A 56,627-nucleotide genomic window follows, 5' to 3' on the forward strand; every position below is an offset into this window, starting at 1 on the left:
GTCGTCGGCGCGGTCGACCTGGATGCCGAGGGGTACATCCAGGTCCAGGGCCGCACCACGCTGACCAACCTGCCGGGGGTGTTCGCCTGCGGCGACGCCGTGGACCACACCTACCGCCAGGCCATCACCGCCGCCGGCTCCGGCTGCGCCGCGGCCCTGGACGCCCAACGGTTCCTCTCCGAGTAACCACACCCACCCGCTTCAGCCCCACCTGCTTCAGCCCCACTCCGCACCACCACCTCCGACCGATACACGAAGGACACCTGCGATGAGCACCCCCGTACACGCCACAGACGCCACCTACCGCGCTGAGGTCCTCGAGTCCGACATCCCCGTCATCGTCGACTTCTGGGCGCCCTGGTGCGGCCCGTGCCGCCAGGTCGCCCCGATCCTGGACGAGCTCGCGGTCCAGTACGACGGGAAGATCAAGATCGTCAAGCTCAACACCGACGAGAACCCCCAGGTGACGTCCGACTACGGCATCGTGTCGATCCCGACGATGCACTTCGTCAAGGGCGGCGAGATCATCTCCACGATCATCGGCGCCCGGCCGAAGCCGGTCCTGGTCGCCGAGATCGAGAAGGCGCTCGCGCTCGTCTGATCGCTGGAGCCATCCGTCAGAGGAAGGCCGTCCGCCCCGGACCACCGGGGCTGGCGGCCTTCTTCTCGTTCTGGACGAGGTGCGCAGGTAGCGGCGGGCGGCGTGGGAGACTCGGGACATGAATCCCGAGACCTCAGGGGCGGGTGCGTTGCCCCCCGTCGGAGCCGCCGCCCCCGAGGTCCCGACGCACGGACCCGGGGCCGACGCCGTGCACGGCACTCGACTCGATCCGTGGCTGCACGCCTACGCCGATCGCGCGCACAGCATGAAGGCCTCGGAGATCCGAGCGCTGTTCGCGGTCGCGAACCGCCCCGAGGTCGTCTCGCTCGCCGGCGGCATGCCGTACCTCGAGGGCCTCCCCCTCGACGCGCTCGGGGAGATGTCCCACCGGGTGCTCGCCAACCGCGGCACGACGGCACTCCAGTACGGCTCGGCGCAGGGCGATGAGACGCTTCGGGAACAGATCCTCGAGGTCATGGCCCTCGAGGGGATCGAGGCGCACTCCGACGACGTCGTGGTCACAACCGGTTCGCAACAAGCCCTGGACCTGGTGACGCGGATCTTCATCAACCCCGGCGACGTCGTCGTGGCCGAGGCGCCCAGCTATGTCGGGGCTCTCGGGGTCTTCCGCGCCCACCAGGCCGACGTCGTGCACGTGCCGCTCGATGCGGCGGGGCTGATCCCGGCCGCGCTGGAGGAGACCCTCGCCTCCCTCGCCCGGGCGGGCCGCTCGGTCAAGCTGCTGTACACCGTGCCCAACTTCCACAACCCGGCGGGAGTCACTCTGTCCGCCGAGCGGCGGCCGCAGATCCTCGAGATCGCGCGCCGGTACGGGGTCCTGGTGCTCGAGGACAACCCGTACGGCCTGCTCGGGTTCGAGGGCGACCCCATCCCCGCGATGCGCTCGCTCGACACGGACGGCGTGGTCTACCTCGGCTCGTTCTCCAAGACGTTCGCCCCCGGGTACCGCATCGGCTGGGCCGTGGCACCGCACGCGGTCCGCGAGAAGCTCGTCCTGGCGAGCGAGTCCGCGATCCTGTGCCCGTCGAACGCGTCGCAGCTGGCGATCTCGGCGTACCTGGAGACCTGCGACTGGCGTGGTCAGATCAAGGCGTTCTGCGAGCTGTACCGCGAACGTCGCGACGCGATGGTGGGGGCGCTGGCCGAACACCTGCCCGACGCCTCCTGGACCGTGCCCGACGGCGGCTTCTACACCTGGGTCAAGCTCCCGGCGGGTCTGGACTCCAAGGCGATGCTGCCGCGTGCCGTGACGGCCCGGGTCGCGTACGTCCCCGGCACTGCGTTCTACGCGAACGGCGAAGGCAGCGACCACATGCGCCTGTCTTTCTGCTTCCCCTCCCCCGAGCGCATCCGCGAAGGCGTCCGACGTCTCGCGGGCGTCGTGGCCGGCGAGAGCGAACTCGTCTCCCTGTTCGGGGTCTCCGGGGCGCGCACGCACGACGACGTCCAGCAGCCCGGCCCGAACGTCTCCTGACGTCGCCCCGGCATCATCCCCACCAGTGAGGACCCCCCCGTGACCGCCGCTAGCCCCTTGCCGCGCGCCGCGCGCACCGCACTGCGCGACCCGAGCGCGTCCCCGCGCGTCGTGGTCCTCGCGGGAGGCATGTCGCACGAACGCGACGTGTCGCTGCGCTCGGGACGCCGGGTCGCGGAGGCGCTGCGGTCCGCCGGGCTCGAGGTGAGCCTGCACGACGTCGACGCCGACCTGCTGCCCGCCCTCGCCCAGGGCCGGCCCGACCTCGTGTGGCCGCTGCTGCACGGCGCCACCGGTGAGGACGGTTCGGTCCGGGACATCCTTGAGCTCGTCGGTGTCCGCTACGTGGGTACCGGTCCGCGCGAGAGCAGGGTGGCCTGGAGCAAGCCGATCGGCAAGACCGTCGCGGCCCGGGCAGGACTGGCCACGCCCGACTTCGTCACGCTCCCGCAGAGCCTGTTCCGCGAGCTCGGCGCGGGCCGGGTCCTGGAGTCCCTGCTGGCCCGGTTCGGCCTCCCGCTCGTGGTCAAGCCGTCCCGCGGCGGCTCGGCCCTGGGCGTCACCCTGGTACGCGACGCCGCAGACCTGCCGCGCGCGATGGTCGATGCGTTCGCCTACGGGGACACCGCCCTGGTCGAGCAGGCGGTCGAAGGCCGCGAGCTGGCCGTGAGCGTCATCGAGGACGCCGACGGCCTGCACGCCCTGCCCGCCGTCGAGATCGTCACCGACGGTCCCTACGACTACGACGCGCGGTACAACCCGGGACGGACCGAGTACTTCACTCCCGCCCGCCTGTCCCGGACCGAGGCCGACGCCGTCTCGGCCGCTGCACTCGCCGCGCACCGCGCGCTGGGCCTACGGCACCTCTCGCGCACCGACCTCATCCTGGATAACGCCGGGGTCCCGCAGTTCCTCGAGGTCAACGTGGCGCCAGGGATGACGGAGACCTCGCTGTTCCCCCAGGCTGCCGTCGCGGGCGGACGCGACCTGCCTGAGCTCTACCGGTCGATCGTCATGGCCGCGCTCGCCTGACGGCCCCGCCGCTGGACCGTCTCACCGCCGACCGCCCCGCCCCGCGCGGCATGGCGTGGCATCGCACCACACGGACCCCGCTCCGCGCGAGGTCGGGCTGCTCCGGGGGTGAACCGCGCGGGCTGCCTACTCCTTGAGGAGACCGGGGTCTGTCGGGGAAAGGGTCTCGAGGATCCGATTGAGGTCTTGCACCGAGGCGAACTCGACCGTGAGCCGTCCCTTGCTCTTGCCGAGGTTGATCTTGACGCGCGTCTCGAACCGGTCGGACAACCGCGCCGCCAGGCTGTCCAGGGCGTAGTTCCGGTCGCCGGCGCGCGGGCGCCGAACGGCGACCGGTCGCTCCTCGTCCCCACCGAGCGAGACGATCTCCTCGGTCGCGCGCACCGAGAGGCCCTCGGCCACGATCCGCTGCGCGAGGCGCTCGATCGCCGCACCGTCGGACAGCCCGAGCAGCGCGCGCGCATGCCCGGCGGACAGCACCCCGGCCGCGAGACGGCGCTGCACCAGGGGCGGGAGCCGCAAGAGCCGCAGCGTGTTGGAGATCTGCGGGCGTGACCGGGAGATCCGGGCGGCGAGCTCGTCGTGCGTGCAGCCGAAGTCGTCGAGCAGCTGCCGGTAGGCGGCGGCTTCCTCGAGCGGGTTGAGCTGCGCGCGGTGGAGGTTCTCGAGCAGCGCGTCCCTGAGCAGGTCGGCGTCGTCGGTCTCGCGGATGATCGCCGGGACCGTTGCCAGCCCGGCCTGCTGGGTCGCCCGCCAGCGCCGCTCCCCCATGATCAGCTCGTACGTCGTGCCGTCGTCGCCGGCGACCGGACGCACCACGATCGGCTGGAGCACGCCGATCTCCCGGATCGACTCGACCAGCTCGAACATCGCGTCCTCGTCGAACGCGGTGCGCGGCTGGCGCGAGTTCGGTCGGATGGACTCGACCGGCAGCTCGGCGAACCGCGCGCCCGGGACGGGCAGGAGCTCGTGTGAGGCGTCCTGCGGCGCGGAGGCCTGCTCGGGGACGCTGAGCACGGCGATCGAACCCGGTTCGACCGAACCCGGTGCCGTCGCCTCCGTGGCTGCCTCCGTGCCCCGGCCGCCGGTCGCGGGGACGGCATCGTGCGGGAAGAAGACGTCCACCGGACGGTAGGAGTCGGTACCGGTGGGGATCAGGGCGCCCAGTCCCCGACCCAGCCCACGTCGCTTCTCGCTCATCTGTGCTCCTCCGTGCTTGTCATGCCATCGGGGTGGATCGGCGCGCCGGCGTGCCCGTCCACTGTCTGTGTCGAGTCCACTGTCCGAGTCGAGTCGACCGTCTGAGGCGAGCCCGCGACCTGCGTCGCGTGCAGGTCCGCGTCACGCTGTGTGATCTCGCGGGCAGCCTCGAGGTACGCCAGTGCGCCACTGGAACCGGGATCGTGCGTCATCACGGTCTGCCCGAAGCTGGGCGCCTCGGAGACCCGGACCGAACGGGGCACCGTCGTGCGCAGCGTCTTGTCCGGGAAGTGCGTCCGTACCTCGCTGACCACCTGTTGAGCAAGGTTCGTGCGCGCGTCGAACATCGTCAACAAGATGGTCGAGACGTAGAGATCGGGGTTCAGGTGCGACCTGATCAGCTCGATCGTCTTGAGTAGTTGGCTGAGTCCCTCGAGCGCGTAGTACTCGCACTGGATGGGGATCAGCACCTCCCGGGCCACCACGAACGCGTTCACGGTCAGGAGGCCGAGGCTGGGAGGGCAGTCGACGAAGACGTAGTCGATGCGTTCGAGTCCTTGCGCGACCCGATCGGCCAGGTACGTGTCGAGGGCCTGGCGGAGTCGTGTTTCACGTGAAACAAGAGAGACGAGCTCGATCTCGGCACCGGACAGGTCGATCGTGGCGGGCACGCACCACAGGCGGGGGATATCTGGGCACTGCACGACGGCGCCGGCGAGCGGAGCACCGTCGACCAGGACCTCGTAGATCGACGGCGTCCCGGAGCGGTGGTCGACCCCGAGTGCGGTCGACGCGTTTCCTTGCGGGTCGTTGTCGATGACCAGGACGTTGAGTCCAGACTGCGCGAGCGCTGCGGCCAGGTTCACGGCCGTGGTCGTCTTGCCGACCCCACCCTTCTGGTTCGCGACCGTCAAGATTCGGGTCGACGCCGGTCGCGGGAAGCGTCGCCCGCGGAGCTCGATGCGCCGTCGGGCATCCAGGGACAGCTGCGCGAGCAGCGGCGAGTCCGAATCGCTCACGGCGGGCAGGCTGCTCACGAGCGCAGCGCGCCGCTGATCGTCGGCCTCGTCCGTCATGTAGCTCCCTTGGCGCAATAGCCTTCTCGTCATTGCGGCGTCGAGGATCGGCTTGCGCGTCCCGCCCGGACCGCCCCTGACGAGCAACTCGTCGTTCTGTGTCACGCGAACCCCGGTACCTCTCCCACACCCGTCGACGGGACGTGCTGTGTCGTGATCACGCCTTCGACTTCGACGAACCACGCACAGTCTCTCGCACGACCCGGACAACGGTCGTACTCTCCACGCCGTCAATCGTGCGCGCTTCGAGAATTTCGGGAACACCTGCGCCCATCTTCTTCAGCGCACCACGAGCCTTGGCGACCTCGACGGCAGCCTGGCGGCCCTTCAGGGCGACCAGGACTCCCCCCTTGACCAGCAGCGGCATCGTCATCCGCCCGAGCCGATCCATCGGCGCGACCGCCCGGGCAGTGACCGCATCGACGAGAAGTTCGCCGTGCATCTCCTCCGCGCGGCCACGCCGGACGGAAGCGTTGGTGAGTCCGAGCTGCTCGATGACCTCAGTCAGCCACTCACACCGGCGCTCCATCGGGTCGAGGAGGATGACCTCCACGTCCGGCAGCATGGCCGCCAGGACGACGCCGGGCAGGCCCGCGCCCGAGCCGACGTCGATCAGCCGGCCGCTGGTGGGCAGAAATGCCGCGACTGCGGCGGAGTTCAGCAGGTGGCGCTCCCACAGCCGGCTGACCTCGTGCGGACCGATCAGGCCACGCAGGACTCCCTGCGAGGTGAGCAGTTCATGGAACCGCGCGAGGACCGGGTACGCGTCGCCAAGAAACTCGACGACTCGCGCATCGTCCACCAGCGGGTCGGGCAGCGGAGGCTCGACCGGTCCCCCAGCAGGCTGGGCGTCGGCAGATCGAGCAGCAGCCGACCGTGCATCGACGGGCTCGGCGTCGACGGGCTCAGCGGCATCAGGCACCGCGGCAACGGGCTGAGCGCCGGCCGGCTCGGCGCCAGCCGGGTCGTCCTGTGCCAGGGTCCCGGCCGACTCCTTGGCGTTGGGGTCAGAGATGTTCTCCACGTGGTGCTCCTTCATGCTGCACATCGCTAGTCAGGTCGATCGTTCATCAGTTCAGTTCGTGGGTGCCGACCGGTCACGCCGCACCGGTTTCACGTGAAACACCAAGGCACTGTTCCACGTGAAACACCGACGTCCACGCCAGTGAAGCGTCCCGGCGTCTCGCGGAGATCCCTCGTCCACAGTCCGGGGCGGCCAGCGTCGATGGGCGCGGGCGGCCCCGCCTGGCGCGATAGGCCTCCGGGACGACGGATCTGGCTGATTTCGGCTTCCCCTGGATCGATCCTCCGGGAAATCCGTTGCCGGCGGATTCCCGGATTCCCGGCCGATCACAGGAGGATCGATCGAAAATCCGGCCACTTTCGACCCTCTGAGGACGTTCGGCTCGCCGGGCGCCGGCGTTCCTACTCAGGTGCCCGCTTGTCATGCGACCGGTCCTGGTGAGCTCCAGACCGCACCGGCTGTCGTCAAACCACGACCAGGTCTCGATCCATCCCACGTCTTCCCTACCGACGACTCCCCCGACACCGCCGGCACGCCGGCCAACCGAATCGGCGAGCCGACGCACACCTACCGAGCTCCGGGTCGGTGGTCGGGTGTTTCACGTGAAACACCCGACCGTCGAAGCCCCGACCGTCGAAGCCCCGACCATCGAGACTGCGCCGCCGGGATCAGGCCGGGCGGACCACCACGTGGCGAGCGGGCTCGACACCGTCGGAGTCGCTCACCAGACCGGCAGCGGCGACGGCGTCGTGCACGACCTTGCGCTCGAACGGGTTCATCGGCTCGAGGGCCAAAGGCTCGCCGCTGGTACGAACGGTCTCGATCGCAACCTCGGCGACCTTGACCAGCTCGACGCGCCGTCCCGCCCGGTAGCCGGCGACGTCGAGCATCAGCCGGCTCCGGTCGCCGGTCTTGGCCTGGACCGCAAGCCTTGTCAGCTCCTGGAGTGCGTCGAGAACCTCGCCCTCCGGACCGGCCAACCGGCGCAGCGAACGCAGCGCGCCCTCTTCGCCCAGGATCTCCACGGCCGCACGGCCGTGGTCGACGTCGATCTCGATGTCGCCATCGAGGTCGGCGATGTCGAGCAGTTCCTCGAGGTAGTCGGCGGCGATCTCGCCCTCTTCCTCAAGACGCTTCGTCGACGTCACCTCGGCCGGAATCTCCCGGTCAGCGGATGTGGTCATCAGGGCTCCTCGTGAACACCAGTGGTGCCGGCAAACCGGCAGCGGTCACTTCTTCGGCTTCGTGGATGCCGACGGCGGGGCGTCGTCGCCCGGCTTGGTCGCTGCATCGGGTCGCGCGGCACGCTTCTTCGCCGTGCCCGCCGGGGTCGATCCCGTCTTGGGAGTCCCGGTCTTCGGGGCGCCCGTCCGCGGAGCGCCGGTCTTGGGCGCTCCGGCCCGCGGAGCTCCGGTCCGCGGAGCACCAGTACGCGGCGTGCCCGCCTTCGCTGTTCCGGTACGCGGCGAGGTGGCGGACTTCGCGGTCCGAGGAGCACCCGGCGCCCTCGTCCCGGCGGCGCGCGGTGCAGCAGCGGAGCCGGCATCTGTGTCGTCGTCGGCGACCGTGGCGTCGGAGGTCGAGTCGCTCGTCGTGTCGGCGCTGTCTGAGAGCGCCGGCTTGGGCCGGGCGCGCGCCTTGCGAACGGGCTGAACCCGCTGCCCCTTCGGGGTGCCCTCGATGACCGCGGTGCTGCCACCGGACTCACCCTCGGGTGGGCTCACGATCCCCTTGCGCGCCTGGCGCGCCTTCATCGCCTTTTCTGCCTGGGAGCCCGGCGCAGGCATCCGTCGGATCGTGTAGAACTGCTGGCCCATCGACCAGATGTTCGTGGTGGTCCAGTACAGGAGCACACCGATCGGGAAGTTGACACCCGAGAAGGCGAAGACGAGCGGCAGCACGTAGAGCAGCACCTTCTGCTGCTGGGCCATCGGGCCCTCGAGCGCCGCCGGCGGCATGTTCTTCATGGTCAGCTGGCGCTGGGTGAGGAACGTCGTGGCCGACATCGCCAGGATCAGCACGACCGTGACGACCCGCGTCGCCATCGGGTCGGCCGACGCGGCCGCCGTCATGAAGGTCGACGAGAGCGGCGCTCCGAAGATGGTCGACTGCTCGGCCTGCGCGGCGACGGTCGCATCGATCGGGCCGATCGCGTCCTGCGCCCCGCGAGCGATCTCGTCGAGGGAGTTGAGCACCCGGAAGAGGGCGAAGAAGATCGGAGACTGGGCGAGGATCGGCAGGCAGGAAGAGAACGGGTTCGTCCCGTGCTTCTTGTACAGCGCCATCGTCTCGCGGCTCATCGCCTCACGTGAGGCCGGGTCGCTCTTGCCCTTGTACTTCTTCTGGATCGCCTGCATCTCGGGCGCGAGCATCTGCATGCCGCGCGAGGCCCTGATCTGCTTGAAGAACAGCGGGATCAAGAGGATGCGCATCACGATCACGAGGACGACGATCGACATCCCCCACGCGAGCCCGGAGGCCGGGTTCAGCCCGATCCAGGTGAGGCCCTGGTGCGCGAGATACATGATCCACGCGACCACCCACTCGATCGGGTAGAGGATCTTGAAGAAGTCCATCGAAGCTGTCCCTCACGTCGGTCAAAAAATCCTGGCGCCCACTGCGGGCTCGAGCTCAGTGGTGGGCGGCGTGCGGTGATTCCTTGCCCGGCGGAACGTCATCGACGCCGCCAGGGTTCCACGGGTTGCATCGCAACAACCTCCACGCGGCCAGCCGGGCACCGCGTATGACGCCGTGCCGTTGCACCGAGAGCAGCGCGTACTGCGAGCACGACGGGTAGAACCTGCAGGTGGAGCCGTACAGCGGCGACACGACGAGCTGATACAACCGCAACAACGCCACCACGGCGCGAGACGGAAGGGCCACCAGCGTGCGTGCACCTCGGGATACCCTCGACGAGGGACCCAAATTCATGGGATGAATGACACTCATCAACGCGTCCGTTGCTTGTCGAGACGCCGTCGCGCCCCGGCGAGAGCAGAGTCGAAGTCGCGAGCCAGGTCGTCCGAGTCGAGCTCCGAGGAACGCGGCAACGCACGAACGACCAGCCGCCCACCGTCGGGAAGCTGGTCGATCCGATGACTCACCACTGCGCGCAACCTTCGCTTGACGCGATTCCGCACGACCGCGTTCCCGACGGCCTTCGACACGACAAATCCGACGACCACTGGTCCGTGGTTCGTCGGATCGCCGGCGAGATGAACGACGAGGGAGTCCCTCCCGCTGCGTGCGCCACGGCGCACCGCCCGCTCGAAATCAGCGGAGCGGCGCATCCGGTACGCGGCGGGAAGCACCCGCGCTGGGTCAGGCAGAGAGCTCGGCGCGGCCCTTGCGGCGGCGACCCGCGAGGATCGCGCGTCCCGCACGGGTACGCATCCGCAGCCGAAAACCGTGGGTCTTCGCTCGGCGTCGCACGTTCGGCTGGAAGGTCCGCTTGGTCACGATGTTCTCCAACTAATTCGGGGAAGCGCACCGCTCGAAACGAACGGTGCAGGTCTGCTGCCGACCGAGACGACTCGGTGCACACATCCGGGCACCTGCGCGACGTGGGGGCACGACGCAGGAGCCGTCAACAGCGGCCTCGCCACGTTACGCCGATCGGCGCCGGTCGGTCAAACCCGCCCGAACGCAGCCGTGTCGGGGTCATTCTTGCACTCGATCGATGTTCGACCCCGGCCCTGCGCCCGGGGCACGTCGGCAGTAAGCCACAACCTGTGGAAAAGTATGTGGACCAGTTCGAACCGTGGGAGACTGCGGGCCGAGCGCGATCAACTTCAGCGAGGAAAACCACCGTGTCAGGACCAGACGAGAGCGTCACCCAGGTCTGGGACCGGACGGTCGCTGAGATCGAGCAGAGCCCCGATGTCACTCCTCGGCAGTTCGCCTTCGTGAAGCTCGCCCGGCCGCTCGGGCTCCTCAACGACACCCTCCTGCTCGCCGTCGGCAACGACCTGACCAAGGACTACCTCGAATCGCGCGTGCGCACCGAGGTGACCGAGGCCCTGTCCCACGCGCTCGGTCGCGAGGCGCGGTTCGCCATCACCGTCGATTCCGATCTCGACACCTCCGAGTCCACGCCCTTGCGCACCGCGGCCTCCCCGATCGCTCTCGCGGGCGAGACGACCCACGCGGACGACGACGACGAGGACGACTACGACGACGAGCCGATCCAACCCGCCTACCTGCGGCAGCGGTCGAACCACGGCAAGAAGGCGCCCGTCGAGCCCGTGCGCCTCAACCCCAAGTACCTGTTCGAGACGTTCGTCATCGGTGCGTCCAACCGGTTCGCGCACGCCGCTGCGGTCGCCGTGGCCGAGGCACCGGCCAAGGCCTACAACCCGCTGTTCATCTACGGGGACTCCGGACTGGGCAAGACCCACCTGCTGCACGCGATCGGTCACTACGCCCACAACCTGTACCCGAGCGTGCGGGTGCGGTACGTGAACTCCGAGGAGTTCACCAACGACTTCATCAACTCGATCCGCGACGACAAGGCCGGGGCGTTCCAGCGGCGCTACCGCGACGTCGACGTGCTGCTGGTCGACGATATTCAGTTCCTGCAGGGCAAGGAACAGACGATGGAGGAGTTCTTCCACACGTTCAACACCCTGCACAACGCGAACAAGCAGGTCGTGATCACCTCCGACCTCCCCCCGAAGCAGCTCAACGGCTTCGAGGACCGGATGCGGTCCCGGTTCGAGTGGGGCCTGATCACCGATGTCCAGCCTCCCGACCTCGAGACCCGGATCGCGATCCTGCGCAAGAAGGCCGGCAGCGAACGTCTCCAGGCACCGGACGACGTGCTCGAGTACATCGCCACCAAGATCTCCGCGAACATCCGCGAGCTCGAGGGCGCGCTGATCCGAGTCACGGCGTTCGCCAACCTCAACCGCCAGCAGGTCGACAAGTCGCTGGCCGAGATCGTCCTCAAGGACCTCATCAGCGACGAGAACGCCGAGCAGATCACCTCCTCGACCGTGATCGGTCAGACCGCGTCGTACTTCGGTCTGGCGATCGAGGACCTCTGCGGGCCGTCTCGATCCCGCGTGCTCGTCACCGCCCGGCAGATCGCCATGTACCTGTGCCGGGAGCTCACCGACATGTCCTTGCCGAAGATCGGCCAGGCCTTCGGCAACCGCGACCACACCACCGTCATGCATGCCAACCGCAAGATCCGCGAGCAGATGGCCGAACGTCGATCGACCTACAACCAGGTCACCGAGCTCACCAGTCGGATCAAGCAGCAGCGTCGCGGCTGACGCGCTCGACCCACCACCACCCACCCGGCGTGATCGGGTCTGTCGGCGCGCCCAGAAGCCTCTGAAGTGCGACTTTGCACACCTGTGTATATCTCTGTGGACGGCGGTGGACGACGCCCCAGAACCGTGTGGACGAACGACAAGAATCCGTGGACGCCCCCCATGGCCCCGATGTTCATCCACCGGTGCCGACCTCGAACCACGTACCGGTCCCCCGCCACGTCCACATCCCCGCGGAGCCCGTGACCTGCAAACTTGTGGTTCGTCCACACAGTGCACAGAGGCGATGACAACGACGAACTTGTTCTTCAGCAGGAATCCACAACGCCTTCATCACCCCGAACGACACGGATCACCAACTCACCTCGATGCCGCGAACTTCAAGTACCCGGGGGACTGAACACTCGCGTACTGTTCACACGAAACTCACGACGCATGACGTCGCGACGAGCGTGACTAAAGGGGCGTGTGATGAAGTTCCGGGTCGAACGTGATGTCCTGGCGGATGCCGTCACTTGGACTGCACGGTCCCTGCCGACCAGACCGCCCGTACCGGTTCTTGCCGGTGTGCGGATCGAGGCCGACGCCAGCGGCGTCCTGCACCTGTCGAGCTTCGACTACGAGGTCTCGGCCCGCTCCGAGATCGCGGCGGAGGTCTCGGAGCCTGGGGTCGTGCTCGTCTCGGGCCGCCTGCTCGCCGAGATCTCTCGCGCTCTGCCGGCCAAGCCGGTCGACGTCGTCCTCGAGGGCACGAAGGTGACGGTGACCTGCGGTGCGAGCCGTTTTACCCTCCTGACGATGCCCGTCGAGGACTACCCGGCCCTGCCCGTGATGCCCGAGATCACCGGCTCGATCGACGGCGACCAGCTCACGCAGGCCGTCGCCCAGGTCACCGTCGCAGCCAGTCGGGATGACACGTTGCCCCTGCTCACGGCGGTGCGGATGGAGATCGAGGGCGAGAAGATCACGCTGCTCGCCACGGACCGCTACCGCCTGGCGCTGCGCGAGCTCACCTGGAAGCCGGCCTCGCCGGACGTCTCCACGGTGGCCCTCGTCCGGGCCAAGACCCTCTCGGACGCCGCGAAGTCGCTCGGTGGCTCGGCCCAGGTGAACGTCGCCCTCGCGACCGGCGTCGGCGTCGACCTCATCGGCTTCGAGGCCGGTGGCCGACACACGACGTCGTTGCTGGTCGACGGCGACTACCCGGCCGTGCGCCGGCTGTTCCCCGACGAGACCCCGATCCACGCCGTCGTCGAGACCCAGGCGCTGTCCGACGCCGCCAAGCGCGTGGCCCTGGTCGCCGAACGCAACACCCCGATCCGCCTGTCGTTCTCCGCCGGCCAGGTCGTGCTCGACGCCGGTCAGGGCGACGACGCACAGGCCTCCGAGGCGCTCGAGGCCGCCCTGGTCGGGGATGACATCTCGGTCGCCTTCAATCCGCAGTTCCTGCTCGACGGCCTCGGGGCGCTCAACACCGCGTTCGTGCGCCTGTCGTTCACGCACCCGAACAAGCCGGTCGAGTTCACCGGCCAGCGGGCGCTCGAGGGTGACGACAACCAGGAGTACCGCTACCTGCTCGTCCCGATCCGTTTCGCCAGCTGACGAGGGATCGGGTCATGCGGATCGGTCTGGTCGGGCTGGGCAAGATGGGCGCGAACATGCGCACCCGCCTGCGTGCCGCGAACATCGAGGTCGTCGGGTACGACCGCAACCCGGACCTCTCGGACGTGCCCTCGCTCGCCGGACTGGTCGAGGAGCTCCCCGCGGGTGAACGTCTCGTCTGGGTGATGGTTCCGGCCGGCGTGCCCACCCACGCGGTGGTTGAGGAGCTGGCGGAGCTGCTGGCGCCCGGTGACCTGGTCATCGACGGTGGCAACTCGCACTTCGCGGACGACGGCGCTCACGCCGCCACCCTGGCGGCACGTGGCATCGGTTATCTCGACGTCGGCGTCTCCGGTGGGGTGTGGGGCCTGGCCAACGGTTACGGGTTGATGGTCGGTGGGGACGAGGCGCAGGTGGCGGCCGCCATGCCGGTCTTCGACGCGCTGCGACCACCCGGCCCGCGGGACGAGGGATTCGTGCACGCAGGCTCGGTCGGGGCCGGTCACTACGCGAAGATGGTCCATAACGGCATCGAGTACGGCCTGATGCAGGCGTATGCCGAGGGGTACGAACTCCTCGGCGCCAGCGACCTCATCACCGATGTGCCGGGCACGCTCAAGGCCTGGACCCGCGGCACGGTGGTGCGGTCCTGGCTGCTGGACCTGCTGGTCAAGGCGCTCGAGGACGACCCCACGCTCGGGGACATCAGCGACTGGGTCGAGGATTCCGGGGAGGGTCGCTGGACGGTGGACGCCGCGATCGACGCCGCGGTGCCGGTGCCGGTCATCTCCGCGGCGCTCTTCGCGCGGTTCGCCTCGCGACAGGACGACTCGCCGGCCATGAAGGTGGTCGCGGCGCTGCGCCAGCAGTTCGGCGGGCACGCCGTGAAGTCGTCCGGGCAGCCCACCTGAACCGACCGCCACCGACCACGACCGAGCAGAGGGGACGAGCACGTGTACGTCTCCCATCTGTCGCTCGCCGACTTCCGGTCCTATGAGACGGTCGACCTCGAGCTCGATCGGGGGGTGACCTCGCTGGTCGGGCCGAACGGTCAGGGCAAGACCAACCTGGTCGAGGCGCTGCTGTACGTCGCCACCCTGGGCAGTCATCGCGTGCCGTCCGACGCCGCGCTGATCCGCTCCGGTGCGGACAGGGCCGTGGTCCGGGCTCGGGTCGTGCGCGACGATCGGTCCCGCCTCGTCGAGATCGAGATCACCAACGGCAAGGCCAACCGCGCCCGGATCAACCGCTCCCCCGTCCCGCGGGTCCGGGACGTGCTCGGGATCCTGCGCACGGTGATGTTCGCTCCCGAGGACCTCGCCCTGGTCAAGGGTGATCCCGACGGCCGACGGCGGTTCCTGGACGAGCTCGCGGTGCTCGTCACCCCCCGGATGGCCGGGGTCCAGGGGGACTACGACCGCATCCTGCGTCAACGCAGCGCCCTGCTGAAGTCGGCCGGCGCGGCCATGCGCGGGTCGCGCGGCGCCGGAGACCTGCGCACCCTCGACGTCTGGGATGCCAAGCTCGCGGAGACCGGCGCCCAGATCATCGCGGCTCGGCAGGCCCTCATCGGCGCCCTGCATCCGCACGTCGCCGGGGCATATGAGCAGGTCAGCGGGGGGCAGGGCGCCGCGCGGATCACCTACAAGTCCTCCCTGGACGCCGCCGCGCCGGTCGATGAGAACCCGCCGCTCGCCGGGGCGCCGGCGTCGTACTCGGAGGGCGCCGGGGACGCGACCGGTGGTCTCGATCAGCTGGCGACGGGTCGATCCGTCATGCCGGGGGTGCACCTGCTCGAGGCGCGGTTGATGGATGCCATGGGTCGGCTGCGCACCAAGGAGATCGAGCGCGGGGTCTGTCTGGTCGGCCCGCACCGGGACGACCTCGTGCTGGAGCTCGGGGACCTCCCGGCGAAGGGGTACGCGAGCCACGGGGAGTCGTGGTCGCTCGCGCTCGCGCTCCGGCTGGCGTCGTACCGGTTGCTGACCGAGGCCGACGGCCCGGAATGGGTGACCGACTGGGGTATCGACGGCGAGCCGGTGCTCGTGCTCGACGACGTGTTCGCCGAGCTGGACAGCCGCCGGCGCGACCGGCTGGCCGACCTCGTGTCGAAGGCCGGTCAGGTGATCGTCACCGCCGCGGTGCCGAGCGACGTCCCCGAACAGCTCGAGGGGGCTCGGATCGATGTGATGGGTGGGCAGGTGACCCGTGTCCTCTGACCTTCCGACCGACGGCTCGGACCGAGCAGATCCCGGCGAGGGTGCGCCGGTCGGTGACCGGGTCGAGCTCACTCCCCCGGGTGAGGTGGCGCGCGCGGCCCTCAACCGGGCCAAGGCCGCCGCGGCCGCCCGAGGTATCCGCCCTGGTCAGCAGCCTCGGCAGCGCAGCCCGATCGAACCGATTCGCGGCGCCCCGGGCAAGGACGGGCGCGATCCGCGGCTGGTCGCGGACACCCTCGCGGCGCTGCTGCGGGACCGCGGCTGGATCCAGGAGGTCTCCGTCGGTGGTGTGATCGGGCGGTGGCGCGACGTCGTCGGCGACCAGGTGGCTGATCACTGCACCCCGGAGACGTTCGAGGACCACGTCCTGACGGTCCGCACGGACTCCACGAGCTGGGCCACCAATCTCAAGATGCTCGCGCCCCAGCTGTTGCGCCGGCTCGCCGACGATGTCGGTGAGGACGTCGTGCGCGAGGTACGGGTCCTCGGGCCCGCCGGACCGGGGTTCAAACGCGGACCGCGTTCGGTTCCGGGACGCGGACCCCGAGACACCTTCGGCTGACCTGGGTAGAAGCGGGGTCCTGGCCGTCATCACAGGTAGACTGTGGAGGTCATTCCTGGTGCATCTGTGCCCGGAACTTCAGCGCCCGGGAGTGATCCGGCCCACCGGCTCGGTACATCCGCGTGTGCGAGAACTTGAGGAGTACCCCCGCCCGTGGTCGACCAGAGCCCCGCCAATGGTCCCAGCGCGACGACGGATGGCAGCTACAACGCCAGCGCCATCACTGTGCTCGAAGGCCTCGAGGCCGTTCGTAAGCGTCCCGGAATGTACATCGGATCGACCGGCGAGCGCGGCCTGCACCACCTGGTGTACGAGGTCGTCGACAACTCGGTCGACGAGGCCCTCGCCGGTTACTGCGACCACATCGAGGTGACCCTGCTCGCCGACGGCGGCGTGCGGGTCGTCGACAACGGCCGTGGGATCCCGGTCGGCATCGTCGCGAGCGAGGGGAAGTCGGCCGTCGAGGTCGTGCTCACCGTGCTGCACGCAGGCGGAAAGTTCGGCGGCTCCGGCTACGCGGTCTCCGGTGGCCTGCACGGCGTCGGCGTCTCGGTCGTCAACGCGCTCAGCGCCAAGCTCGAGGTCGAGGTGCGCCGGCAGGGTTCGGTCTGGCGCCAGGACTTCCGCGACGGCGTCCCGCAGGCGTCCCTCGCCCAGGGTGAGGATGCGGACGACACCGGGACGACAGTGACGTTCTGGGCCAGCGACGTGATCTTCGAGACCACCACGTACGACTTCGAGACCCTGCGCACCCGCTTCCAGCAGATGGCCTTCCTCAACAAGGGCCTGCAGATCTCCCTCACGGACGAGCGCCCCAACCACACCGGCACCGACGACGAGGTCGTGGGCGCCGTGGAGCCCGACGCGTCGGCCGATGCCGATCTCACGCCGTTCCGCACGGTGACCTACAAGTACGACGGCGGTCTGGTCGACTACGTCCGGCACCTGAACGCGGCGAAGAAGGCCGAGCTGATCCACCCCGAGATCATCGACTTCGAGTCCGAGGACGTCGAGCGCCGACTCTCGCTCGAGATCGCGCTGCAGTGGACCGGTGCCTACACGGAGTCCGTGCACACCTACGCGAACACGATCAGCACGACCGAGGGCGGGACCCACGAAGAGGGCTTCCGTGCCGCGATGACCACGCTGATCAACCGGTACGCGCGCGAGAAGAACCTGATCAAGGAGAAGGACGACAACCTCACCGGGGACGACATCCGGGAGGGGCTCACCGCGGTCATCTCGATCAAGCTCGGCGAGCCGCAGTTCGAGGGCCAGACGAAGACCAAGCTCGGCAACACCGAGGCGAAGACGTTCGTGCAGCGGGTCGTCAACGACCAGCTCGGCGACTGGCTGGGAAGCCACCCGAACGAGGCGCGCGACGTCATCCGCAAGTCGATCCAGGCCTCGCAGGCCCGGATGGCCGCCCGCAAGGCGCGCGAGGCGACCCGGCGCAAGGGGCTGCTCGAATCCGGTGGCATGCCCGGCAAGCTCCGGGACTGCCAGTCGAACAAGCCCGAGGAGTGCGAGGTCTTCATCGTCGAGGGTGACTCGGCCGGTGGCTCCGCGGTTCGTGGGCGTAACCCTCGCACGCAGGCGATCCTCCCGATCCGCGGGAAGATCCTCAACGTCGAGCGCGCCCGGCTCGACCGCGCGCTGGGCAACCAGGAGGTGCAGGCGCTGATCACGGCGTTCGGCACCGGGATCGGTGAGGACTTCGACCTGGCCAAGCTGCGGTACCACAAGATCGTGCTGATGGCCGATGCGGACGTCGACGGCCAGCACATCTGCACGCTGCTGCTCACGCTGCTCTTCCGCTACATGCGCCCGCTGATCGAGCACGGTCACGTGTTCCTCGCCCAGCCCCCGCTGTACCGGATCAAGTGGACGAACGCCGAGCACGACTACGTCTACTCGGACCGCGAGAAGGAGGCCTTCCTCGTCGCGGGTCAGGCGAGCGGCAAGCGGGTCCCCAAGGACGGTGGCATCCAGCGGTACAAGGGGCTCGGCGAGATGGACTACTCCGAGCTGTGGGCCACCACCATGGACCCCGAGCAGCGCACGCTCCTGCAGGTCACGATGGACGACGCCGCGGCGGCGGACGAGATCTTCGCGATCCTCATGGGCGAGGACGTCGAGTCCCGCCGGTCGTTCATCCAGCGCAACGCCAAGGATGTGCGGTTCCTCGACATCTGACCCCGCTGCAGAGCCTTGTCCCTGCAGACCAGCTTAGGAACCACCCCAGCGGTGGTCCGCCCCGACGCGCGAGTGCCGCCGAGGTGGGCGCCGCCCGAAAGACGAGGTAGACGGTGACCGATCAGACTCCCGGGTCCGAGCACGACGCGGCTGAGATCGAGGCAGATGCGGCCGAGGTAGCGGCGGCTCTCGCCATGCACGGCCGGATCGAGCAGGTGGACCTGCAGCTCGAGATGCAGCGGTCCTACCTCGACTACGCGATGAGCGTCATCGTCGGGCGCGCGCTGCCCGACGTCCGCGACGGGCTCAAGCCCGTGCACAAGCGCGTGCTCTACGCGATGTACGACGGCGGCTACCGCCCCGACCGCGGCTACAACAAGTGCTCGCGCGTCGTCGGCGACGTCATGGGCAAGTACCACCCCCACGGTGACTCGTCGATCTACGACGCCCTCGTGCGCCTCGTGCAGGACTGGTCGATGCGCTACCCGCTGGTGGCCGGCCAGGGCAACTTCGGCTCCCCCGGCAACGACCCGGCGGCCGCCCCGCGGTACACCGAGTGCCGGATGGCCCCGCTCGCCATGGAGATGGTGCGCGACATCGACGAGGGCACGGTCGACTTCCGTGACAACTACGACGGCAAGAACCAAGAGCCGATCGTCCTGCCGTCGCGGTTCCCCAACCTGCTCGCGAACGGCAGCGCCGGCATCGCCGTCGGCATGGCCACGAACATCCCGCCGCACAACCTCCGGGAGATCGCCGAGGGTGTGAAGTGGCACCTCGCCAACCCCGACGCGACCAAGGAAGAGCTGCTCAACGCGCTCATCGCCCGGATCAAGGGCCCCGACTTCCCCACCGGCGCGACGATCCTCGGCCACCAGGGCATCGAGGACGCGTACCGCACGGGCCGCGGCTCGATCACGATGCGCGCGGTCGTCAACGTCGAGGAGATCCAGAACCGGATCTGCCTCGTCATCACCGAGCTGCCGTACCAGGTCAACCCGGACAACCTCGCGCAGAAGATCGCCGAGCTCGTCAAGGACGGCCGCATGCAGGGCATCGCGGACATCCGCGACGAGACCTCCGGCCGCACCGGCCAGCGCCTCGTGATCGTGCTCAAGCGCGACGCCGTCGCCAAGGTCGTGCTGAACAACCTCTACAAGCACACCCAGCTGCAGGACAACTTCTCGGCGAACATGCTGGCGCTGGTCGACGACGTCCCGCGCACGCTCAGCCTCGACGCCTTCATCCGGCACTGGGTCACCCACCAACTCGACGTCATCGTGCGGCGCACGACCTTCCGGTTGCGCAAGGCGCAGGAGCAGGCGCACATCCTGCTCGGCTATCTCAAGGCCCTCGACCAGCTCGACGAGGTCATCGCCCTGATCCGGCGCTCCCCCAACGTCGACCAGGCCAAGGTCGGTCTGATGGCCCTGCTCGAGGTCGACGAGGACCAGGCCACGGCCATCCTCAACCTCCAGCTGCGTCGCCTCGCGGCGATGGAGCGGCAGAAGATCACCGACGACTACGACGAGCTGCAGCGCAAGATCACCGACTACGAGTCGATCCTCGCCTCGCCGCAGCGCCAGCGCGACATCGTCGGCTCCGAGCTGATGGAGATCGTCGACAAGCACGGCGACGACCGCCGCACCGCGATCCTGCCGTTCGGTGGCGAGGTCTCGATGGAGGACCTCATCGCCGAGGAGGAGATGGTCGTCACCATCACCCGCGGCGGGTACGCCAAGCGCACCCGGAGCGACAACTACCGTCAGCAGAAGCGCGGCGGCAAGGGGGTGCGCGGGGCCCACCTGCGCGAGGACGACATCGTCGACCACTTCTTCGTCACCACCACCCACCACTGGCTGCTCTTCTTCACCAACCTCGGGCGTGTCTACCGCGCCAAGGCGTACGAGCTCCCCGAGGCCGGCCGCGACGCCAAGGGCCAGCACGTGGCGAACCTGCTGGCGTTCCAGCCGGACGAGAAGATCGCCCAGGTGCTCGACCTGCGCGACTACGACCACGCCGACTACCTGGTGCTGGCCACCCGGCGCGGTCTGGTCAAGAAGACCCGCCTGGGCGAGTACGACTCGAACCGCACCGGCGGGGTCATCGCGATCAACCTGCGCGAGGACGCCGAGGGCCAGTCTGACGAGCTCGTCTCGGCGCGGCTCGTGGACGCGACCGACGACCTCATCCTGGTCTCACGCAAGGGGCAGTCGATCCGGTTCACGGCGAGCGACGAAGCGATGCGCCCGCTCGGACGGGCCACGTCCGGCGTCACCGGGATGAAGTTCCGGGCCAACGACGAGCTGCTCGCGATGGACGTCGTCCGGCCCGGTGCCGACCTGTTCGTCGTCACCGAGGGCGGTTTCGCCAAGCGGACGTCGGTGGACGAGTACCGGGTCCAGGGCCGCGGTGGGCTGGGGATCAAGGTCGCCAACCTCGTCGAGGCTCGCGGTGATCTGGTGGGTGCGCTGATCGCGGACGAGGACGACGAGGTGCTGGTGATCATGGAGCGCGGCAAGATCGTGCGTTCCGCGGTGAACGAGGTGACGTCGACCGGTCGGAACACGCAGGGCGTCACGTTCGCGAAGCCCGACAAGGGCGACCGCATCATCGGGATCGCGCGCAACAATGAGCGACAGCTGGGTGACGATGCCGCTACCGTGGACGGCGAACCCGAACCTGCCGACGCTGACCTCAGCGACATCACCGAGGTGACAGCGAGCGAATCGGCAGCTGTGACGAGCGAAGGAGAGGAATGACCAGCGATCGCACCGGTCCTCCCTCGATCCCGCCCCGCAAGTCGACGGGCCCCCGTCCGTCCACGGCGTCACGGGTGACGCCCACGCCGCACGGGCCCACGGCCGACCCGGAGCAGCGCGCCGCGCCCTCCGAGGCGGCCCCGGCGTCGGTGCCGCCGGCGTCGGTGGCGCCCCGACCGGTGCAGCCCGCCGTGACGAAGCCTGCCGTAACGAAGCCCGCGGCGGCCGCGGCCGTCGACGCGAAGCCGGCTGCAGCGACGTCGGCCGCTGCGCCCCCGGTCCCCGCGAAGCCTGCGCCGGCCTCACCACCCGCCGTGGCACCCGTGGCGGGTGCCACAGCGGCCGCAGCACCCGATCCGGCCGAGGGGGACGGCTCGGAGGTTGCGGGGCCCTCACCGGTCACCGCAGCCGTGACGAAGGCCTTCAAGCGTGCCTCGACCGCCGTCGCCGGTGCGACTGCCGCCGTGGGTGCGGAGTTCTCCCGTATGACCCAACCCTCCCCGGACACCGACGGATCGCCGTCGGCCTCATCGAAGGCGGATCCGATCATCGCTGCCACCGACACCCACGGCACGGAGGCCTCGCCCCGCGCCGCGTCCTCGCCGAGCACGGCCCCCCGGACGACTGCGAGCTCCGGGCTGCCGGCACCGGCTGCCGCTCGCGAGGGGGCTCCCCGCCGGGTGCGGCTCGCCGTCTCCCGGGTCGACCCGTGGTCGGTCATGAAGCTGTCGTTCCTGCTGTCGGTCGCGATCGGGATCATGATCGTCGTCGCCGCCGCCGTCGTGTGGTTCGTCCTGGACGGGCTCGCGGTCTTCACCCAGGCGAACGACATGGTCACTGAGATCATCGGGGACGAGTCGCCGATCGACATCCTCCAGTACGTCGCGTTCAGCCGGGTCGTGTCGGGGGCGACCGTGGTCGCCGTCGTCGACGTGGTGCTGCTCACCGCCCTGTCGACAATCGGGGCATTCCTGTACAACATCACTGCCGCGCTCGTCGGCGGCGTGAACCTCACCCTCACCGACGACTGACCCGCACCGGCCCGTGCCGCCCAGGTTTGGGTGGCACGGCCGGGCTGGGGTAGTCTCAACGGCGCCTCGGGTACTACCCGGGACATTGAGTGCGGGCCTATAGCTCAGACGGTTAGAGCGCTTCCCTGATAAGGAAGAGGTCAGAGGTTCAAGTCCTCTTAGGCCCACTCCGGCAGATCGACGTAGGGGGTTCGATGAAGAAGTTGCTACTGCTTCTCGGTATCGCAACCGCAAGCTACGTGGTGTGGCGTCGCATCGACGAAGACCGCGACGAGCGCGATCTCTGGGCCGAGGTCACCGACACGTTCGAGTGATCTTCCGCCGTGGAGGGCTAGTCCCCCACGGCTTGCATTGGGGCGGTAGTCCAACGGTAGAACAGGGCCTTTGCAAGGCTCAGATCGGGGTTCGATTCCCCGTCGCTCCACCACTGAAGAATCCCGGCCGAGCACCCCGACGGGTGCGCAGCCGGAAGAACCCTCCCGTTCGCCGCCACGTGCGCGCTGTCCTGCGCAGGCGGACGATGGGGGGTTTGGCACCGGGTCCGGCACCCACCCCGGTTCGACGTCTCCGGCTGTGCCCCTCTGCCGGGGCAGACGGACAGCCGCCGGCGACGACGTCCGCCAACACGGACCTCGTCGCCGGCGGCTGCCTGTGAGCTAGCCGACCGCTGGGGACTACTAGGAGTCGGTCGCCTTCTCGATGCCTTCCTTGGCCTCGTCCACGGCGTCGGTGACCTCGTCCTTCACATCCTCGGCGGCGTCGCTCACCGCGTCGGTCGCGTCGTCGACCGCCGCGTCGACGGTGTTCGGCGCGGACCGGCGGCGGGTCGCGGCCTTCTTGGTCGCCTCGCGCGCCTCGACCATCCGCTCGGTGACGTCCTCGCGGACCTCGGCAACCTTGTCAGCGGCCTTCTTCGAGGCCTCGCGGCTCTTGGCGACCGTGACGCCCGCAGCTTCACCAACGGCCTCGGCGGCATCGCCGACGACACCCTGCAGGTCGTGCAGGTCGTGGTGGGCGGTCTCGGCGGTGCGGGTCGGCATGCTGGTCGGCTCCCACGGGTCGGCCCACGGGTCGGTGGTCGGCCGGGTGCGACGCCAGGCGACGAGGGCCCCGGCGATCGCGGAGAGGGCGGTGAAGATCCAGAAGATCTTCGCCCCGGTGTGCTTGTTCTTCGGCTTGTTCACCTCGGCCGCGGCGGCGGCCACGATCGCGGGGGCCTCGGCGGCCCGGTCGGCGGCCCGCTCGATGACCGCGCCGGCGCGCTCGGCGGCCTCGTTCACGGCTGTGACCAGGCGCGGCAGCAGCTCGTCGACGAGCTTGTCGTGCGCGCTGTCGATCGCCGGAGCGGCCTTCTCCGCGGCGAGCTCCACCTTGGGTGCGGCGGCCTTGACGCCCTCCTGCCAGGCGTGCTCGATGCGGGGCGCGAGCCAGTCCCTGGTCGCCTCGAGGCGCGGCCCGGACCAGTCCTTCGCCAGGATCGAGGCTTCCTTGGCCTGGACGGCGGCCTCCGTGGCCGCCACCCGGGCGTGGCCGGCCGCGACCTTGGCCTGCTCGGCGAGGTGCGCGGCGGTCTGGCCGGCGTGGCCGTCCTCGGCGAACGAGGCTCCGGCGGCCTTGAGGCGCGCGACGTCGATGCCCTCGATGGTCGAGTTGGCTGAACGGCGGATCCGGTCGAACATGTCCACTCCCCTACGGTTGGCAAGATTTCTAGTAGATGGCCCCACTCTGCCACCCACGACCCTCGGATGCCGGGCCACCCACGCACGGACCGCGGGCGGAACCGCTCGGGAACGCGCTGGTGGTCGACGGGTACCACTGCGATCGGTCGGTCATGGAATAGTGGCCTCATGTTCGCGACTCTGCACACCACTTCCGGTGACATCCGCATCGAGCTCTTCCCGAATCACGCGCCCAAGACGGTGGAGAACTTCACCGGGCTCGCCCAGGGCACCAAGACCTGGACCGATCCCCGCACGGGCGCGGAGAGGAACGATCCGCTGTACGACGGCGTGATCTTCCACCGGGTCATCAAGGGCTTCATGATCCAGGGCGGCGACCCGCTCGGCACGGGCACCGGCGGCCCGGGCTACTCCTTCAACGACGAGATCCACCCCGAGCTCGGCTTCACCGAGCCCTACCTGCTCGCGATGGCCAACTCCGGCCAGCGGCGCGACCCGGTCACCGGCAAGAACGGCGGCACCAACGGGTCGCAGTTCTTCATCTCGGTCGCCCCGACCGCCTGGCTCACCGGCAAGCACACCATCTTCGGCAAGGTGGCCGACGACGCCAGCCGCGCCGTCGTGGACGCGATCGCCTCCGCGACGACCCGCCCCGGCGACCGTCCAGTCGAGGACATCTCCATCACGTCGGTCACGGTCGAGGACTGAGCGCGCTCCGCGCGCCTCGTCTCCTCATTCGCGATGTCGACTGAGTTCACGGCGGGGCCCGCCGCCTCCGAGCAGCCACCGGTCTGCCCGCGCCACCCTGACCGCGTCTCGTACGTGCGCTGTCAGCGGTGCGGGCGACCGGTCTGCCCGGAGTGCCAGCGGCCGGCCGCCGTCGGCGTCCACTGCGTCGACTGCGTGCGCACCGCGGCGCGCGCCATGCCGGCCACCCGGACCGCCCTCGGCGGGCGGGTCCGGGACGGTCGGCCCGTCGTCACGCTGACCATCATCGGGCTGTGCGTGGCGAGCTTCATCGCGCAACAGGTGATCCCCGGCTGGACCACGCGCTGGATCTTCTCCCCCGCGGCGGGCCAGATCGAGCCGATCCGCTTCATCTCGGCGGCCTTCCTGCACTCCAGCAGCATCTTCCACATCGCGTTCAACATGTATGCGCTGTGGCTGGTCGGGCCGTACCTTGAGTCGACGCTGGGCCGGTGGCGGTTCGCTGCCCTGTACCTGCTGTCCGCCGTCGGCGGCTCGGTCGGGGTCCTGCTGTTCGCCTCACCCGTGATCACCCCGACGGACGTCTCGTGGATCTCGGGCGTGGTCGGCGCGTCTGGCGCGGTCTTCGGGCTGTTCGGCGCGATCCTCGTCGTGCTGCGACGCCTCGGGCGCGACGCCCGCCAGATCCTCGTGTTCATCGCGATCAACGGCGTGATCGGCTTCGTGGTGCCCAACATCGCCTGGCAGGCGCACCTCGGTGGCCTGGTCACCGGCGTCGTGCTGGGGGCCGCCTACGCCTACGCGCCGCGCAAGTACCGGCAGGTGGCGGCGGTCTCGGCCACGGTCGGCGTCGCAGTGCTGCTCGTGGTCCTGGCGCTGGCCAAGTACGCGAGCGTCTGACTGCGCCGGGTCGTGGCCGCCTTCACGGGCGGCACGGTTGTCCCCAGGGTTGCTCACACCTGTGGAACTACACCGGTGTAGTTATCCACAGGCGCAAGCGCTCTCTGGGGACGACACGGGGGACAGCGGACGCCGTACGACGGGTCGGTCAGCGCCAGCGCGTCGTGAGGCCGAAGCCGGTGATGATCAGTACGAAGCCGATCGCCAGGTTCCACTGCCCGATCTCGGGCACCGGGAACTTGGACTGCGTGATGTAGGTGATGACGATCCATGCCAGGCCCAGGACCATGAGCGTGAGCATGACCGGGACCAGCCAGACGGGGTTCGTCTGCGGCGCAGCCTTGGCAGGCGGCGGTGTGTACGCGGGCTTCTTCCGCGACTTCGACTCGGGCACGTCGGCTGGCTCCTGTTCTGCGGCGTTCCGGCGGGAACGGCGTTCCGGCGGGAACGAAGATCACCCGCCACTCGTGAACTAGCGTAGTGCCGACATCAACCCGGAGGAGCGCTCGTGACCGACCATGGTCGTCGTCCGACTCTGCGCGCCTACCGGGGCACCGTCTCCGTCGGCTTGGTGCTCGCGCTGGCGGGCCTGCTCTTCACCGCCAACGCCCGCCTGGCCACGGGGGAGAACGAGCGCCACCCGCAGGACCTCGGCGAGCTCGCGAAAGTGGAGGCGTCCCGGGTGAAGACCCTGTCCGGCGAGGTCGACGAGCTGCGCGCGCAGGTCGAAGAGCTCACCGCCGAGCAGGGCGCGTCGGTCGACGTGGGAGACGCCGGCGCCGTCGAGCGACTCAGCGTCGCGGGCGGGCGCACGGCAGTGAGTGGTCCGGGAGTCACGGTCACGCTGACCGATGCCCCGACCGACAGCGCCCGGACCGAGCGGTTCAGCCCCGACGACCTCGTGGTCCACCAGCAGGACCTCCAAGCCGTCGTCAACGCGCTCTGGGCCGGGGGCGCGGAGGCGATGGCGCTGCAGGACCAGCGCGTGATCGCCACGACCGCGTTCCGGTGCGTCGGCAACGTCCTGTCCCTTGGCGGCCGGCTGTACTCCCCGCCGTACGAGGTCCGGGCGATCGGCGACCCCAAGGCACTGCGGGCCGCCCTGTTCGCCTCCGCCGAGATCCAGACCTACCTGGACTACGTCGACCAGGCCGGGCTCGGCTGGTCGTTGAGCACGGAGGACGACCTCGAGCTGCCCGGTTCCGAGGGCAGCACCGAGCTGCGGTTCGCGACCGTGCCTGACGGTACCGAGGTGTTCTGAGGTGACCGGACCCGTCCAGGCCGCGACCGGGAGACGGACCGCGGCACCTCGCTCGGCGGACGGACGCGCCCACCGGCTCGCGACGACCGCGATGGGCGTGGTCGGCGAGCTCATGATCACGCTGGGCGCCCTGCTGCTCGCGTTCGTCGTCTGGCAGCTGTGGTGGACCGATGTCGAGGGCGACCGCGCCCAGGCCGCGATCGTGGACGAGCTCGACTGGGTGCCGGTCCCGACGACGTCGGCCACCCCGGTCGCGCAGCCGCGCACCGACGCCTCGCCGGCCCTGGCGGAGCCCGAGCACGCCGTCACGTTCGCCACCCTGTACGTGCCGCGGTGGGGCGCCGAGTACGTGCGCCCGATCAGCCAGGGCGTCGACCGCGCGGGGGTGCTCGACCCGCTGGGGATCGGCCACTACCCGGGTACGGCGATGCCCGGTGACGTCGGGAACTTCGCCGTCTCCGGCCACCGCACGACGTACGGCAAGCCGTTCAACCTCGTGGCGGACCTGGCTGTGGGGGACCCGCTGGTCGTGCGCACCGCGGACGACTGGTTCGTGTACCGCGTCACGAGCACCGAGATCGTCGGGCCGCGGGACGTGCAGGTGATCGCGCCCGTACCGGGGGATCCGGCCGCCGTGCCGACCGAACGTCTGATCACGCTGACGACCTGCCATCCGATGTACTCGGCGCGCGAGCGGTTCATCGTGCACGGTGTGCTCGACTACTGGCTCGCGGGACAAGACAGCTTCCCGCCCGAGATCACCGGGGGCGCATGATGTACGGGTGGCTCTGGCGGCACCTTCCGGGCCCGGCGTGGGTGCGAGCGACCACCGTGCTGATCGCGGCGTTCGTGGTGCTCACGGTGTGCTTCTTGTGGGTCTTCCCGGCGGTCGCACCGCTCATGCCGTTCAACAACACCACCGTGGGGGGTAGCTCGTGACTCGGATCCTCGTGGTCGACAACTACGACTCGTTCGTCTACACGATCGTCGGCTACCTGAACCAGCTCGGGGCCGAGACGGTCGTGGTGCGCAACGACGCCGTCCCGCCCGCGACCGAGCGGTCCGGCTTCGACGGCGTGCTCGTCTCGCCCGGACCCGGCACCCCGGCCGAGGCCGGCGCGAGCATCCAGGTGATCCGGGACTGCGCGACGTCGGGCACCCCGATGCTCGGCGTGTGCCTGGGCCACCAGGCGCTCGGTGAGGTGTACGGCGGCACGGTGACCCACGCGCCCGAGCTGATGCACGGCAAGACGAGCAGCATCGTGCACGACGGCGTCGGGGTGCTCGCCGGGCTGCCCACCCCGTTCACCGCGACGCGGTACCACTCGCTCGCGGTCGTGACCGGCACCGTGTCGGCCGAGCTCGAGGTGACCGCGCACGTCACGAGCGCGTTCGGCCCGATCATCATGGGGCTGCAGCACCGGAGCCTGCCGCTGTACGGCGTGCAGTTCCACCCCGAGTCCGTGCTGACCGAGGGCGGCCACCGGCTGCTGGCGAACTGGCTCGAGATCTGCGGGAGCACCGGCGCCGTCGAGCGCTCGGTCGGCCTGCACCCCCTCGTCCGCGCCTAGCGGCGCGAGGGGGTCCGCAGACTCGTCAGGAGGGGGCCGCCGCGTTCGGCGCGCCGGCGGCACTTGCGACCGTCAGGGTCACCGTCGAGCCGACCTGGACCGTCGTGCCCTTGTTCGGGTTCGACGACAGGACGGTGCCAGCCGCCTGCTTGTCACTCACGCCGCCTTCGAGGCGCGCAGGCACCAGCCCGAGCCCGAGGAGCTGGGCCTCAGCCTCGGCGTAGGGCTTCCCGACCAGGTCGGTCGGCACGGTCACCGTGGTCGGCGCGACCGCGATGTCCAGGGTCACCGTGGTGCCCTGCTGCAGCAGCCCCGGGCCACGGTCCTGCGACAGCACCGTGTCGGGCGCCGTCCCGGCCACCTCGACCGGGTTGGTGCTCGAGTTCAGCTTGAGCTCGGCGAGCTTCGCCAGCGCGTCGGTCCTGGACATCCCGGCGAGGTCAGGGACGTCCACCTGCCCGGAGGCGACGAAGATGTTGACCGTGGACCCCTTCGCGACGGAGGTCGTCGCCGGGGGATCCGTCTTGGTGACGTCGCCCTCATCGACGGGGACGTTCTCGGTCTGGACGTTGCCGACCTCGAGGCCGGCGGACACGATCGCGCTGCGCGCCTGGTCCTGCGTCTGGCCAGTGACGTCCGGGACCGCGACCTGGTTCGGGCCGGTGGAGACGTAGACCTTGACTTCCGACGCGGGAGCGACCTCTTCGCCGCCCGCAGGGTCGGTGCGGGTCACGAGGTCGGCCGCGATGTCGTCGCTGGGCTCGGTCAGGCGCACGGGGGTGAGCCCGGCCTCGGTGAGCTGCGCGATGGCGGACTCGGCGGTCGCGCTCGTGAGCTCCGGGATCGTGATCAGGTCGCTTGCGGGGTCCTTGTTGTCGCCATTCGTGATCAGCAGGAACGCGATCCCCGCGACGGCCGCGATGGCGATCGCGATCAGCGTCCACAGCAGCCAGCGGCGCTGCGGGGGCTCCTCGTCGCCGTTCGCCACGTGAGTGCCCGGCGGGGTGGCGGCGGTCGGGGACCAGGCACCGGCGGTCGGGACGATCTGGGTCTGGGACGTCATCGGCGGCAGGATCTGGGTCGCCTCGGCGGCGGCCGACTCGACGACGGCGGCGGCCGCCAGCACGCCGATGGCCGGGGCGGACACGTGCCCGCCGCGGATGGCGGCCTCGAGGTCCGCGCGGAACTCCGCGGCGGTGCTGTACCGGGAGTCACGCTCCTTGGCGAGCGCCTTGAGTGTGATCCGGTCGAGCGTCTCGGGCACGTCGGACGCGAACGAGCTCGGCGCGGGCGCCGGTTCGCGGACGTGCTGGTAGGCGACGGCGACCGGGGAGTCACCCGTGAACGGGGGACGGCCCGTGAGCAGCTCGAACAGCAGGCACCCGGTCGAGTACAGGTCGCTGCGGGCGTCGACCTGTTCGCCGCGGGCCTGCTCGGGGGAGAGGTACTGCGCGGTGCCGATGACGGCCTGCGTCTGGGTCATCGTCGCGGCGGAGTCGGCCAGCGCACGAGCGATCCCGAAGTCCATCACCTTGACCGCGCCGGTCGGCGTGAGCATGACGTTGGCGGGCTTGATGTCGCGGTGCACGATGCCCGCGTGGTGGGAGTACCCGAGGGCCGACAGGACGCCGGCGGTGATCTCGACGGCTTCCTCGATCGGCACGGCCTGGCCGTCGCGCAGGATGTCGCGGACGGTGTGTCCCTCGACGTACTCCATCACGATGAACGGCGCGTGCGACACCGTGCCGTTGGCGTCGGTGATGAGATCCTCGCCGGTGTCGTACACGGCGACGATGGACGGGTGGTTGAGGGAGGCCGAAGCCTGCGCCTCGCGCCTGAACCGTGCCTGGAACGACGGGTCGCGGGCCAGGTCGGAGCGCAGGATCTTGATCGCCACGGTCCGTCCGAGGCGGGTGTCGTGACCGATGTGAACCTCGGCCATGCCACCGCGCCCGATGAGATCGCCGACCTCGTAACGGTTCGCGAGGATCCGGGGTGCGTCGTCCGCCACTACGCGTCCTTAGCTGTCGTTGTGTGTGCGCCAGAGGTCAGAGCGACCGGCGCGCTTGAGATCATCCCACCGATTGCCGCAGGTGCTGGCGTTCCGGTGGTCGGGTGCGGGCTCGATGCTGAGGCCGCGGGGGAGGCCGCACCCGGGTCCGACCCCCACAGGCTATCGGCCAGCGCGGCGCCGAGGAGAGCCAGGATCAGCAGCACGAGCGCGACGAAGGGCCAGGTCATTGAGCCGACCCGTCGTCCCGTCGTGGTCGAGGTGCGGGCCGGGACCGCGCCGGTGTCGCGCAGCTCGCGCCGAGGGGGGTACGACGGCGGCGTCCCGGGCGCGGTGGGCGGGACCGCGGTGGGCGGGACCGTCACCGGCGCGATCACCGGCGGTGCCGCGACGGGCGGGAGGGCGGAGGGCTGCGGGGACCCCTGCGAGCGACGCGGCGCACCCGAGGCCGGGAGCTCGGCGAACAGCTCGTCGAACGCCCGCGCGAGCGCACCGCCCGAGCGCGGCCGGTCCGCGGGCTCCTTCGAGAGCAGCCGCATCACCAGATCCGCCAGGCGCGGCTCGATCGAGGCCGGGAGCGGCGGCACGGGGGTGTTGACGTGCGCGACGGCGATGTCGACCGCCGTCGGCCCGGTGAACGGCCGGTGCCCGACGAGCGCCTCGTAGGCGACGATCCCGAGCGAGTACAGGTCGGAGGCGGAGGTCGCCGGCCGGCCCACGGCCTGCTCGGGGGACAGGTACTGGGCGGTGCCCATGACCATCCCGGTGGCCGTCAGCGGCGCCTGGTTCACCGCGCGCGAGACCCCGAAGTCGGTGATCTTCACGTCGCCGTCGGGCCCGAGCAGGATGTTGCCGGGCTTGACGTCACGGTGCACCACCCCGGCCGCGTGCGCCGCGTGGAGCGCACGCGCCGTCTGGGCGAGGATCGGCAGCAGCCGGGCGGTCGGTACCACCGGCTGGCGGTCGAGCAGGTCGCTCATCGGTTCGCCGACGACGAGCTCGATCACGAGGAAGGCGGACCCGTCCTGCTCGCCGTAGTCGTACAGCGCCGCGATGTTCGGGTGCGACAACGACGCGGAGTTGCGGGCCTCCGTGCGGAACCGCTCGAGGAAGCCGGCGTCGCCCGCGAACTCGTCGCGCAGCACCTTGACGGCCACGTCGCGGGCGAGCGACAGGTCGTGCCCGGCCCACACCTCACCCATGCCGCCGACGGCGATCTGGCGCTCGAGGCGGTAGCGCTCGCCGAGCGCGAGGCCCTGGACCGGCTTCATCGGGCGAGCACCGCCTCGATGACGGCCCGCGCGATCGGTGCCGCGACCCGGCCGCCGGTCGCCTCGTTGCCGAGGCTGCCGCCGTTCTCGACGACGACCGCGACGGCCACCCGCGGGGCGTCGGCGGGCGCGAACGCGGTGAACCAGGCGTGCGGGGCGGCCTCCGCGGTGGTCTGCGCGGTCCCGGTCTTGCCCGCGACCTGGACCCCCGAGATCTGGGCGCTCTTGCCGGTGCCGTTCGCGACGACGTCGATCATCATGTCGCGCAGCGCGGTGGCGGTGGCCGCCGAGACGGGCCGGCCCAGCTCCGTCGGCGAGGCCTCGTCGATGACGTCCAGGTCCGGGTTGCGCACGGTCTGGACGAGGTAGGGCTTCATCTGGGTGCCACCGTTGGCGATCGCGGCGGAGACGAGCGCCATCTGCAGCGGGGTCGCGCGGACCTCGTACTGGCCGATGGCGGACAGCGCCGTCTGCGGGACGTCCGGGTCGGCCGGGAAGCGGCTGACCGCCACCGTCATCGGGACCTGCAGCTCGGCGTCGAACCCGAACGCCTCGGCCTGGGCGCGCAGGGCGTCGTCACCGAGGTCCATCCCCAGCTGGGCGAACGCGGTGTTGCAGGAGATCCGCAACGCCTCGGCGAGCGAGACGGTCTCACCCGGTCCGCACACCTCGCCCCCGAAGTTCGAGATGGTCGCGGTCGACCCGGGCAGCGCGAGGGTCTGCGGGGCGGCCAGCTGGGTGTCGGGAGTCATCCCGGCCTCGAGGGCGGCGGCCGCGTCGACGAGCTTGAACGTCGAACCGGGCGGGTAGGTCTCCTCGATGGTCCGGTTGATCAGCGGGTTGGTCGGGTCGTCGGCGAGCAGCCGGTAGGCGTCGTTGACGGCCGGAGTCGAGTGCCCCGCGAGGATGTTCGGGTCGTAGGACGGCCGGGAGACCATCGCCAGGATGGCCCCCGTGGTCGGGTCCAGCGCGACGACGGCGCCCTTCTGGTCGCCGAGCGCGTCCCAGGCGGCCTGCTGCACGGCCGGGTCGATCGTCAGCTCGACCGAGGAGCCCTGCGGCTGGCGACCGGTGAACAGGTCCTGGACCCGGGACAGGAACAACGAGTCGGCGGTGCCGGTCAGCACGTCGTTCTCGGCCCGCTCGATCCCGGTGCGCCCGTAGACGACCGAGTAGAAGCCGGTCACCGGCGCGAACAGGGGGCCGTTCGCGTACGCGCGCTGGTACTTGAACGCGTCGTCGACCGCCGTGGAAGACGCGACGGGTTCGCCGGCGATGACGATCGGGCCCCGCGAGTTGTCGAACTCGCGGTACAGGGTCCGCACGTTGCGCGGGTCGGCGTTGAGCGTCGACGCCTGCACGAACTGGGTCCAGGTCGCGGCCGCCATGAGGGCGACGAACATGGCGATGACGACGACGGAGAGCCGGCGCAGGGGCGTGTTCATTCGCGCACCTCGCCCAGGCCGGTGAGCATCTGCGTGTCCTGACGGTCGGCCGCCGTCGGCGGCGGGGCGACGAACCCGGTGACCAGCGGGGCCGGTCGGCGCGCGCTGTCGGAGATCCGCAGCAGCAGCGCCACGATCACCCAGTTGGCGAGCAGGGAGGAGCCGCCGTAGGCCATGAAGGGCATGGTCAGGCCGGTCAGGGGGATCAGCCGGGTGACCCCGCCGACGACGACGAAGCACTGGAACGCGACCACGAACGCGAGCCCGCCGGCGAGCAGCTTGCCGAAGCCGTCGCGGACGCCGATCGCGGTCCGCAGGCCACGCTCGGCGAGCACCAGGTAGGCCACCAGGATGGCGAGCAGGCCGGTGAGGCCGAGCTCCTCGCCGAGCGACGCGACGATGAAGTCCGACTCGGCGTAGGGCACCAGGTCGGGCCGGCCCTCGCCCCAGCCCGTGCCGAAGAGCCCGCCGTTGGCCATCCCGTACAGGCCGCGCACGAGCTGGCCGGACCCGCCCGGGGACTGGTTGAACACGTCGTTGTCGAACGCGTTCAGCCAGGCGTCGAACCGGGCGCCGACGTGCGAGAACGTCTGGGCCGCCAGGGCCGCGCCCCCGAGGAACAGGAGCATGCCGAGGAAGATCCAGCTCTTGCGCTCGGTCGCGAGGTAGAGCATCGCGACGAACAGGCCGAAGAACAGCAGCGACGTGCCGAGGTCCCGCTCGAGCACGAGCACGGCGAGCGAGGCCGCCCACACCACGATGATCGGGCCGAGGTCGCGCACGCGAGGGAACTGCATCCCGAGCACCTTGGAGCCCGCCAGCGCGAGGGTGTCCCGGTTGGTCACCAGGTACCCCGCGAAGAAGATCGCCAGCGCGATCTTGGCGAACTCGGCCGGTTGCAGCGACTGACCGCCCAGGCGGACCCAGATCCGCGCACCGTTGATCGTGGTGCCCAGACCCGGCACGAGCGGCAGCAGGACGAGGCCGAGGCCGACCACCATCGCGGTGTACGTGTAGCGCCGCAACGTCCGGTGGTCGCGCAGCGCGACCAGCACGACGGCGGCCAGGATCATCCCGATCGCGGTCCAGCCGAGCTGGCGGGTCGCGAACGTCGTCGGGTGCTCCCAGTCGACGGTCGACAGGTCGATCCGGTAGATCATCGCGAGCCCGATGCCGTTCAGGGCGACGGCGACCGGGAGGATCACCTGGTCCGCGTACGGCGCGCGCAGGCGCAGCACGAGGTGCATGCCGACCCCGAGGGCGACCATCCCGGCGCTGTAGCCGTAGATGTTCGCCGGCAGGGCGCCGGTCATGTTCAGCCCGACGAGCGCGTAGGCCGCCACCCCGAGACCGAGCGCGAGGACGAGCAGCCCCAGCTCGACGCCCCGGCCGGGGCGAACGCGATGGGGGGTGACCGTCGCCATCAGGCGGTGACCGCCGGGGCCGGCACGACGGCGGCCGGCGGGGTGGTCGGCGTCGTGGTCGGGGTCGGCGTCGGATCGGCGCTCGTGGAGTCCTCGGTCAGCCGGGTGACGCGGGCCTGGGCGTCGGCCAACGAGGTGGCCGGGATCGTCTGCTCGAGGCGCGTGCGCACGTACCCGGGCAGATCCTCGGCGGTCAGGTCGGAGCGTTCGACGACCTCGGACAGCGCGAGCGGGCCGAGGGTCTGCGGGATGCCGCGGTAGATCGCGACGTCGCCGTCGGCCACCCCCACGTAGTACTGCGTCTGGGTCCACCGGTAGGCGGACACCCCGACGGCGGCCACGGCGACGAGCAGCACGAGCACGGTCGCGACCATCGCCACGCGTCGTCGGCGCCGATGGCGACGGGCGTCGTCGTCCAGCGCGTCGTCCTCGGCGGCGGTCGTCTCGTCCGACTGCGCGGGCACGGTCTGGGTGAGGCTCGCGGCCCGCGCCGCGGGCCCGTCCGCGGCGGCGCTCGGGCGGTGGCGCGAGGTGGCCGCGGAGCCCACGATGGCCGACGTCGTCCCGGGTGCGGCGCCGTCCGGCAGGGCGTCCAGGTTGACGACGTCGGCGACGATCACGGTGATGTTGTCCGGTCCGCCGGCCCGCAGCGCGAGCTGGACGAGCCGGTCCGCGCACTCGTCGACGTCGCGGAAGTCCCGCAGGGAGTCGCCGAGCGTGTCGGCGCTGACGACGCCCGACAGCCCGTCCGAGCACAGCAGCCAGCGGTCGCCGGCGCGCGCCTCGCGCACCGACAGGTCGGGCACGATCTCCATGTCGAAGTCGCCGAGCACGCGCATGACCACCGAGCGCTGCGGGTGGTGCTCGGCCTCTTCGGCGGTGATCTTGCCGGTGTTGACCAGGTACTGGACGAACGTGTGGTCGGTGGTGACCTGGGTCATCTCGCCGTCGCGCAGCAGGTACGCCCGCGAGTCGCCGATGTGGGCCATCGCGAGCTTGCTGCCGGCCCGGAGCAGCGCCGTGACGGTCGTGCCGAGGCCCGCCAGCGCGGGGTCCTGGTTCGCGCGGGCGAGCAGCTCGTCCTGCGCGGCGTGCAGGGCGCGGTCGAGCTGTTCGAGCGCGTCGTCGGGACCGTGGGCCTCGTCGTCGAGCGGGGCGAGGGTCGCGACGGCGAGGGACGAGGCGACGTCGCCGCCCGCGTGCCCGCCCATCCCGTCAGCGACGACGAGCAGGTGCGGCCCGGCGTACGCGGAGTCTTGGTTGTTGGCGCGCACGAGTCCGACGTCGGAACGGGCGGCATACCGCAGGGCGATGGTCACAGTGAGTTTCCGGCCTTACCTCTGCAGCTCGACGACGCTCTGGCCGATGCGCACGTGCGCGCCCGGGGGGATCGGGGTGGGGCGCTCGACCTTGGTGGTGTCGAGGAAGGTGCCGTTGGTCGAACCGAGGTCCTCGACGAACCACCCGGTGCCCTGCGGGAAGATCCGTGCGTGCCGCGACGACGAGTAGTCGTCGTCGAGCACGAGCGTGCACGACGGCGCCCGGCCGATGAGGATCGCGGAGGTCGTCAGCGGCAGGGTGGTGCCGCGCAGCGGTCCCTCGGTCACCACCAGGCGGGTCGGTGCCGCGTCCCGGCGGGCCGGCGTCGGCGGTGCGAGGGCCGCGGTGCCGCCGGCCGGGGTCGGGGTCCTGCCCTTTTTCGCGGGCCCGCCGCGTGCGGTGATCTTGGTGCCGTACAGGTCCCGACGCAGCACGCCGATCGTCGACAGGACGAAGACCCACAGCAGGACGAGGTAGCCCAGCCGGAGCAGGGTGATGGCGAGCTCACTCATGTGGCCGCGTCACTGGTCGTCCTCGGCCGAATCGTCCTGTCCGGTCCAGAACATGATCCGGGTCCGCCCGATGGTCAGGGTGTTCCCGTCCAGCAGGGTCGCGGCGGGCACCTGGTGGCCCTCGACGAACAACCCGTTGGTCGAGCCCAGGTCGGAGGCGACGACGCCGTCGCGCGTGACGCGGATCTCGAGGTGGCGCCGCGAGATGCCCGGGTCGTCGACGATGATGTCGGCCTCGGAGCCGCGGCCGATGACGGTGACCGGGCCGGTGAGCAGGTAGCGCTGGCCGTCGATGTCGACGAGCGGGTGCCGGGCGCTGGGCGTCGCGGCGGCGGTCGCCGGGGCGACGGCGCCGCGGACGGTCGCGCTGCGCACCCGGAACCGGCCGGTCTCGAGGTCGTCGTGCTCGATGAACGTCACGGTCACCGGGCCGACGAACGCGTAGCGCTGCGTCGAGGCGTGCTCGGTGACGTTGGCCGCGAGCTCGTCGGCGAGCGGTTCAGCCCCCCAGCCGATGACCTGCTCGTGGTCGGACGGGGAGAGCTCGATCGTGAAGCTGTTGGGGACGACGGTGCGGTCGCGGTCGACGACGGCGGCCCGGTCGTCCACCTCGCGGCGGAGCGCGCTCGCGAGCTCGACGGGTTTGACCTCGCTGCGGAACGCCTTGGCGAAGGCGGTGTTGACCACCCGTTCAACGCCCTGCTCGAATCTGTCGAGGATGCCCATGACCACCTCCTTGCGTGCTCGTCGTGCGACGGTCGACCGGATCTCGGGCAGGACGGCATGGCGCCGAGCGTGCCCGTTCTTCCCTGATCGTAACGATCGGAAGACGGGGTTGATGCTGTTCGCCGCGGACGGCGCAGCGTGGCGTGCGTCGTCGGACCCCCGACCAGGCCCTTCGCCGGGGTGGATGCGGGCTCCCAACCTGCCGGCGTGTTAATGTTCTCCGGCGCGCGCGAGTGGCGGAATGGCAGACGCGCTGGCTTCAGGTGCCAGTGTCCGAAAGGGCGTGGGGGTTCAAGTCCCCCCTCGCGCACCAGTGCTGGGGATGTCACCCAGAGAACGAAGGGCTGGGAACCGACAGGTTCCCGGCCCTTCGTCCGTCCGGGCAGAACGGCCCCCGCCGTCGATGTGCATCCGATCCACTCCCGCGAGTGCGCCACGTGAATAGACTCCGCCCCCAACGAAGGGACGTATCTCGTGAGCAGCGTTCAAGAGTCACCGCCGACGGACAGTCGGCTCGGCCTCCGGGCGAGCACAGACGCCGACCGTGACTGGCTCTCCGTCTTGCATGAGCAGGCGCACCGCGACCTCGTCGAAAGGGCCTACGGGCCGTGGATTGCCGCACAACAGCGCGAGTTCTTCGCAGCACTCGTCGACGAGCACACAGTCTTCGTGCTGACTCATGACAGTGAACCTGTCGGGGCCGTGTACCTGGGTGAGCGCGACGGTGACCTCTGGCTGGAGCTGCTCGAAATCTCCCCCGCTCACCAAGGGCGGGGGTTCGGGACATTCGCGCTGGATTGGATCGACCAGGCTGCCTGTGAGCAAGGCCGGGGCATCCGGCTGCAGGTCCATCTGCTCAACGAGGCCGCGCACCGCCTCTACCTCAAGCAGGGCTTCACCGCCACGGGCGAAACCCCCACCCATCACCACCTGCGAAAGCACGCCTGACGAGGCCAGCCGGGCAAGGTCAGTCGACGAGGATCAGCGTGACGCTGGTGGTCGCCCTGACTGTCCCCGCGGGGTTGCCGACGACGGCCGGCGTGAATGACTGAGAGGTAAGACGGGTGCTGAAGTCCAACTGGTGCGGGTCGTCGCCCGGGTAGACCGCGCTGAACGGCGGGTTCGCCGGCTCCTCCCCGACCAGGTGCGCTCCATCACTTCGGGCAATTTCGTCGTTCAGCTGGGCATAGGCGATGAAAGGGGCCGCGAGAAGGGCCCCGACGACGGCGACCGCCACGGCGACGCCGGTGAAGGCAAGGCCCTTGTGCCGGGTACGACGCAGCGGCGGGACCGCGGAGGCGATGAGTGCGGCCCCTGCAAGAGGTATCGCACCGATGAGTCCGGCCAGCGGGAGCATCGCGCAGACCGCGGCGAGCGCCATCAGGACAGCGGGGGTCGTCACGCGTCCGAACCATCGGTAGGCGCCCGCGACACCGAACATGGCCGCCACGGCCAGGCCGAACAGCGCCCACTCATCGTGGGATGCGGGCTCGCTGCCCATCCACCCGGAGAACGCGAGGATCACTCCGGTGACCACGACGGCACCCGTCGCTGCGACCGTGGACACGGCCAGGAGCAGCAGCAGCCACACCGGCGCCGGCTCGTGCTGGTTCACGGTGTCGCCCCCGACCTCGCAGTGGTGCGTGCGCGAGCGCCGCGCGCGTACATCTGGCCGACCCTAGTTGCCGTCCCTCGCCCTGACCGCAGTTTCGCGTCGAGCGATCCGGCGTAAAATCCGGACGGATAGGTCCCAGTGGTCGGGCAGATCCGAGTCGTAGGACGGTGCCGTCTTCCGTCAGCTGCCCGGAGCCGAGTCAGGGGGTTCCGTGACCGACGTCCATGAGCTGCTGGCCCGAGACGTCCTCGAGGTCCTCGGGCATGCGGTCATCGCGACGGACATGACCGGGACCGTGGTGCTCTGGAACGATGCCGCCGAGGCGCTGTACGGCTGGTCGTCTGCGGAGGCGGTGGGACGACCGATCTCTGAGCTGACCGTGCCCGAGCCGATGCAGGACCTGGCTGCCGAGATCATGGCGGACCTGGCCGCTGGCCGCGCCTGGTCAGGCGTCTTCACCGTGCGACGCAAGGACGGCAGCACCTTCACGGCGCTCGTCACCGACACCGCGCTTCGTGACGCCGACGGGCAGCTGGTCGCCGTCGTCGGGGTGTCCCTGAACTTCGCCCAGGTAGTTCGACCGTTCGTCAGTCGCACCCGCGAGGCCGTGATCAGCACCGACCGGGCCGGCATCGTGCGGTTGGCGAGCCCGGCGATCGTCACGCTGCTGGGCTGGCGGGAGGAACAGCTCGTCGGCGAGTCCTGGTGGGACTACGTCCATCCCGACGACCGCGACGCGGCCCGCGCCGCGCACGCCGCCGTCGCGGCCACCAAGGACCAGATGCCACCTGCGGAGGCGCGGGTCCGCTGCTCAGACGATTCGTGGCTGTGGGTGGACTCGTCGGCGACGAACATGCTCGCGGAGCCGATCGTGCGGGGAGTCATGCTCACGTTGCGGGACGTGAGCGATCGCCACGCGATGCTCGAAGAGCTGGCTGCGCGGGCCGCGCGCGATTCCCTGACCGGCCTGGTGAACCGCGCCGCCTTCATGGATCGGCTCACCACCCTGCTGACCCGGCGCGCCCACTGCGGCGTCATGCTCTTCCTCGACCTGGACGACTTCAAGTCGGTGAACGACCAGTACGGTCACGTCGCAGGCGACGCGGTGCTCCGCGCGGTCGCCGAGCGCCTGGTCCGGTCGGCTCGGCCCGAGGACGCGTGTGCGCGCCTCGGCGGCGACGAGTTCGCGGTGCTCGCCGAGAACATCTCTCGGCCCGAGGATGCCGACGCCTTCGTGCGACGGATCAGCGCCGCCCTGTCCGAACCGGTGACGGTCGGGACCGCGGCGATCCGGCCGCGGGCGAGCATCGGGTTCGCACTCCTCGGCGAGAACCGCAGTGCCGACCAGGTGATGCAGCTCGCGGACGAGGCGATGTACCGACAGAAGTGACCGCCGGCCCGGCCGCGCACGACCGTCAGTCGTCGGATCCGTGTCCGTCCGAACCGTGGTCGTCGTCGACGTCGTGCGTGGCGGAGTCGTCGGGACCGGAGTCGTCGCTCGGGTCCGAGTCATCGCTGCCGCTGTGGTCGTCGGCCCGGTCGCCGCCGTGGTCGTCGCCGACGTCGTGCGTGGCCGGGTCGTCGGAGACACCTTCGGGCCGCAAGCCGCCGTGGTCGTCGCCGACGTCGTGGCTGGTCGGGTCGTCGGACCCGCCGGTCACGGTGACGACGTCCTCGAGGACGACGTCGTCGGCCCCCTGACCGCCGGAGCTGCGGTCATCGGAACCGAGGTCGTCGAGGTTGTCGAGCGCCACGGTCGGGCCGGACGACGGAGTGGCGGACGGGCTCGAGGACGGGCGCGAGCCGGAGGTCGGCGTCCCGGTCGACTCGGCCCCGTTCGCCGCGACGGCGAGAACGGCGCCGGTGAGCAGCGTGGCGGTGGCGAGGGTGAGGGTTGAACGGCGGTTCCACTTCATGGTGGCTCCTGGGGGTTGAGTCCTCGGCGCGGCCTTCGCGTCGAGACCACAGTCGCGCCGAGTGGATCAACGGCAAGGGAAGCGCCGGCTAAGACTCGGCTAAGACCCGTTCCGTGACGGTGTGGTCGGCGGTGGGGCTTTTGGCCCTTCACCCGCCGTCTCGCCCGGCAGCACGATGGCCGCGACGGGCTGATCGCGGGGGGCGGGTGGTCGGTCCGCATGGCGTGGAAGGCGGCCAAGCGATGTCGGAGTACTTCCGGGCGATCGCCACCGACCTGGACGGGACCCTGACCCACAACGGGGTGCTCAGCCAGGACGCGATGACGGCGTTGGACGAGCTACGGGCCGAGGGCGTCGCCGCTCTGCTGGTCACCGGCCGGGTCGGGGATCAGCTCGACGAGCACTTTCCTGGTCTGCGACGACGCTTCGACTCGGTCGTGACCGAGAACGGTGCGGTGGTGGCGACCCGCGCGGGCACGCAGCTGTTGGCGCCCCCGGTCGAGCTTGAGCTTGAGCTCGCGATCGCGGAACGCGGCGTTCCGTACAAGCGCGGGCGGGTGCTGCTCGCCTGCGCGGGCAGGTACTCGACCACCGTGGCCGAGGAGGTCGCCCGGCTCGGTCTCGACTGCCAGCTCGTGCACAACCGGGCCGAGCTCATGGTGCTGCCGGCGGGGGTGTCGAAGGGGCGCGGCCTGTTCGTCGCCCTCGGCGGGTTGGGCATCTCGCACCACAACACCGTCGCGGTCGGCGATGCGGAGAACGACCTGTCGTTGCTGCGGACCGCCGAGGTCGGGGTCGCCGTCGAAGACGCCGTCCCGTCGCTGCGCGATCATGCGGACATCCATCTTGACGTCCCCTCGGGTGCCGCCGTGGCGGCCCTCGCCCGCGGGCCGCTCTTCCGGGGGCAGCAACGGCTGTGCCCCCCGCGGCACTGGGTGCGCGTGGGCGCGTTCGCGGACGGCACCCCCGCCCTGCTGCCCGGTTCGCAGGCGACGGTCCTGGTCACCGGCGACAGCGGGACCGGCAAGAGCTACCTGGCCGGGCTGCTGGTCGAGCGGTGGACGGAGGCCGGCTACACCGTGCTGGTGATCGACCCGGAGGGGGACCACAGCGGGCTGCCCGCCCTGCCCGGCGTCATGCGGGTCGACGCCCGCCTCCACCTGCCCAGCCCGGCGGAGCTCATCGGCCTGCTCCGCCAGCGGTTCTCCAGCGTCGTGCTCGACCTCACCGCCCTGAGCGACCGCGCGAAGACCGACTACGTGCGCCAGCTGCCGGCCCTGATCGAGGCCGAGCGGCGCGCGCACGGGGTGCCGCACTGGGTCGTCGTCGACGAGGCGCACCTGTCCACCGAGCTCGGCACGTCCAGCTCGGCGGCGCCGCTGCTGCAGGCGCTGGGGCGCGGGCTGTGCCTGATCACCTATCGCCCGGAGCTGCTGTCCGATCACCTGCGGCTCTCGGTGGACCTCACCGTCAGCGTCCTGGGCCCGCCGCAGGACACCCCGCGCGGCGTCGGGCTCGGCCGCGCGGTGCTGACCGACACGACCGGGTCGCGGAAGTTCACCGTCGAGCCGCGGCGGACCGAGCACGTGCGCCACCTGCGCAAGTACACCGATGCCCAGCTGCCGGAGGGGCGGCGGTTCTTCTTCCGGTCGGCCGCCGCGCCGCCGGCGGGCAACCTCGCCGACTTCGAGCGCGCCCTGAACCGGGTGCCGCACGAGACGCTCAACTTCCACGCGGCGCGGGGCGACTTCTCGCGCTGGATCGCCAGCGCGCTGCAGGACGCCACCCTGGCCGACGTCGTCGCCGGGGTCGAGCGGGAGCTCGTCGCGCGGAACGCCTCCTCGGTGGAGCGAGCCCGCAACGCGCTCCGCGAAGCGGTGAGCGCGCGCTACGGCACCGCTCACGCAGGCGCCGACGATCCTGCCGACGATCCGGCCGGCGAACTCGCCGCCGATCCCGCCGCCGAACCCGTCAGTGATCCCCCGGCTCGCGATCGAGCCGCCGAGCAGGTCTCGGCCGACTGATTCCGGGCGTTCCCGCGGGAACGCCGCCCGTCGGGAACGCCGCCCGTCAGGCGGGCGTGCTCACCCGGGTGGCCCCGGCGAGCGCGCTGGCCAGCCCGGCGGTGTCGAGCCGCGGACCGTACCCGGGGGTGTTGGGCTGGATCCGCCAGCCCTCCGCGAGCGGCCCGGCGTCGTCGACGTCGTACCCGAGCGTGTCGATGAAGCCGCGCACCTGCTGCTTGGCCTCGGCGTCGTCCCCGGCGATGGCGAGCGCGCGGCGCCCCGCGGTGCCGGGCGGTGTCCCGTGCGAACCGAGGTCCGCCGAGGTGATGTGGTTGAACGCCTTGACGACCTTGGAGGTGGGCAGGTGCGCCTGCAGCAGCTCGGCCGACGTCGTGATCTCGGAGTCGAGCTCGGGGATCTGCCCGTCGCGCTGCGGGTAGTAGTTGTTGGTGTCGATGACGACCTTGCCGGCCAGCGGCTCCACCGGCACGTCCCGGTAGTTGCGCAGCGGGATCGTCACGATCGCGACGTCGCCGGCGGTGGCGGCCTCGAGGGCCGTCCCGGCACGGGCGCTGTCGCCGAGCTCCGCGACCAGGTCGACAAGGGTCTCCGGTCCCCGCGAGTTGCTCACGACCACCTCGTACCCGGCCGCGACTGCGAGGCGGGCGAGGGTGCCGCCGATGTGTCCTGCTCCGATGATTCCGATCGTGGTCATGAAAAGCGACAACCCCGTCGGGCGCTCAGGTGTTCCCCGGGAAGCCCGCTCGGTCCGTGCCGTTTCGACGCCCGTCTCGACAGGTCCGGCGCGGGTCAGCCGCGCGGTGCGTGCCGCTCGAGGAAGGTGAACACCTCGGTCTGGTCCACCCCCGGGAAGGCGCCCGTGGGCAGCGCCGCGAGCAGGCTCGCGTGCGGGCGGGCGCTCGGCCACGAGTTGCCGGCCCACCGCTGCGCGAGCTCGGACGGGGCGCGGCGGCAGCAGTCCGGGTCGGGGCAGAACGACACCGCCCGCTCGGTCGTCTCGCGGCCCAGGAACCAGCGCACGGAGGCGAACGGCACCCCGACGCTCACCGAGAACTCGCCCTCGTCGGAGCCGTGCACGCGGGACGTGCACCAGTACGTGCCGGTCGGGGTGTCGGTGTACTGGTAGTACGGGCTGAACCGGTCCGGGATCGAGAACACGACCCGCGCGGTCCAGTGCCGGCAGACGGGCTGACCCTCCATCGACCCGAGCGGGTCGGTCGGGAACCGGACGCCGTCGTTCTCGTACGCCTTGTGCAGCGTGCCGCTCTCGTGCGCCTTCATGAAGTGCACCGGGATGTCGAGGTGCCGGGTCGCGAGGTTGGTGAACCGGTGCGCCGCGGTCTCGTAGGGCACCGCGTAGGCGTCGCGCAGATCCTCGACCGACAGCCGGCGCTCGGACTTGGCCGCCCGGAGCAGCGCGACCGCGCTGTGTTCGGGCACCATCAGGGCCGCGGCGAGGTAGTTGTTCTCGACCCGCTGGCGCAGGAAGTCCCCGTACCCGCGCGGCTCGGTGTGCCCGAGCACGTGGCTCGCCACCGCCTGCAGCAGCGCCGAGCGGGGGTCGCTGGTGGCGGTGAGCGCATGCGGCAGGTAGATCCGGCCGTTCTCGAGGTCGGTGACCGACCGGGTCGAGTGCGGCAGGTCGTGCACGTAGTGCAGTGCGAACCCGAGGTGGGCGGCGATGTCGGCCGTGCCGCGCTGGGACAGCGGGCCGCCCGGGTGGTCGATGGCGGTCAGCAGGGTGGTGGCGTGCGCCTCGAGCTCGGGGAAGTAGTTGTCCTGCGCGCGCATCGTCGCCCGCAGCTCGGAGTTGGCCCGCCGGGCCTCCTCGGGGGTCGCCGCGTTCTCGGTGAGCAGGCGCTGGACCTCGGCCTGCAGGCCGAGGATCGTCTCGAGCGCATCGGTCGGCAACGACTTGCCGACCTTGACGGCGGGCAGCTTGAGTGCCGCGAACAGCGGCCCGCGCTGCGCGCGCTCGAGCTCGATCTCGAGCGCGACGCGCCGGCTCGGGGCCTCCCCGGCGAGCAGCTCGGCGAGCGGGACACCCAGCGCCGCGGCGACCGCGTGCAACTGGGAGAGCTTGGGCTCACGGTGCCCGTTCTCCAGCATCGAGACCTGGGAGGCCGCCCGCCCGACGGCGGTTCCGAGCTCGTCGAGCGTCATCCCGGCGGCCGTGCGCAGGTGCCGGATGCGGCGACCGAGCAGCAGGGTGTCGATCTCGCCGTCGGGCGTCGGGTTCGTGGCCATGCTCCACCTTGCCCCACGAAGGACCCGGTGCGGATGTTTCTGGTCGCAGAAGAATCGCAGTTCTTCTGCCGAAGTTCATGGGCAAGAACCCTTGACCTTCCACCAATGTGGTCCCACCAGGACGAACGCGAACCCAATGGAGGATCATCGTGAGCACCATCCAGACCGGCGACGAGCAGCAGACCGCAGCCGAGCTCAGCGAGCAGTGGGCCACCGACCCGCGCTGGGCCGGGGTGCGCCGCGACTACTCCGCGGCCGACGTCGTCGCGCTGCGCGGCTCGGTCCGGGAGGAGCACACCCTCGCCCGCCGCGGCGCCGAGCGGCTCTGGTCGCTGCTGCAGACCGAGGAGTGGGTGCCCGCGCTCGGTGCCCTCACCGGCAACCAGGCCGTGCAGCAGGTCCGGGCGGGCCTCAAGGCGATCTACCTGTCCGGCTGGCAGGTCGCCGCCGACGCCAACCTGTCCGGCCAGACCTACCCGGACCAGAGCCTGTACCCGGCCAACTCGGTGCCCGCCGTCGTGCGCCGGATCAACAACGCCCTGCTGCGCGCCGACCAGATCGAGTGCAGCGAGGCCGGCGGCGAGCCGGTCCGCGAGTGGTTCGCGCCGATCGTCGCCGACGCCGAGGCCGGCTTCGGCGGCCCGCTCAACGCCTACGAGCTGATGAGCTCGATGATCGCGGCCGGCGCGGCCGGCGTGCACTGGGAGGACCAGCTGGCCTCCGAGAAGAAGTGCGGCCACCTCGGCGGGAAGGTGCTCGTGCCGACCTCGGTGCACGTGCGGACCCTCAACGCGGCGCGCCTCGCGGCCGACGTCGCCGGGGTGCCCACGATCGTCATCGCCCGCACGGACGCGCTCGGCGCGGACCTGATGACGAGCGACATCGACCCCCGCGACGCCGAGTTCCTCACCGGCGAGCGCACCCCCGAGGGCTACTTCCGGGTGCGCCCGGGCCTGGACGCCGTCGTCGCCCGCGCCTCGGCCTACGCCGAGTACGCGGACCTCATCTGGGTGGAGACCGGCGAGCCGGACCTCGAGCTGGCCCGGGAGTTCGCCGAGCGGCTGCACGCGAAGTTCCCCGGCAAGATGCTCGCGTACAACTGCTCGCCGTCGTTCAACTGGAAGGCGGCGCTGGACGACGACGCCATCGCGCGCTTCCAGAAGGAGCTCGCGTCCTACGGCTACGCGTTCCAGTTCATCACCCTGGCCGGGTTCCACGCGCTCAACCACTCCATGTTCACGCTCGCCCAGGGCTACGCCGAGCGCGGCATGAGCGCGTACGTCGAGCTGCAGGAGGCCGAGTTCGCGTCCGAGGCCGGCGGGTACACCGCCACGCGCCACCAGCGCGAGGTCGGCACCGGCTACTTCGACAAGGTCGCCACGGCGCTCAACCCGACCAGCAGCACCCTGGCACTGGCGGGCTCCACCGAGACCGCCCAGTTCACGCACTGACCCGACCCACACCACCTGCTTGCGAGCGGAGATCGTCATGTCACCGACAGCCCAGACCCTCACCCCGTCCCACACCGCTGAGCGCCTCGAGATCACCGGCCCCGTCGTGGTCGGGACGGCGCAGATCCTCACGCCGGAGGCGCTCGCCTTCGTCGCCGAGCTGCACACCCGGTTCCTGGGCCGCCGGCACGACCTCCTGCTCGCACGGCAGCGGCGCCGGGCGCGCTTCGCCAACGGGGCCGACCCCGACTTCCTGGTCGAGACCGAGCCCATCCGGGCCGATCCGACGTGGCAGGTCGCCGGGGCCGGACCCGGGCTCGAGGACCGTCGGGTGGAGATCACCGGCCCGACGGACCGCAAGATGACCGTCAACGCGCTGAACTCCGGCGCGCAGGTCTGGCTCGCGGACCTGGAGGACGCCACCTCCCCCACCTGGGAGAACGTCATCGGCGGCCAGCTCAACCTGGTCGACGCGCTGCGCGGGCGGATCGACTTCACCGCGGACGGCAAGGAGTACCGGCTCCGCGGCGGCGTGTCCGAGCTCCCGACGATCGTCATGCGGCCGCGGGGTTGGCACCTGGCCGAGAAGCACCTGCGGTTCACCGACCGCGCGGGCCAGCGGACGGCGGCGTCGGCCAGCCTGGTCGACTTCGGGCTGTACGCGTTCCACAACGCCCAGCACCTGATCGACTCCGGCCGGGGGCCGTACTTCTACCTGGCCAAGCTCGAGGGCCACCTCGAGGCGCGGCTGTGGAACGACATCTTCCTGTTCACCCAGGAGTACCTCGGCATCCGCCGGGGCACGATCCGCGCGACCGTCCTGATCGAGACGATCACGGCGGCGTTCGAGATGGAGGAGATCCTCTACGAGCTGCGCGAGCACTGCGCGGGGCTCAACGCGGGGCGGTGGGACTACATCTTCAGCATCATCAAGAACTTCCGCACCCGCGGGTCGCGGTTCGTCCTGCCGGACCGCGCCGAGGTGACCATGACGGTGCCGTTCATGCGGGCGTACACCGAGCTGCTGGTGGCGACCTGCCACCGCCGCGGCGCGCACGCGATCGGCGGGATGGCGGCGTTCATCCCCAACCGGCGCGACCCGGAGGTCACCGAGGTGGCCCTGGCCAAGGTCCGTGCGGACAAGGAGCGGGAGGCGAACGCCGGCTTCGACGGCTCGTGGGTCGCGCACCCGGACCTGATCGGGGTGGCCCGCGAGGTGTTCGACGGCGTGCTCGGCGACCGGCCCAACCAGGTCGACCGCCTGCGCGACGACGTCCACGTCACCGCCGCGGAGCTGCTGGACTTCGCCTCCGCTGGCGGGCACGTGACCGACGCGGGGCTGCGCGGCAACGTGCAGATCGCCGTCCGCTACATCGAGTCGTGGCTGCGGGGCGTGGGTGCCGCGGCGATCGACAACCTCATGGAGGACGCCGCGACGGCCGAGATCTCGCGTTCGCAGATCTGGCAGTGGATCCACCAGGGCACGGTCACCGCCGAGGGCACCCGGATCACGCACGACGTCGTCGAGCAGATCCTCACCGAGGTGATGGCGGGGCTGCCGCGCACCGCCGGCGACCGGTTCGACGACGCCGAGAAGGTGTTCCGCGACGTGGCGCTCGCGGAGGCGTTCCCGACGTTCCTCACGATCACCGCCTACACGCGGTTCTTGGTGCACACCTCCGGCCCGCGGGACCGGGCCGCCTGAGGCGACACCAGGCCGGTTCGGTCGGGCGCGACGCAGGGGGCGCGCCCGACCGACAAGCCGACGGCAGAAAAGCCTTGGCGGGGCGCAGATCCGGACGTACCGTTCTTCCATCGAGGAAGGAGGTGGTCCAAAGGTGAGAACTTTTAGGACGCGAGAGGTGACTGTCCGCTAGTCGCCGCGCCTGTTGATGCAGACGCACCGGACGGACTGCTGATCCGTTCTCAGGCCGCGCGCGGCCTGCGAATCCCTGGCAGTCACCGCAGCCCGTGGGAGTCGCGATCTCGTCCATCGCGGCAGGGCTCCACCAGGAGCCCAGCCCACGGGCTGTTTGCCGCCCGCAGCCGGGCGAGCCCCCCGGATGAGGACCCGATTCGTCCCGGGTGAGAGAGTGCAGGCATGGTCGAGCTGAAGAGTCGTGAACAGATCGAGCGCATCCGGACCACCGGGCGCTTCGTTGCCGAGGTCCTCGCGTCCCTGCGCGAGACGGCCGCCGTCGGCATGAGCCTGAACGACCTGGACGCCCACGCGCACGCCATGATCAAGGCCGCCGGGGCCCGCTCGGTCTACCTCGGCTACCACCCGTCCTTCGGGGCGATGCCGTACCCGGGCGTGCTGTGCACCTCCGTGAACGACGCCGCCCTGCACGGGCTGCCCTCGGACTACCGCCTGGCCGACGGCGACCTGCTCAGCGTCGACTTCGCCGTCGAGCTGGACGGCTGGGTCGCCGACTCGGCGATCTCGTTCCAGGTCGGCACCACCGACCCCGAGACCCTCCGCCTGATCGACGTCACCGAGCGCGCGCTCGCCGCCGGCATCGCCGCGGCCCGCCCCGGCGCGAAGATGGGCGACATCTCCGCCGCGATCGGCAAGATCGGCCGCGCCGCCGGCCTCGGCATCAACGCCGACTTCGGCGGCCACGGCGTCGGGCGCACCATGCACGAGGACCCGCACGTGCCCAACCTCGGCAAGGCCGGGCGCGGGCTGCCCCTGCGCCCCGGCCTGGTGATCGCCATCGAGCCGTGGTTCATGGCCGGCAGCGACGACTACGTGATCGACGCCGACGGCTGGACCATCCGCTCCGCCGACGGCGCCCGCACCGCGCACGCCGAGCACACCATCGCGATCACGGAGTCGGGTCCGGAGATCCTCACGGCGCTGGCGCCGCGGGAGTAGCGGGGGCCGGGGTGCCACCGGTGGACGGACCTTTGGAAGACCCGGCGGCGCTAGAGACTCCGCTTCCAACTCACAGAACTCTTGAATGAACCGGGTCCGATCCGCCCACAGCACGTCGTCCGGCTGAGAATGCGCGCGTGGACACCCAGGTGTCCGCGATACAGGTGACCAGTTCGTGACCGAGTGTCTCCAACCGCCTCGTCGGCCCGTAGGACCGGTTCAGACTCAAGTCGTATTGGACCCCGATCGGATCTATGGGACCGGGCGCAGCCCGACCGTGACCCGTTGCCCGGTGGCACCGGCCGCGCACTGAATGCAGCCAACGAAACCCATGCCACGACTCCAATCGGCACTATGAGTGGTTACCTATCCGTGCCGTCTCACGGCACCGATGAAACGTTCCCGCGGGAACGTTTCGAAACCGAGTCCCGACATGTGGGCAAGGGATAAGCGATCCAGTCTCGGACTCTGAGATGTGGGCTCCCGTGCGAATCTCTCGATCGAGTGGACGTCGGATAGCGAGCGCCAAGTCCACGACGGCGCCCACCCGCATCGGTGGCACCATGCGGTGCTCCGTACTGGACCACAGCACGCCTCAGTTCGACGGGACCCGAAGCCACGAGCTGCGCAGTCCACTGCAGGCTGCAACAGGTTGGATGAGATCGGCTCCACACAGTTCGAGTCCGTGCTCTGTCGTTGATGGTCGCGAGTGTCGAGCCCGGAGTACTTCTGTGCGTTCATCGAACTCTCCACGACCGCAGCCCTGCAAGCGTAGGTTGGCAGGACACGCATTTCAACGGAGCAGGGGGAGCCTGTGCCACGAGCTTTCGAAAACCTATATTTCGGCATGGCTGCGGCAGAGAATGAGGTTGCGGTCGATCCGGAGCGATTCCTACGTACGTACTACGATCGATGGAACCTTGTCGGCGAAGTGGAGCTTCACCGCAAGTTCCTACTCCTCGGGCCTAAGGGCGCGGGAAAAAGTGCTGCGGCGCACTATCTTGTCCTGCGTTGGTCGAAAGAACTCGGTCCCGAAAGCGTCTTCCCGACCTTTCTCGATTTCGATGACGTCAACCAGACGCAATCGCCGCTGGCGACCCTTGGCAAACGTCTCGTCGGCGATGTCGCCGCACTGACGGATGCGGCTTGGAGGCTCTTTCTCTCGATTCGTCTTCTTGAGTCCTTGTGCAGCGACATGGCCTGCGATCTGGCACATGATCCGCAGGTCATTGGTCTTCTGATGCAACTTCGAAATGCCGGGCTGGCAAGCGACGATTTCCCGCAGGTCCTGCGGAAGGTGCGTGAGAAGCGGGGTCTAATCGGAGCGCCCAAGATTGTCGAGTTCGAAGGAAAATGGACCGAAACTCAAGAAGTCAACGTGACGCAATTGAGCGAAGCGCTGGTAAAGATCGTGGCGCGCGCCAAAACCCCAAACCGCCATATCTTGGCGGTCGACGGCCTTGATAAAGCGATTGGGGACAACGCGGCGTATTGGCAGACGCTAGCAGCATTGGTGCGTGTGGCTGAAGCGATGACGAGAACTCTAAGAGAAGGTCAGCACGCATACATCCTCGTAATGTGCCGAAGTGACGTCTTTCGTCGCGTCCGTTTCGCGGACTCGGGCAAGATAGCGGCCGATGGTGGAATCTATATGGATTGGGCAGCCGAGGCGGAGGACCCTCGCGATGTCGAGCTGTGGAACTATATTGCGAGCAAGGCGGAGACCGAACCGGACCGGCTCCTCTCCGCCCTTCCTGCGCGTATCCAAGTTGGTCAGAGTCGAAAAATGGCAACCGACCGCTATCTCTTGCAGATTACGCGATATACGCCGCGCGACATGACTCTGCTCTTCAAATCTCTTCAAGAACGCGCGAGAGATCGAACGCTCACAAACTCCCAGGTCAGGCGTGCGGCAGATTCGTTCGCGTCGAGACACCTTCTCACCGAGATAATCTCGGAAGCGACAGGCCTTCTCCCCGAACTGCTAATTGATCGGTTTGAGCAGATCATCACACATCTCCCGTCGAGGGTCTTCACGCATAACCAGTTTGTCGCTGCCTTAGAGGCGGCTGGCGCAGATGCAACGCAAACAGCCGTATTCGGAGAGTACCTCTTTCTACAGGGCGCCATAGGCAACTATGCGCCCGGGGTCAATTACGTTCAGTTTTACCACCGGCGCGATGCACACAAATTTCAGCCACAAGGTCCATGGGTTCTCCACACGGGTCTCATGTACGCCTTCAATAAGCCATGGATGCTGACCGATGCCGCCCCAGGCGACCGGATCGGTGCGCAGGGATCGACTACCGGGGGGGTTCTCAACCTCCCAAGTCGTGGAAGTTCTCGCGCCCGACGAATCGGCTATGCAGGGCGCCAAGTCGACTCCTAGTGGCACTGCCATATTTCGCAGCGGCAACGCGAGATGAGCTATGGGCCGGTCCGTCGGATTCTCTCGCTCGCCCGTCGGAGAAGGCTGTAGCGAGCCGGCCGATCGCGCGCAGACAAATCGATCTCCAAGCGCGCGAGCGTGAGTCCTCAGTGCGGTCCCGCGTCCCGACTGGGCTCGACCCTTTTTCGATGACACCCCGAAGTTGCGGCCTCGACGGGCAACCGGCCACAAGGTCAAACCTCTGCGAGATGCCCGAGACGAGGCGGGAGTTGAATCAGCCAGCTCGTTGTTCCGCTTGCCCTCTCTCAACCCCGCCGCGGCTCACCCATCGCCGAAACCAAGCGGACTCAACCAGAGTGTTGCGACGAGCACCGGAACGCACCCGGGAAGTCAGCCTTTGTGAAGCGTCGACGTCGAATTTGCAGGGGTATGCGAGGACACCGGAAAGCGGGCGAGGCCGCGTGTCTCGCTGCGTATTCTCCGAAACCGAGAAGAGAACTAGCACAGATTCGACAGTCGCGACACAACGCGGTGAGTGGTCTGCGCACGGCCATGCGCCGCGCCAAGGAACGGGCGAGCGAAGGCTCGAAGACAATGATCGACGTGTCGATCGCACAGCGATCCAGGTGGCGCGCGGGACAAGGGGGCATGCCGAGTCACGCCGTGATTTGGCGCTTGAAAAGATCGAGGGCGGCGGCGTCATTCTGAGTAGTCCTGGGAAGTTCCGAAGCAGGCCAGAGCATTTCGTTTAGCGCGCCGTTTGCCGGATGATCCCCGAAAAGGTTGGAAACCCGTTCCCAGTCGAGGTAGTGCCAGGTCTGAGGAGGATGGAACGGGCCCGACGTGCGCAAGTCGGCCAGGGAGACCGGAATGGCAAGGGGCCGGATGGTCTCGAGGTGCAGTGCAGTCGCGGTACGTGATCCCCGAAAGTAATCCTCAAACTCCTTGCGACCGACTCCCGCCGTCTTCTTCACATCATTCCAGAGTTCGGAAGGTGAGGAAATTTCGATGCACGAGACCCGGCAGAAAGCGACCACCGACGCGGCAGGCATTGTTGAGTAGATCGCGACGGGTTGTCCGGGGACGATCGCGGGGCGTCCACGGCGCAATTCGACTGTCTTTGAGCCATCGAGGATCTTCGCTACATATCGGGGATGGATCGATAACAGCATCAGATGACGAAACTGACCCGGAGGTGCCGCGACAGTCAAAGACTGACCTCCTTCATAATTGACGCAAATAGGTCAGGGCGGATGCGCGACGGCGACCTCAACTGCAGACTGTGGCCGAGCCCCTCGGCGAACCGTCGGAGATTGCGGAGTGGAAGCGGTCGAGGGAATACTTCGGTATTGACGACTCGGAGAGCGCGGACCTGTCCGCGGCCGTCCGCAACACTCCTCACGTCGCCCCGCGTGTAGACGCCGAGGCGGCGGAAGTCTCGGAACACAGTCTCCCATGGACCGTCCACGACCTCGATGAGCTCACTCCGTCCCATCACGACACCCTCGCGTGCCCCACTGACATACCAGAGCACTCGGGACGGTCCTGCTTCACCTGATCGCCCCCCGCGGTAGTAGACGTGCTCGACGCTGATTCCGAGTCCGTCGCGCCGGGCGAGAAGTTCTTGGGGGTAGCCAAAGAGCTGCGCAGAGAACTGAGGGCGAATCGGCACCAACCACGAGTCCACAGGTGCGTCGACGATGCACATCGGGCGGAGTTGGCGCTCGAGGCTGAGTGCTGCTCGCGCTGATGGCTCGGACGCGAGCCTGCGCGCAGACTTCAGCCAGGAGTCCGCTTCGTCGCCTGAAATGCTCGGATCCGAAACCGCTCCCGTCACGACAGCTTCAAGTTCGTTGAGCGTGCATAGCCGAGGGACAGATATTGCCAGGGCCCCTGCGGCGTTCATTTGGAACCCGTCACGGAGGAGCGCATCGATAAGCACGGGGTGGGCATGGGGGTCAGTGATCCGGATGGCGCGAGCACCGGCGTCGGAAGCGCAAGTTCTAAGGAGGCTGGCCATCTGTGCTGCGAGCGTGGCCTGGAGAGCGGTCTGATTCATTCGTGCCACGGGAACGGAAAGCACATCGCCCAAAGGAAGGGTTCCCAGGAGTGCAATTGGGGTGCCTGTTGGATCCGCGAGGAGGAGCCTTGACGATGACGGGCGAGTTCCTGCGAGTGCGCGCAGGCGCTGCTCGTAATCGCGCAGTCTCTCGCCGCTGGCGTAACTGAAAAACTCGCGCAGTTGGCTGTCGTCCCCTGTCCCTGCCTCTTTCAAGCTATATCCCGTCCCAAGGAGCGCCGCCGGCCTATAGGCGGAAACCGCCTCGGACTCGTCGATGTGGGCGACGAGTTCCTCAGGACTGACGACGTCAACCCCTATGTCAGCCGCTGCGACAGAGCGGAGGTGCCGAAGGACCGGATTGTCGCGGGTCACGACAGTCGAAACGCCCGCGGCTGATGCGTACGCAATGTGATTGAGGTCACTCTGGTCCTGCGTGCTAGCGGGTTCCTTGCCAAGTGATCTGACGAACACCTCGCGGATACTCTCAAATCGGTCGGCATGCACGGGAAGGCGCGGGTACTGGCTCGCGATGATGTTCCTCAGCCGGCGCCGCTCCGCCGGGTCTGCAACACGGGCCATCTCGTTGTACATCTCGGGTGTGACGAGGAGTTCGATGCGGTCTCCGAGCACCTCAAGAAGTAGTCGTCTCGTGGATGGCGACAGCGAACCGGGCTTCGCGCCGTGAAGGTCGATGAACACGTTTGCATCCATCACGACGGGGAACGCTGACGGCGGGGGGCCGCTCCATGTCATGAGGTCAGCGTGCCCGTGGTCCCGCCACCAGTAGGTCAGTAGGTGTGCCTCCTGGCTACGGCCGACGAGACTTCCCAACGCAACAAAGCCTAAACGGGGCCAGAACGGATCGGCGGGGAAGTCTGGCCGGCACTTCGCTCCGATTCCGCGTCGGTCAGGGAACTTCTCTGAGAGTCGCCCAACGATTGATCGGGCGATCTGTTGGCCCCGCGCTTCGGGACGAACGACAAGATGAGCAAGGACAACTTCATTGCGCGGCGTGCGGTAGGCCGCATAGCCCTGGGCGACGCTCGGCTCGGCCGGATCGATCGCGACAAGGATGTGCCCGGCAGCGGCATACTCACGCCAGGCATCGAAGGTCAGTTGGCCCAGATACTTGCGGTTCCGATCGCCGAGCTCCTGCGCTGCCAAGAAGAGCGGATCCTCGGGTCCTGGTTCCCTGAACTCGATATTCACACGAAGTCCCCCTGTGTCGGCGTCAAGCCTCGGAGCGGCGTCACGCCATGACTCTTTCACTAGTCAGCGCGCCTGCTCGAAAGGGCACGCAGTTGTGCGCCCTTGGAGAGGGGCTCTTACCGGCCAACCCCATGTCTCGAACCAGGACCTCGTCGGTCGCGACTGCTCTGGCCAGTTAGCGGTTCATTCCGCTCGAAGGACAGACGGGCGCAATCTAGTTGGTGCGAAGCGGGGGAGTCGGCCACGTCGTTGAGGAACGCGTAGAAGGCCCGAAATCCCTGGCGATGGCCGGCGCCGGGCAGCACGTAGTCCTGCCGGGCAGGCCGAATTTGCCTTGTAGCCACTCACCTGTACCCGTCAGCGGGCGCGTTAGTGGATCAATCGCCAGCCGCCGACGGGCGCCAAGGCGCAATGTCGTGTTACCGCCGCAGGTGGGCCCATTCCTGCGGATTGAGGTCCAGCCACGTGGCGAAGGACTCCGGCTCGCGGTTCGTCAGGATGCGGACCGTGGGGGAGACCGCCGCGAGGTCGCCGGCGGCGATCGCCGTGTACGACGTGACCCAGCCGTCGACCTCGAACAGTGGGGCGTCATAGTCGGCCCGGGACGCGTACGCCTCCGGGATCGTCTCGGGCACGTAGGTGATCTGGCGGCCGGTCGCGCGGGTGAGGTGGGCGGCGAACTCGGTCATCGACAGGGCCTCGGGGCCGGTCACGTCGTAGGTCGCGCCGTCGTGGACGTGCTCGCGCTCGTCGAGCAGGACGGCGGTGGCGACGTCGGCGATGTCGTCGTGCGCGACGGCGGCCGCGCGGCCGTCACCGGCGGGGCCGCGGATCACACCGTCGGCCCCGACGAGGTGCGGCATCATCGCGAAGTAGAGGTTGTCGCGCAGGAAGGTGAAGCGCAGGCCGGTCGACCGGATGTACTCCTCGGTCGCCCAGTGGTCGCGGGCGAACGTGAAGGTCGCCTTCGGCCCGGCGCCGAGGAAGGACACGTAGACGATCCGGCTCACGCCCGCGTGCACGGCGGCGTCGATCGCGGACCGGTGCTCGGCGACGCGGTCGGCCGACTCCCGCCCGGAGACCAGGAACAGCGTGTCCGCGCCCTCGAGTGCCGACCGCATCCCGGCGCCGTCGGTGTAGCCCTGCGCAACGGCGACCGACGCACCGGCAAGCTCCGGCGCGCGGGCCGGGTCGCGCACGATCAGGCGCTGCGCGGCGCCCGCGGCGGCGAGCCGGAACGCAAGTCGCCCGCCCAGCTGGCCGGTCGCGCCGGTGACGGCGATCAGGGGAGTGGTCATGTCTTCGAACCTATTCCCGTTCGGCGAGAATGAGCCGATGGACGACGTCTTCCGCGTGATGACCGTGTGCACCGGCAACATCTGTCGATCGCCGATGGCGGAGGTGGTGCTCCGGGACCGGTTCGAGGCCGCCGGGCTGGGGGAGCGGGTCGTGGTCGACTCGACCGGGATCAGCGCCGAGGAGCACGGCAACCCGATCGACCCCCGGGCGCGCGCCGTGCTGGCCGCGCGCGGCTACCCGGTGCCGGTGCGCGAGGCCCGCGAGGTCCGGGCGATCGACCTGGTGGCGTCCGACCTCGTGCTGGCGATGACGGAGGTGCACGCCCACGCCCTGCGGCGCCTGGCCGGGGCCGACGACGTCGTCGCGGGCCGGGTCGTGATGTTCCGGGCCTTCGATCCGGCCGCGCCGCGGATCGCCCCGGGCGGTCGGGAGTACGTGCTGGACGTGGACGATCCCTGGTACGGCGGTCCGGACGACTTCGAGGACTGCCTCACGCAGGTCGAGGCCGCCGCGGACGGCGTCGTCGCCCGGGTGCGGCTCGCCCTGGCCGAGCACGACTCGGGGACCTGAACCCGCGCCGTCGGGCAGGAAGCGGCTAGAGCCAGTCGTTGCGACGGAACAGGGCGTGCA

General features: G+C 69.6%; 52 protein-coding genes, 3 tRNA genes and 1 pseudogene (1 of these 56 running past the window's edge). 31 read left to right on the forward strand and 25 right to left on the reverse strand.

The features are described from left to right. The 4 genes and pseudogenes from EUA98_RS06095 to EUA98_RS06110 form a co-directional block, all read left to right on the forward strand. Window positions 1–186, forward strand: a pseudogene (locus EUA98_RS06095) (thioredoxin-disulfide reductase); the annotation flags it as partial. An 82-nt stretch (window positions 187–268) separates the two neighbouring features. Continuing rightward, entirely contained in the window at window positions 269–601 is a 333-nt protein-coding gene (trxA, locus tag EUA98_RS06100) for a thioredoxin (RefSeq protein WP_130101790.1), read from the forward strand. Between the two features lie 118 nt (window positions 602–719). After that, on the forward strand, window positions 720–2,096 hold the full coding sequence (locus tag EUA98_RS06105) for an aminotransferase-like domain-containing protein (RefSeq protein ID WP_130101791.1): 1,377 nt from the start codon (window positions 720–722) through the stop codon (window positions 2,094–2,096). Window positions 2,097–2,135: 39 nt separating this feature from the next. Next, the gene (locus tag EUA98_RS06110; RefSeq protein WP_255424282.1) at window positions 2,136–3,128 is read left to right on the forward strand and encodes a D-alanine--D-alanine ligase family protein; all 993 of its coding nucleotides are present in this window, start codon (window positions 2,136–2,138) and stop codon (window positions 3,126–3,128) included. 126 nt (window positions 3,129–3,254) lie between these two features. Here the strand turns inward: EUA98_RS06110 and EUA98_RS06115 are convergent, their stop codons facing one another. From EUA98_RS06115 to rpmH, 8 genes are all read right to left on the reverse strand, one after another. After that, window positions 3,255–4,328, reverse strand: coding sequence for a ParB/RepB/Spo0J family partition protein (locus tag EUA98_RS06115; RefSeq protein ID WP_130101792.1), 1,074 nt, complete (start codon window positions 4,326–4,328; stop codon window positions 3,255–3,257). Continuing rightward, window positions 4,325–5,404, reverse strand: coding sequence for a ParA family protein (locus EUA98_RS06120; RefSeq protein WP_130101793.1), 1,080 nt, complete (start codon window positions 5,402–5,404; stop codon window positions 4,325–4,327). The genes EUA98_RS06115 and EUA98_RS06120 overlap by 4 nt, the downstream gene beginning before the upstream one ends. Before the next feature lie 157 nt (window positions 5,405–5,561). Further along, a complete protein-coding gene (gene rsmG / locus EUA98_RS06125; RefSeq protein WP_242511309.1) occupies window positions 5,562–6,428 on the reverse strand; it encodes a 16S rRNA (guanine(527)-N(7))-methyltransferase RsmG in 867 nt (288 codons plus the stop codon). Window positions 6,429–7,096: 668 nt separating this feature from the next. Continuing rightward, window positions 7,097–7,612: a Jag family protein gene (locus tag EUA98_RS06130; RefSeq protein WP_130101794.1), complete on the reverse strand. Its 516-nt coding sequence runs from the start codon at window positions 7,610–7,612 to the stop codon at window positions 7,097–7,099. Window positions 7,613–7,657: 45 nt separating this feature from the next. Next, complete coding sequence (gene yidC, locus EUA98_RS06135) at window positions 7,658–9,004, reverse strand: membrane protein insertase YidC (RefSeq protein ID WP_130101795.1); 1,347 nt, start codon at window positions 9,002–9,004, stop codon at window positions 7,658–7,660. 55 nt (window positions 9,005–9,059) lie between these two features. After that, window positions 9,060–9,377, reverse strand: a complete 318-nt coding sequence (gene yidD, locus EUA98_RS06140; protein WP_350339483.1) for a membrane protein insertion efficiency factor YidD — start codon at window positions 9,375–9,377, stop codon at window positions 9,060–9,062. Continuing rightward, on the reverse strand, window positions 9,377–9,811 hold the full coding sequence (rnpA, locus tag EUA98_RS06145; protein WP_350339484.1) for a ribonuclease P protein component: 435 nt from the start codon (window positions 9,809–9,811) through the stop codon (window positions 9,377–9,379). The genes yidD and rnpA overlap by 1 nt, the downstream gene beginning before the upstream one ends. Continuing rightward, the gene (gene rpmH, locus EUA98_RS06150) at window positions 9,750–9,887 is read right to left on the reverse strand and encodes a 50S ribosomal protein L34 (RefSeq protein WP_130101797.1); all 138 of its coding nucleotides are present in this window, start codon (window positions 9,885–9,887) and stop codon (window positions 9,750–9,752) included. The genes rnpA and rpmH overlap by 62 nt, the downstream gene beginning before the upstream one ends. A 350-nt stretch (window positions 9,888–10,237) precedes the next feature. On the opposite strand from rpmH, the gene dnaA reads away from it, so the two are divergent. The 11 genes from dnaA to EUA98_RS06200 all read left to right on the forward strand — a co-directional run bounded on the left by dnaA (window position 10,238) and on the right by EUA98_RS06200 (window position 22,503). Next, complete coding sequence (gene dnaA / locus EUA98_RS06155; protein ID WP_130101798.1) at window positions 10,238–11,704, forward strand: chromosomal replication initiator protein DnaA; 1,467 nt, start codon at window positions 10,238–10,240, stop codon at window positions 11,702–11,704. A gap of 471 nt (window positions 11,705–12,175) precedes the next feature. Further along, window positions 12,176–13,306, forward strand: coding sequence for a DNA polymerase III subunit beta (gene dnaN, locus EUA98_RS06160; RefSeq protein ID WP_130101799.1), 1,131 nt, complete (start codon window positions 12,176–12,178; stop codon window positions 13,304–13,306). 14 nt (window positions 13,307–13,320) lie between these two features. Continuing rightward, a complete protein-coding gene (gene gnd, locus EUA98_RS06165; protein ID WP_130101800.1) occupies window positions 13,321–14,217 on the forward strand; it encodes a phosphogluconate dehydrogenase (NAD(+)-dependent, decarboxylating) in 897 nt (298 codons plus the stop codon). Window positions 14,218–14,259: 42 nt separating this feature from the next. Then, the gene (gene recF / locus EUA98_RS06170) at window positions 14,260–15,525 is read left to right on the forward strand and encodes a DNA replication/repair protein RecF (RefSeq protein WP_130101801.1); all 1,266 of its coding nucleotides are present in this window, start codon (window positions 14,260–14,262) and stop codon (window positions 15,523–15,525) included. After that, window positions 15,515–16,087 carry a DciA family protein gene (locus EUA98_RS06175; protein ID WP_130101802.1) on the forward strand — a complete coding sequence of 191 codons (573 nt, stop codon included), beginning with the start codon at window positions 15,515–15,517 and terminating at the stop codon, window positions 16,085–16,087. The genes recF and EUA98_RS06175 overlap by 11 nt, the downstream gene beginning before the upstream one ends. A gap of 153 nt (window positions 16,088–16,240) precedes the next feature. Next, entirely contained in the window at window positions 16,241–18,283 is a 2,043-nt protein-coding gene (gene gyrB, locus EUA98_RS06180; protein ID WP_130101803.1) for a DNA topoisomerase (ATP-hydrolyzing) subunit B, read from the forward strand. A gap of 194 nt (window positions 18,284–18,477) precedes the next feature. Next, on the forward strand, window positions 18,478–21,045 hold the full coding sequence (gyrA, locus tag EUA98_RS06185; protein ID WP_130101863.1) for a DNA gyrase subunit A: 2,568 nt from the start codon (window positions 18,478–18,480) through the stop codon (window positions 21,043–21,045). Next, entirely contained in the window at window positions 21,042–22,076 is a 1,035-nt protein-coding gene (locus EUA98_RS19685; protein ID WP_165372737.1) for a DUF3566 domain-containing protein, read from the forward strand. The genes gyrA and EUA98_RS19685 overlap by 4 nt, the downstream gene beginning before the upstream one ends. A gap of 93 nt (window positions 22,077–22,169) precedes the next feature. After that, window positions 22,170–22,243: transfer RNA gene (locus tag EUA98_RS06195), tRNA-Ile, on the forward strand. A 27-nt stretch (window positions 22,244–22,270) separates the two neighbouring features. Continuing rightward, entirely contained in the window at window positions 22,271–22,390 is a 120-nt protein-coding gene (locus tag EUA98_RS20225; protein WP_242511310.1) for a DLW-39 family protein, read from the forward strand. Window positions 22,391–22,429: 39 nt separating this feature from the next. After that, a tRNA-Ala gene (locus tag EUA98_RS06200) sits at window positions 22,430–22,503 on the forward strand. A gap of 250 nt (window positions 22,504–22,753) precedes the next feature. Here EUA98_RS06200 and EUA98_RS06205 read toward each other — a convergent pair. Next, window positions 22,754–23,755, reverse strand: a complete 1,002-nt coding sequence (locus EUA98_RS06205) for a hypothetical protein (protein WP_130101804.1) — start codon at window positions 23,753–23,755, stop codon at window positions 22,754–22,756. 168 nt (window positions 23,756–23,923) lie between these two features. Between EUA98_RS06205 and EUA98_RS06210 the strand changes: the two genes are divergently transcribed. Both EUA98_RS06210 and EUA98_RS06215 read left to right on the forward strand, forming a co-directional pair. Then, window positions 23,924–24,463: a peptidylprolyl isomerase gene (locus EUA98_RS06210; RefSeq protein WP_130101805.1), complete on the forward strand. Its 540-nt coding sequence runs from the start codon at window positions 23,924–23,926 to the stop codon at window positions 24,461–24,463. A 33-nt stretch (window positions 24,464–24,496) separates the two neighbouring features. Next, the gene (locus EUA98_RS06215) at window positions 24,497–25,363 is read left to right on the forward strand and encodes a rhomboid family intramembrane serine protease (protein WP_130101806.1); all 867 of its coding nucleotides are present in this window, start codon (window positions 24,497–24,499) and stop codon (window positions 25,361–25,363) included. A gap of 148 nt (window positions 25,364–25,511) precedes the next feature. Here EUA98_RS06215 and EUA98_RS06220 read toward each other — a convergent pair whose 3' ends face one another. Continuing rightward, window positions 25,512–25,757, reverse strand: a complete 246-nt coding sequence (locus EUA98_RS06220; protein ID WP_130101807.1) for a cell division protein CrgA — start codon at window positions 25,755–25,757, stop codon at window positions 25,512–25,514. A 114-nt stretch (window positions 25,758–25,871) separates the two neighbouring features. Here EUA98_RS06220 and EUA98_RS06225 point away from each other — a divergent pair, with 114 nt between their 5' ends. Genes EUA98_RS06225 through EUA98_RS06235 form a run of 4 tightly spaced genes read left to right on the forward strand, consistent with a single transcriptional unit; the run spans window position 25,872 to window position 28,195 of the window. After that, window positions 25,872–26,624: a DUF881 domain-containing protein gene (locus EUA98_RS06225; protein ID WP_130101808.1), complete on the forward strand. Its 753-nt coding sequence runs from the start codon at window positions 25,872–25,874 to the stop codon at window positions 26,622–26,624. A 1-nt stretch (window position 26,625) separates the two neighbouring features. Beyond that, window positions 26,626–27,399 carry a class E sortase gene (locus EUA98_RS06230; RefSeq protein ID WP_350339485.1) on the forward strand — a complete coding sequence of 258 codons (774 nt, stop codon included), beginning with the start codon at window positions 26,626–26,628 and terminating at the stop codon, window positions 27,397–27,399. Continuing rightward, complete coding sequence (locus EUA98_RS19690; RefSeq protein WP_165372736.1) at window positions 27,396–27,563, forward strand: hypothetical protein; 168 nt, start codon at window positions 27,396–27,398, stop codon at window positions 27,561–27,563. Before EUA98_RS06230 ends, EUA98_RS19690 begins: the two co-directional genes overlap by 4 nt. After that, window positions 27,560–28,195, forward strand: coding sequence for an aminodeoxychorismate/anthranilate synthase component II (locus EUA98_RS06235; protein ID WP_130101809.1), 636 nt, complete (start codon window positions 27,560–27,562; stop codon window positions 28,193–28,195). Before EUA98_RS19690 ends, EUA98_RS06235 begins: the two co-directional genes overlap by 4 nt. Before the next feature lie 25 nt (window positions 28,196–28,220). Here the strand turns inward: EUA98_RS06235 and pknB are convergent, their stop codons facing one another. The 7 genes from pknB to EUA98_RS06270 are packed head-to-tail and all read right to left on the reverse strand — an operon-like array spanning window position 28,221 to window position 36,904. Further along, window positions 28,221–30,206 (reverse strand): Stk1 family PASTA domain-containing Ser/Thr kinase, encoded by a 1,986-nt coding sequence (gene pknB / locus EUA98_RS06240; RefSeq protein WP_130101810.1) that lies wholly within the window; start codon window positions 30,204–30,206, stop codon window positions 28,221–28,223. Further along, on the reverse strand, window positions 30,206–31,477 hold the full coding sequence (locus EUA98_RS06245) for a serine/threonine-protein kinase (RefSeq protein WP_130101811.1): 1,272 nt from the start codon (window positions 31,475–31,477) through the stop codon (window positions 30,206–30,208). The genes pknB and EUA98_RS06245 overlap by 1 nt, the downstream gene beginning before the upstream one ends. Then, window positions 31,474–32,922, reverse strand: a complete 1,449-nt coding sequence (locus EUA98_RS06250; RefSeq protein WP_130101812.1) for a peptidoglycan D,D-transpeptidase FtsI family protein — start codon at window positions 32,920–32,922, stop codon at window positions 31,474–31,476. Before EUA98_RS06250 ends, EUA98_RS06245 begins: the two co-directional genes overlap by 4 nt. Continuing rightward, window positions 32,919–34,346 (reverse strand): FtsW/RodA/SpoVE family cell cycle protein, encoded by a 1,428-nt coding sequence (locus EUA98_RS06255; RefSeq protein ID WP_130101813.1) that lies wholly within the window; start codon window positions 34,344–34,346, stop codon window positions 32,919–32,921. Before EUA98_RS06255 ends, EUA98_RS06250 begins: the two co-directional genes overlap by 4 nt. Continuing rightward, window positions 34,346–35,665 (reverse strand): Stp1/IreP family PP2C-type Ser/Thr phosphatase, encoded by a 1,320-nt coding sequence (locus EUA98_RS06260; RefSeq protein ID WP_130101814.1) that lies wholly within the window; start codon window positions 35,663–35,665, stop codon window positions 34,346–34,348. Before EUA98_RS06260 ends, EUA98_RS06255 begins: the two co-directional genes overlap by 1 nt. A gap of 15 nt (window positions 35,666–35,680) precedes the next feature. Then, window positions 35,681–36,178: an FHA domain-containing protein FhaB/FipA gene (locus tag EUA98_RS06265; protein WP_130101815.1), complete on the reverse strand. Its 498-nt coding sequence runs from the start codon at window positions 36,176–36,178 to the stop codon at window positions 35,681–35,683. A gap of 9 nt (window positions 36,179–36,187) precedes the next feature. Beyond that, the gene (locus tag EUA98_RS06270) at window positions 36,188–36,904 is read right to left on the reverse strand and encodes an FHA domain-containing protein (RefSeq protein WP_130101816.1); all 717 of its coding nucleotides are present in this window, start codon (window positions 36,902–36,904) and stop codon (window positions 36,188–36,190) included. 227 nt (window positions 36,905–37,131) lie between these two features. On the opposite strand from EUA98_RS06270, the gene EUA98_RS06275 reads away from it, so the two are divergent. Both EUA98_RS06275 and EUA98_RS06280 read left to right on the forward strand, forming a co-directional pair. Then, window positions 37,132–37,217: transfer RNA gene (locus tag EUA98_RS06275), tRNA-Leu, on the forward strand. A gap of 161 nt (window positions 37,218–37,378) precedes the next feature. Next, the gene (locus tag EUA98_RS06280; RefSeq protein WP_165372738.1) at window positions 37,379–37,852 is read left to right on the forward strand and encodes a GNAT family N-acetyltransferase; all 474 of its coding nucleotides are present in this window, start codon (window positions 37,379–37,381) and stop codon (window positions 37,850–37,852) included. 19 nt (window positions 37,853–37,871) lie between these two features. Here EUA98_RS06280 and EUA98_RS06285 read toward each other — a convergent pair whose 3' ends face one another. After that, window positions 37,872–38,519, reverse strand: a complete 648-nt coding sequence (locus EUA98_RS06285; protein ID WP_130101818.1) for a hypothetical protein — start codon at window positions 38,517–38,519, stop codon at window positions 37,872–37,874. Between the two features lie 211 nt (window positions 38,520–38,730). On the opposite strand from EUA98_RS06285, the gene EUA98_RS06290 reads away from it, so the two are divergent. Then, the gene (locus tag EUA98_RS06290; RefSeq protein WP_130101819.1) at window positions 38,731–39,909 is read left to right on the forward strand and encodes a sensor domain-containing diguanylate cyclase; all 1,179 of its coding nucleotides are present in this window, start codon (window positions 38,731–38,733) and stop codon (window positions 39,907–39,909) included. A 25-nt stretch (window positions 39,910–39,934) separates the two neighbouring features. Here EUA98_RS06290 and EUA98_RS06295 read toward each other — a convergent pair whose 3' ends face one another. Beyond that, entirely contained in the window at window positions 39,935–40,435 is a 501-nt protein-coding gene (locus EUA98_RS06295) for a hypothetical protein (RefSeq protein WP_130101820.1), read from the reverse strand. Window positions 40,436–40,677: 242 nt separating this feature from the next. On the opposite strand from EUA98_RS06295, the gene EUA98_RS06300 reads away from it, so the two are divergent. After that, window positions 40,678–42,459, forward strand: a complete 1,782-nt coding sequence (locus EUA98_RS06300; protein ID WP_130101821.1) for an HAD hydrolase family protein — start codon at window positions 40,678–40,680, stop codon at window positions 42,457–42,459. 46 nt (window positions 42,460–42,505) lie between these two features. Here the strand turns inward: EUA98_RS06300 and EUA98_RS06305 are convergent, their stop codons facing one another. Then, window positions 42,506–43,369, reverse strand: a complete 864-nt coding sequence (locus EUA98_RS06305; RefSeq protein ID WP_434063483.1) for an NADPH-dependent F420 reductase — start codon at window positions 43,367–43,369, stop codon at window positions 42,506–42,508. Then, window positions 43,252–44,709: a helix-turn-helix domain-containing protein gene (locus EUA98_RS06310; protein ID WP_130101823.1), complete on the reverse strand. Its 1,458-nt coding sequence runs from the start codon at window positions 44,707–44,709 to the stop codon at window positions 43,252–43,254. Before EUA98_RS06310 ends, EUA98_RS06305 begins: the two co-directional genes overlap by 118 nt. Before the next feature lie 149 nt (window positions 44,710–44,858). Here EUA98_RS06310 and aceA point away from each other — a divergent pair, with 149 nt between their 5' ends. The 4 genes from aceA to EUA98_RS06330 all read left to right on the forward strand — a co-directional run bounded on the left by aceA (window position 44,859) and on the right by EUA98_RS06330 (window position 51,427). After that, a complete protein-coding gene (aceA, locus tag EUA98_RS06315) occupies window positions 44,859–46,160 on the forward strand; it encodes an isocitrate lyase (RefSeq protein ID WP_130101824.1) in 1,302 nt (433 codons plus the stop codon). A gap of 37 nt (window positions 46,161–46,197) precedes the next feature. Then, the gene (gene aceB, locus EUA98_RS06320) at window positions 46,198–47,865 is read left to right on the forward strand and encodes a malate synthase A (protein WP_130101825.1); all 1,668 of its coding nucleotides are present in this window, start codon (window positions 46,198–46,200) and stop codon (window positions 47,863–47,865) included. Window positions 47,866–48,261: 396 nt separating this feature from the next. Further along, on the forward strand, window positions 48,262–49,038 hold the full coding sequence (map, locus tag EUA98_RS06325; protein ID WP_130101826.1) for a type I methionyl aminopeptidase: 777 nt from the start codon (window positions 48,262–48,264) through the stop codon (window positions 49,036–49,038). An 847-nt stretch (window positions 49,039–49,885) separates the two neighbouring features. Continuing rightward, window positions 49,886–51,427 (forward strand): P-loop ATPase, Sll1717 family, encoded by a 1,542-nt coding sequence (locus EUA98_RS06330; RefSeq protein ID WP_130101827.1) that lies wholly within the window; start codon window positions 49,886–49,888, stop codon window positions 51,425–51,427. Window positions 51,428–52,083: 656 nt separating this feature from the next. Here EUA98_RS06330 and EUA98_RS06335 read toward each other — a convergent pair. Together EUA98_RS06335 and EUA98_RS06340 are read right to left on the reverse strand one after the other, a co-directional pair. Beyond that, window positions 52,084–52,599 (reverse strand): ASCH domain-containing protein, encoded by a 516-nt coding sequence (locus EUA98_RS06335; RefSeq protein ID WP_130101828.1) that lies wholly within the window; start codon window positions 52,597–52,599, stop codon window positions 52,084–52,086. 35 nt (window positions 52,600–52,634) lie between these two features. Beyond that, complete coding sequence (locus EUA98_RS06340; protein WP_350339486.1) at window positions 52,635–54,563, reverse strand: GNAT family N-acetyltransferase; 1,929 nt, start codon at window positions 54,561–54,563, stop codon at window positions 52,635–52,637. Between EUA98_RS06340 and EUA98_RS20230 the strand changes: the two genes are divergently transcribed. Next, complete coding sequence (locus tag EUA98_RS20230; RefSeq protein ID WP_242511312.1) at window positions 54,474–54,749, forward strand: hypothetical protein; 276 nt, start codon at window positions 54,474–54,476, stop codon at window positions 54,747–54,749. The two genes, EUA98_RS06340 and EUA98_RS20230, sit on opposite strands and share 90 nt — an antisense overlap. A 368-nt stretch (window positions 54,750–55,117) precedes the next feature. Here EUA98_RS20230 and EUA98_RS06345 read toward each other — a convergent pair whose 3' ends face one another. After that, window positions 55,118–55,996, reverse strand: a complete 879-nt coding sequence (locus EUA98_RS06345) for an SDR family oxidoreductase (protein WP_130101830.1) — start codon at window positions 55,994–55,996, stop codon at window positions 55,118–55,120. On the opposite strand from EUA98_RS06345, the gene EUA98_RS06350 reads away from it, so the two are divergent. After that, the gene (locus EUA98_RS06350; protein WP_242511313.1) at window positions 55,995–56,567 is read left to right on the forward strand and encodes a low molecular weight protein-tyrosine-phosphatase; all 573 of its coding nucleotides are present in this window, start codon (window positions 55,995–55,997) and stop codon (window positions 56,565–56,567) included. The genes EUA98_RS06345 and EUA98_RS06350 overlap by 2 nt on opposite strands. Window positions 56,568–56,592: 25 nt before the next feature. Here the strand turns inward: EUA98_RS06350 and EUA98_RS06355 are convergent, their stop codons facing one another. Further along, window positions 56,593–56,627, reverse strand: partial view of a magnesium and cobalt transport protein CorA gene (locus tag EUA98_RS06355; protein ID WP_130101831.1) — the end only. It continues 958 nt past the right edge of the window; only the last 35 of its 993 coding nucleotides appear in the window; the start codon falls outside the window, past its right edge — the gene reads right to left on this strand; the stop codon is at window positions 56,593–56,595.

Source organism: Pengzhenrongella frigida, from assembly GCF_004168625.1.
GTDB lineage: Bacteria > Actinomycetota > Actinomycetes > Actinomycetales > Cellulomonadaceae > Pengzhenrongella > Pengzhenrongella frigida.

Excerpts from the sequence above, each read along its gene's own strand:
- yidC (WP_130101795.1), bottom strand. The coding sequence starts at position 9,004 with ATGGACTTCTTCAAGATCCTCTACCCGATCGAGTGGGTGGTCGCGTGG.
- map (WP_130101826.1), top strand. The coding sequence starts at position 48,262 with ATGGTCGAGCTGAAGAGTCGTGAACAGATCGAGCGCATCCGGACCACC.
- gnd (WP_130101800.1), top strand. The coding sequence starts at position 13,321 with ATGCGGATCGGTCTGGTCGGGCTGGGCAAGATGGGCGCGAACATGCGC.
- EUA98_RS06105 (WP_130101791.1), top strand. The coding sequence starts at position 720 with ATGAATCCCGAGACCTCAGGGGCGGGTGCGTTGCCCCCCGTCGGAGCC.
- EUA98_RS06205 (WP_130101804.1), bottom strand. The coding sequence starts at position 23,755 with ATGTTCGACCGGATCCGCCGTTCAGCCAACTCGACCATCGAGGGCATC.
- EUA98_RS06350 (WP_242511313.1), top strand. The coding sequence starts at position 55,995 with ATGTCTTCGAACCTATTCCCGTTCGGCGAGAATGAGCCGATGGACGAC.
- gyrA (WP_130101863.1), top strand. The coding sequence starts at position 18,478 with ATGCACGGCCGGATCGAGCAGGTGGACCTGCAGCTCGAGATGCAGCGG.
- EUA98_RS06245 (WP_130101811.1), bottom strand. The coding sequence starts at position 31,477 with ATGAAGCCGGTCCAGGGCCTCGCGCTCGGCGAGCGCTACCGCCTCGAG.
- EUA98_RS06295 (WP_130101820.1), bottom strand. The coding sequence starts at position 40,435 with ATGAAGTGGAACCGCCGTTCAACCCTCACCCTCGCCACCGCCACGCTG.
- EUA98_RS06265 (WP_130101815.1), bottom strand. The coding sequence starts at position 36,178 with ATGAGTGAGCTCGCCATCACCCTGCTCCGGCTGGGCTACCTCGTCCTG.
- EUA98_RS06115 (WP_130101792.1), bottom strand. The coding sequence starts at position 4,328 with ATGAGCGAGAAGCGACGTGGGCTGGGTCGGGGACTGGGCGCCCTGATC.
- dnaN (WP_130101799.1), top strand. The coding sequence starts at position 12,176 with ATGAAGTTCCGGGTCGAACGTGATGTCCTGGCGGATGCCGTCACTTGG.
- trxA (WP_130101790.1), top strand. The coding sequence starts at position 269 with ATGAGCACCCCCGTACACGCCACAGACGCCACCTACCGCGCTGAGGTC.
- EUA98_RS06250 (WP_130101812.1), bottom strand. The coding sequence starts at position 32,922 with ATGAACACGCCCCTGCGCCGGCTCTCCGTCGTCGTCATCGCCATGTTC.
- EUA98_RS06310 (WP_130101823.1), bottom strand. The coding sequence starts at position 44,709 with ATGGCCACGAACCCGACGCCCGACGGCGAGATCGACACCCTGCTGCTC.
- EUA98_RS06345 (WP_130101830.1), bottom strand. The coding sequence starts at position 55,996 with ATGACCACTCCCCTGATCGCCGTCACCGGCGCGACCGGCCAGCTGGGC.
- aceB (WP_130101825.1), top strand. The coding sequence starts at position 46,198 with ATGTCACCGACAGCCCAGACCCTCACCCCGTCCCACACCGCTGAGCGC.
- EUA98_RS19685 (WP_165372737.1), top strand. The coding sequence starts at position 21,042 with ATGACCAGCGATCGCACCGGTCCTCCCTCGATCCCGCCCCGCAAGTCG.
- EUA98_RS06335 (WP_130101828.1), bottom strand. The coding sequence starts at position 52,599 with ATGCTGTTATCGATCCATCCCCGATATGTAGCGAAGATCCTCGATGGC.
- EUA98_RS06215 (WP_130101806.1), top strand. The coding sequence starts at position 24,497 with ATGTCGACTGAGTTCACGGCGGGGCCCGCCGCCTCCGAGCAGCCACCG.
- EUA98_RS19690 (WP_165372736.1), top strand. The coding sequence starts at position 27,396 with ATGATGTACGGGTGGCTCTGGCGGCACCTTCCGGGCCCGGCGTGGGTG.
- EUA98_RS20225 (WP_242511310.1), top strand. The coding sequence starts at position 22,271 with ATGAAGAAGTTGCTACTGCTTCTCGGTATCGCAACCGCAAGCTACGTG.
- EUA98_RS06120 (WP_130101793.1), bottom strand. The coding sequence starts at position 5,404 with ATGACGGACGAGGCCGACGATCAGCGGCGCGCTGCGCTCGTGAGCAGC.
- EUA98_RS06255 (WP_130101813.1), bottom strand. The coding sequence starts at position 34,346 with ATGGCGACGGTCACCCCCCATCGCGTTCGCCCCGGCCGGGGCGTCGAG.
- EUA98_RS06270 (WP_130101816.1), bottom strand. The coding sequence starts at position 36,904 with ATGGGCATCCTCGACAGATTCGAGCAGGGCGTTGAACGGGTGGTCAAC.
- EUA98_RS20230 (WP_242511312.1), top strand. The coding sequence starts at position 54,474 with ATGAGCAAGGACAACTTCATTGCGCGGCGTGCGGTAGGCCGCATAGCC.
- EUA98_RS06210 (WP_130101805.1), top strand. The coding sequence starts at position 23,924 with ATGTTCGCGACTCTGCACACCACTTCCGGTGACATCCGCATCGAGCTC.
- EUA98_RS06330 (WP_130101827.1), top strand. The coding sequence starts at position 49,886 with ATGGCTGCGGCAGAGAATGAGGTTGCGGTCGATCCGGAGCGATTCCTA.
- yidD (WP_350339483.1), bottom strand. The coding sequence starts at position 9,377 with ATGAGTGTCATTCATCCCATGAATTTGGGTCCCTCGTCGAGGGTATCC.
- EUA98_RS06300 (WP_130101821.1), top strand. The coding sequence starts at position 40,678 with ATGTCGGAGTACTTCCGGGCGATCGCCACCGACCTGGACGGGACCCTG.
- EUA98_RS06130 (WP_130101794.1), bottom strand. The coding sequence starts at position 7,612 with ATGACCACATCCGCTGACCGGGAGATTCCGGCCGAGGTGACGTCGACG.